This window comes from Sphingobium vermicomposti, from assembly GCF_011762025.1.
Classification (GTDB): Bacteria; Pseudomonadota; Alphaproteobacteria; order Sphingomonadales; family Sphingomonadaceae; genus Sphingobium; species Sphingobium vermicomposti.
Genome location: NZ_JAASQR010000001.1, coordinates 450,575 through 508,245 on the forward strand (window position 1 = coordinate 450,575; position 57,671 = coordinate 508,245).

A 57,671-nucleotide genomic window follows, 5' to 3' on the forward strand; every position below is an offset into this window, starting at 1 on the left:
ACCAAGTTTTAGGGCCGAGGGCTCGAAAAAACGGAAGAGACACAATGTCGGCGGAAAACGGACTGTTCGGGATACATGGAAAGGCGCTGGCGCTTCGTTCGCAGCGCCTGTCCCTGCTCGCGTCCAACATCGCGAATGCCTCGACCCCCGGTTACAAGGCGCGCGACATCGATTTCGACGCCGCGCTGAAGGAAGCGACGACGCGCCAGCAGGGCAATTCCATCGCCGACGTGTCCAAGGCCGTCGATGACAGCATGGGCTATCGCGTGCCGCTGCAGCCGAGCCTCGACGGCAACACCGTCGAACTGAGCACCGAACAGACGCTGTTCGCTGAAAACGCCGTCAAATACCGCACGACCCTGTCTTTTCTTGAGGGCCGCATCAACACCGTCACTCGCGCACTGAAGGGAGAATGAGCATGAGCGGCTCCAGTCCCATGAACGTCTTTGATATCGCAGGCCGCGCCATGAGCGCGCAACTGGTGCGGTTGAACGCCACCGCTTCCAATATGGCCAATGCGGGCAACGTCACAGGCAGCGAGGCGGAAGCCTATCGCGCCATCAAGCCCGTATTCCAGTCCGTCACCGACAGCCCCGGCGTGTCCACGGTGAAGGTCGCCAATGTCGTCACCACCGACGCCAAGCCGACCAAGCGCCACGACCCCAACCATCCGCTGGCCGACGCCAATGGCGACGTGTGGGAAGCGGCGGTCGATAGCAGCGCCGAGCTGGTCGACATGATCGAAACCGCCCGCATGTACCAGAATAACGTGCAGGTGCTGAACACCGCCAAGTCGCTGATGCTCGAAACCATAAGGATCGGCAAATGAGCACGACCTCCACCGTTACCGACAGCGCAGGGCTGGCGGTCTATAACCCTTACAAGAATGTCGGCACCGGCAAGTCGGAAATGGGCCAGGCGGATTTCCTGCGCCTCCTCACCGCCCAGATGCAGACGCAGGACCCGTTCGAACCGATGGATAATGCGCAGATGGTTTCGCAAATGGCGACCATCACCAATAGCAGCGGCATCGCGGAAATGAACGCCACGCTCAAGGGCATGGCGTCGCAGCTTAACGGATCACGACTGGGCGATGCGGCCAGCTGGATCGGCAAGTCGATGCTGATCCAAAGCAACATTGTAGCGCCCGACGCCGCCGGCCAATATATCGGCCAGGTGTCGTTCAAGGACGCAACCAGCGGCGCGACCGTCGACCTGATGGACGGCAACGGCAACGTCCTCAAGACCATCGAGCTGGGCGACCAGGCCGCAGGCGACGTCAACTTCTATTGGGACGGCAAGGATGAAAGCGGCAACACCGTCGCCACCGACGCCCTGAAGATCCGCGTCAACGGCGCTTCGCCCACCCGTGTGGCCAGCTGGGCCACCATCGCCGCCGTCCAGTCACCCGCCGACGGCAGTGCATCCAAACTCATCACGGCATTGGGCACCTACAGCCCGTCGGACGCCCTTTCACTCGCCTAAGTTACTGATCAACCATATCCTTTTCACCCAAGGAGCAACGCCATGTCCTTCTACATCTCGCTTTCCGGCCTCAAGGCCGCCCAGTCGGACCTTTCGACCATCGCCAACAATGTTTCCAACGTGAACTCGACCGCGTTCAAGAAGAGCAAAGCCGTGTTCGGCGACATCTTCGCCGCCGCGCCGATGCAGACGACGACCCAGGTCGCAGGTCAAGGCGTCCGCACGATGGGCATTACGCAGCAATATACCCAGGGCACGATCGAAACGACCGACAAGACGCTGGACCTGGCCATCACCGGCGAAGGCTTCTTCACGGTCAAGCGGAGTGCCGACGATCAGGTAAGCTATACCCGTAACGGCGCCTTTTCGGTGCAGGAGGACCGCTATGTGGTCGATACCACCGGGTCCCGCCTGCAGGTGATCCCTCTCGACCCGGTCACCGGAGAGCCGACGGTAGCAGCTGCCGCAGCGATGGCAGCGGGGACGCTGGACACGGCGGGCCTGACCGACCTTCAGGTTCCGACCAACTGGCCGGCGGGCGGCGCTGGCAATCAGTTGTCCAGCGTGGGCGTTTCCGAAGAAGGCAAGATCACCGGGGTTTATGCGGACGGCACCACCGTTTATTTCGGCGGCACAGCCATCGCAGCTTTCAACGCGCAGGACGGTTTGCGTCAGCGCGGCGACGCCCATTGGACGTCGACCTCCGCCAGCGGCACGCCGATGCTGGGCATGGGCAATAGCGGCCTTTACGGCGCGGTTCGCTCAGGCGCACTGGAACGTTCGAACGTCGATATCACGGAAGAACTGGTCGCGCTGATTTCCGCCCAGCGCAACTTCCAGGCGAATTCGAAGGCGATCGAAGCGGCCAATACGCTGTCGACCACCATCGTCAACATGCGCACCTAAAATGAACCGTGCTCCTGCGACGGCAGGAGCCCAGTTCAACCGGTGGGTCTGGACTCCTGCCTTCGCAGGAGCACGCCAGCTCTTCACCTCCAAGCACAGGAACCCTTCCCATGGACCGGCTCGTCAACACGGCACTCACCGCAATGCGCGGCGCGATGGCGCGGCAGGCGTCGATTTCCAACAACCTCGCGAACGTCAACACAGTTGGCTTCCGGGCGGAGATCGCCAATGCAGAGACGCGCTGGATCAAGGGCGATGGTTTCGACACGCGGGCGCAAGCGTCCGAACAGGTGATCGCCGCCGACATGGCGCAAGGCGCGGTCACCGAAACCGGCAATCCGCTGGACGTGGCCATGAACGGCGATGCACTGCTCGCCGTTCAGGCCGCGGACGGCAGCGAAGCCTATACGCGCCGGGGCGACCTTAAAGTCACCGACAGCGGCCTGCTGACCACCGGCGACGGGCTTCCCGTGCTGGGCGAAGGCGGCCCTATCACCCTGCCGCAGATGGACAGCGTCACGATTTCGCAGGATGGCAGCATCTGGGGCGTGCCCCAGGGCGGCGACCCGGCGAACCCGCAGCGCGTCGATGGGTTGAGGCTCGTCCGCGCGGTTGGCTCCAGCATCGCCAAGGGCACCGACGGCCTGTTTCGCGAAACCAATGGCGGCGTGCTGCCGCAGGACCCACTCGCGACCGTCACCAGCGGATCGGTCGAAGGCTCCAACGTCAATGCCACTTCGGCCCTTGTCGACATGATCGAAGCCAGCCGGGCGTGGGAAACACAAGTGAAGCTGATAGACACCGCCAAGCAGATGGATGACGGCGGCGCATCGCTCATGCGGCTTGATGGTTAATTTGGCACGAACCTTGCTTTTCATCCAGCAAGACTGACTTCGCAAGGAACTTCAGACGATGACCAACGCAGCCCTTCACGTCGCCCGCACCGGCCTTGACGCGCAGAATACGAAGATGCGCGTGATCGCCAACAACCTGGCGAACGTCAACACGACCGCCTTCAAGCGCGACCGCGCCGACTTTGAAACGCTCGCCTATCAGCAGATGGTAGCGGCCGGCGCCAATTCGGACGCCGAAAACAAATTTGCCACCGGCCTGAACCTGGGTTCGGGTGTCGCGATGCAGGGCACCAGCAAGATCAACACGCAGGGCACGCTGCAGCAGACCGGCAACGCGCTGGACATGGCGATCGAAGGCTCCGGCTTTTTCCAGGTCCAGCGCCCCGACGGCACCATCGCCTATACCCGCGCGGGCAATTTCAGCACCACGGCGGAAGGCACGGTCGTCACCAGCGACGGCCTGCCGCTGATCCCGCAAATCACCGTGCCGCAGGGCGCGACCGGCATCACCATCGGCAATGACGGCACCGTCACCGCGACGCTGCAGGGCCAGACCGAACCGACCCAGCTGGGTCAGGTGGAACTGGCCAGCTTCATGAATGCGGCCGGGCTGCAGCCGATCGGCGGCAACCTGCTTACCGAAAGCGCAGCCAGCGGCGCGCCGCAAGTGGGCGTGGCAGGATTGGACGGGCGCGGGGTCATCCGTTCCGGCAATCTGGAAACCTCGAACGTCAATGTGGTCGAGGAACTGGTCGACATGATCGAAACGCAGCGCGCCTATGAGGTGAACAGCAAGATGATCAAGGCGACGGACGAAATGCTCCAGTACGTCAATCAGCAGCTGTGAGCGGACGCATGACCTCTCCCCACACACCGTTCGCCCTGAGCTCGTCGAAGGGTCTTACTTCTTCAAAAAGAAAGGGAAGGGCTTCGACAGGCTCAGCCCGAACGGTTGTTTTTGCTCTTTCAATCGCAGCCCTCGCCGCCTCACCGGCAATGGCCGGCAAAAAGCGCGATGCCGAGCGGCAATTTTATGCCCCCACCGTCATTGCCGCCCCTGCCGCCCCGGTAGCGAACGGCTCCATCTTTCAGGCGTCGATGGGCTACACGCCGCTCACCAGTGGCGCGCGGGCGCAGAGCGTCGGTGACATCATCACCATCGTGCTGGTCGAACGCACGCAGGCAACCAAAACCAATTCGGCCGATACCAGCCGCAGCGGCAGCATCGGCCTGACGCCGCCCACCACGGGCCTCTTGTCGAAGCTCTTCTCGCCCAGCGACATCGGTGCCAGCGGCGATCAGGGCTTCACCGGCAAGGGCAATGCGACCCAATCCAATGCCCTGATGGGCGAAATCACCGTGACGATCGCGGCGGTCTATCCCAACGGCACGATGCTGGTGAAGGGTGAGAAGGCGCTGACGCTCAATCGCGGCGACGAATATATCCAGATCAGCGGCCTCGTCCGCCAGGCGGACATCAGCCCGGACAACCGCATCGCATCGACGCGCGTCGCCGATGCCAAGATCATCTACACCGGCAAGGGCGAAATCGCCCGCGCGAGCCGCCAGGGCTGGCTGCAACGCTTCTTCTCGATGATCAGCCCCTTCTGATGGAGCGTGCAATGACCATCCTCAATCGCATCTCTTCAGCCTCGGATATAAAACCACCGTTCACCCTGAGCCTGTCGAAGGGCTTTTCTTCCTTCTTTAAGAAAGTAAGGGGCTTCGACAAGCTCAGCCCGAACGGACTTGGGGAAACGTTTCGCAAGGTAGTTGGCGTTGCTTTCGTCGCAACCCTCTCCTTGACCACCCCCGCACATGCCGAACGGATCAAGGACCTGGGCACATTTCAGGGCGTGCGTCCCAACCAGCTGACCGGCTACGGCATCGTCGTCGGCCTCGCAGGCACTGGGGACGACAGCCTGGACTATGCGACGCAGGGCGTGAAGGGCATGGTCTCCCGCTTTGGCCTGACATTGCCGCAGGGCATCAACCCAGCGCTCAAGAACGCCGCCGCCGTGCTGGTGACGGCCGACCTTCCCGCCTTCGCCAAGCCTGGCCAGCGGCTGGACGTCACCGTATCCGCACTGGGCAAGGCAAAGTCCTTGCGCGGCGGCACACTGATCATGACGCCCCTGCGCGGTGCGGATAACGAAATCTATGCGATGTCGCAGGGCAACCTGGCCGTGGGCGGCCTGGGCGTGTCAGGCGCGGACGGCAGCCAAGTTTCCGTCAACATTCCTTCGGCGGGCCGTATTCCCGGCGGCGCGACGGTCGAGCGCGCTGTCGCGACCGGCTTTGACACGGCACCGACCCTCACCTTCAATCTGGCTGAAGCCGATCTTACCACCGCTTTGCGCGTGGCGGACGGCATCAACCGCACCTTTGGCGACAATCGCGCCCGTGCAACTGACGCCGTTTCGGTGAACATCGACGCCGCGCCCGGCGCGACCGATCGCATCATGATGATGGGCATGATCGAGAATATTGAGATCAAGCCCGCCGACGCACCCGCCAAGGTCATCGTCAACGCACGCACCGGCACCGTCGTCATCAACGGCGCGGTGAAGATCCATCCGGCTGCCGTCGCGCACGGGAAATTGACCGTCAGTGTCAACGAAAGCCCCCGTATCGTGCAGCCCGCGCCCTTCTCTCAAGGCCGCACCGCCATGGAGCCATCCAGCTCGATTTCGATCGACCAGGAAAAGAAACCAATGGTCAATTTTAAAGGTGGGGCGTCGCTGACCGATATAGTGAAGGCGGTGAATGCCATTGGGGCGTCCCCTGCCGACATGGTCGCGATCCTGGAAGCCTTGAAGCAGGCAGGCGCGATGAAGGCTGAACTGGTGGTATTGTGATGCAGATTTCAGGTGTTTCAGCAGGGGCGCAGCCCGCCGCATCAGCTCAAAAGGCGCAGCTTGAAAAGGCAGCCAAGCAGTTCGAAGCGATATTCCTGCGCCAGATGATCGGCACCATGCGCCAGTCGGGCCTGGGCGAAGGGATGCTCGATTCCAGCGCCAGCGACCAGTTTCGCGACATGGCCGACGCGCGCACCGCCGACAGCATGGCCGAAAAGGGCAGCCTCGGCATCGCCGAAATGCTGTTGCGCCAATATACAAGCCGCACGCCTGCCGCGCCCGCGACATCGACGCCGGCACCGGATAAAGGCGAATGAGCGACCTCTTCATCATCGGCGCTTCGGGCACTAAGGCCTATCGTCAGGCAATGGCCGCGATTGCGGAAAATATCGCAAACGCCAGCACCGAAGGCTATTCGCGCCGGTCAGTCACGACGGTCGAATCCGGTTCGTCCACCGCGACGATGACGACCTACATACCGCGCGCGAATTTCGGTGGGACCGAAGTGAAGGGCGTCAATCGCGCCGCCGATCCCTATCTGGACGCGGCGGTTCGCTATACCGGCACGGCGCTCAGCAATTCGACGGCGCGGCTGCGGTGGATGACCGACCTGGAAGGCGCGCTGAACGATACGGACACCGGCATCGGCAAGCTGATGACATCGATGTTCCAGAATATCGACAAGCTGGCCGCCAGCCCCAACGACACATCGCTGCGTGTCACATCGCTGGACAGTATCAGCCGGGTCGCGGAAGCATTTCAGCGCACCGCCGCCGATCTTTCGCAGGTTTCCAGCGGCATCGCCACCGAAGCAGGGGCATCGGTCGAAGCTATCAATCGATCCCTGTCCCAGCTGGCCGATATCAACAACAGCCTGTTGCGGGCCCAGCCGGGCACGTCGGCCCATGCACAACTACTGGACGGTCGCGACGCCGCGCTGAACACGCTGTCGGCCAATCTGAATGTCGATATCAGCTTTGGCGCGCACGACATGGCGACGATCAGCTACAACGGCACGACGATCGTACAGGGCGACGCTGCCACGACGCTGGCGCTGACCGTCAATGCCAACGGCTCGATGGCGATCGCGACCAGCGGCGGTACCGCCCTTGCCGCGCCGTCGAACGGCACGCTGGGCGGCCTGTTTTCCGCCGCTGACACGACCGTGCAGCGCCGCACCAGCCTGGACACGCTGGCGCAGCAGTTCGTGACGGACATGAACGCCTGGCACGCCCAGGGCCTGACCAATGCCAATGTGGCGGGCGGCCCCCTCCTTTCCTACGGCGGCAGCGCGGCCAGCGTCGCCGCGCTCATCACCGACCCCGCAGCCGTCGCTACCAAGTCGGCGGACGGCACGCTCAACGGCAACCTGCTGACCGTTTCCACGGTTTTGCGCGGCAATGGCAGCGCCGAGCAGGGATGGACGGCAATCATCGCGACGCAGGCCAATCTGCTTGGCTCGGTCAAGGCCGAATATACGACCGCACAGAGCCGCAGCGACCAGGCGATTGCCGCGCGGGAAGCCGTGAGCGGCGTCGATCTCGACATGGAAGCCGCCGAACTGCTGCGGTTGCAGCAGGCCTATTCGGGTTCCGCGAAAATCCTTCAGGTGGCCAAGGAAACTGTCGACGCCATCCTGCAACTGATCTGAGAGGGCTGACCCATGGTAGGCATCACCAACAAGACGCTGATCGCCGAAATCCGTCGGCAGCAACAGCTTTCGCAAGGCATAGTCGAAGGCCAGACCGCCATTTCGACCGGCATCAGCCTGACCAAGCCGTCCGATAACGCGCTGGCATGGGTGCAGGTGTCGGAAATCGGCAAGGCGCAGGCCCAGCAGTCCGCCTGGAAAGCCAATATCAGCTACGGAACAACCCGCGCGGCCAACGCGGAAGCCAATCTGGAACAGATCACGACTTTGCTCGTGCGCGCGCAGGAACTGGTCACGTCCGCCCGTAACGGCAGTCTCAGCGCATCAGGACGCGCTGCGATTGTCGAGGAAATGAAGACGATCCGCACCACGATCGACACCATGCTGACGCAGAAGGATTATCAGGGCGTGCCGGTGTTCGACGACACGCAAAGCGTGTTGGTGCCGGTCAGTCGTGGCCTGAACCTGGCGGTCGTCGGCACACGACAGGACGTGTCCGAAGGCATCGATGTCGACGGCACGCCCATGTCGCTTGATGACATCATGGCCCAGAATATCACCGCGCTGGAAAGCGGAACCGATGCCGACCTCATCGCATCGCTCGACGCCATCAGGGCGGGGCAGACCCATATCGTCGTTGAACAGGCGAAGCAGGGTGTGCGTGGCGATCGACTGGACGTTATCGGCGAGCGGCTGACAAATATTGACCTGGACCTGAGCGAACGGCGCCAGGGGCTGGAAGCCACCGACCTGGCCGAAGTCATTTCATCGGTCAAAGCCAAGCTGCTTCAGCTGGAGGCCGCCCAGTCCGCCTTTGCGCGCATCAACCAGCAGACATTATTCGACCTGATCCGGTAATTAAGGCCGGTGCCGCTGCACCAGAACCGACCCAAAAAGCCGACGTCCTAAACCTCATGCTAACCATTCGGCATTAACCATCTGGTGAAGCGCCCTTTCGGTCGGGCGGAAGTCAGCGCCTAAGGGCAGAATTTTCAGGGGTAGACATGTTCGCAATCATTGGCCTGGTCGTGCTGCTCGCCATGGTGTTTGGCGGCTTCATCTTCACGGGTGGCGACATCGGCCCCGTTCTGCATGCCCTGCCCCACGAAATGCTCATCATTGGCGGCGCAGCTGTAGGCGCGCTGATCATCGGCAATTCCGCTGCGGACCTGAAAGCACTGGGTGGCGGCCTGGCCAAGGTGTTCAAGGGTCCGAAATACAAGAAACAGGACTTCCTCGACTGCATCTTCCTCGTTTCGCGCCTGATGAAGACGCTGCGGGTCGAAGGGCCGGTCGCGCTGGAACCCCATATCGAGGAACCGGCCAGCTCCACCATATTTTCCGAATATCCGCGATTGATGACCGACAAGACGCTGATCCACCTGATCAGCGACACGCTGCGGCTGGTCGTCGTGTCTTCGGGCACGCTCGACCCGCATGCGGTGGAAGAGGTCATGGATAATGCGCTCAAGACCCATCATCACGAAGCGCTGAAGCCCGCCGACAACCTGCAGGGGCTGGCCGACGCGCTGCCCGCACTGGGCATCGTCGCGGCGGTTCTGGGCGTCGTGAAAACCATGGGTTCGATCGATCAGCCCCCGGCCATTCTGGGCGGCATGATCGGGTCGGCGCTGGTCGGCACATTCCTGGGCGTTTTGCTCGCCTATGGCATGGTCAACCCCTTCGCCAATCGTTGCCGCGCGGTGATCGAGGCGGACGGATCAATGTATCATGTGGTCAAGCAGATCATCATCGCATCGCTGCACGGCCATCCGCAGCCGCTGGTCATCGAAGCCGCGCGGTCCGGCCTGACGCACGCCAACCAACCGGGCTTTGCCGAAGTGTTCGACGGCATGCGGGGTAAATAAGCCATGGCCGAAAAGAAACGTGGCGGAAACGAGCCCGAACCAAGGCCGATCATCGTCAAGAAGATCATCGTCGAGGGGCATGGCGGCCACCATGGCGGCGCGTGGAAAGTCGCCTATGCGGACTTCGTGACGGCGATGATGGCCTTTTTCCTGCTGATGTGGTTGCTGGGCGCGACCACGGAGAAGCAGCGCAAGGGCCTGGCCGACTATTTCACGCCGACGCTGGTCGAAATGAAGATGGGGTCCGCCGGCTCCAACGGCCTGTTCGGCGGCGACTCCATGGTCAGCAAAGAGAATTACCCGACGACGGGCGGTCAGGGCAATCTGGCCATCACCATTCCCCGCGACGCCAGCGGCACCAAGGATCAGGGCGGCAAAGCCACCCGCGCCGCCGACCGCGCCAAGTTCGAAGCGGTGAAGAAGGAACTGGAAGCACGCATGGCCCGCAACAAGGGCATGGCCAAGCTGCGCCGCAACGTGCGTTTCACCGAAACGCGCGAGGGGCTGCGCATCGACCTGATCGACGAATCCAATTTCGCGATGTTCGCCATGGGAACCGACCGGCTGCTCCCGCAGGCCCGCGAACTGGTCAGCGAAGTGGCGGGCGTCGTGCGGGGCATGCCCAATCCGCTGATCGTGCGGGGCCATACCGACAGCCTGCCCTACAGTTCGGGGCAGAGCATGAACAACTGGATGCTTTCGTCCGCCCGCGCCGAAGCCACGCGCAAGACGCTGGCGGCGAGCGGCATCGGCAACGATCGCTTTGCCCGGATTGAGGGCGTGGCCGACCGCGAACCCTTCGCCAAGGGCGACGTATATGACCCGCGCAACCGGCGCATGTCGATCATCCTTGGCTGGACGCGCGGCAGCGGTGCAGGCGACGAGAATGAGGCGATGGACGAGGAAACAAGGGCAGCAATCCGCGAACGTGATAATCCGGCGACAGTGGCGCGCACGGAAGCGGTCAGGATCGACATGGGCGGAACCACCCTTCCCCAGGGCGCGCAGCTGGTTAACCCGACAGCAGCGGGGACGTCGGGCAAGCCGGGGAAGCACTGAAAAATCCTCCCCATGCAGAACATGGAAGATGTGTTCAGACCGGGAGCACCAGGCTCGCTTCAAGCCCTCCGCCCGCGCGGTTCGTCAGTTTTAGCGCGCCGCCATGTTCGGCCATGATCGCGCGCACCAGCGCAAGGCCCAGACCCGCGCCGCCGGTTTCGCGGTTGCGTGAGCCTTCCAGCCGGGTGAACGGCTCCATCATTTCTTCCATGCGATCTTCGGCGATACCCGGCCCGTCGTCCGCAACGGCCAGGCGGATCGCCCCATCCTCCCGCACGACGGACACATGGGCGCGCTCGCCATAGACGATGGCGTTTTCGATGAGGTTGCGCAGCGCCCTGCGGATCTGCTGTGGCCGGACCGATGCCACAGCGCGCTCGCTATCGGCCATGGTGGCGGGAGAGCCAAGCTCGACAAAATCCTCGACCACCGCATCGGCCAGCGCCGACAGGTCGACTTTCTGCGCCGTTTCCGTACTGCGACCGGCGCGCGCCAGCGACAATATATCCTCCAGCATCCGGTTCATCTCATCGATCGTCTGCGACATGCGGGCGCGTTCGCCCTCATCCTCGACCGATTCGGTGCGGACGCGCAGCGATGCCAGCGGCGTGCGCAGATCATGACCGATCGCGCCGAGCATCCGGTCCTTTTCATCCAGCATCGCAAAGATGCGGCTGCGCATGGCGTTGAACGCCATGGTCAGGTCGCGAACATCGCCGGGACCGCGTTCTTCCACCGGGTCAGCCGAGCCGGTATGCGCGAATTGCTGCGCCGACCGGGTGAGTTGCCCCAGCGGTCGCGCCAACCGCCGCCCGACCCACAGCAGCGGGACAAGCACGATGACGTATAGGATCAAGGTCTGACCGATCAGCCAGCCGCCAAAACGCGGTGGGCGACCGCCGCTACGGCTTTGCGTCACCACCCATTTGCCCGGTTCATATTGCACCGCCATCACCAGACGGCGGGGCCGGTTGTCGCCCGCAAAGTCGCCGCCCGCGCGCATACGCAGCCGTTCCCAACGGCGCAGCGGTGCCGGTTCGTTCGCTTCGACGACGCGAATCGAATAGATGCGGAGCCCGGCATCCGCGAACATGGCGAGCGCGCGCCGCTCCACTTCGGGACGGGCGTCTCCTGTCAGTTGCGGGGCGGTGTCGGAAAAACGTGCGCGTGGCCTGTCCCGCATGGGACGGTCGCCACGATTGTCCAGCGCATCGACGATGCGATACACGGCAGGCGCGGTCTGCGCCGTCAGCGTCAGGCTGTTCCGTTCGCGCAAGAGAAGGCTGAAATTGATCGCCTGCGCGACGAACAGCGCGATGGCGACCAGCAGGATGATCTGGCCGACCAGGCTTTGCGGCCACAGACGAAAACGCGTCACAGCTTTCTCACATCAGCGGACAGCGTATAGCCGCCGCCCCACACGGTCTTGATCAGCGTCGGGTTTTTGGGATCAGGCTCAATCTTCTTGCGCAGGCGGCTGATCTGATTGTCGATGGCGCGGTCGAAGGCGTTGGCTTCCCGCCCCTGGGTGATGTCGAGCAGCTGGTCGCGGCTCAGCACCTGATTGGGGCGCGTGGCGAAGGCGAGCATCAGATTATATTCGGCTGTCGACAGGGGCAACGCCACCCCTTCCCGGTCCACCAGCACCCTCTCCTGCGTCTTGAGCAGCCAGTCCGCAAAGGCGTAGGTCGCGCCGTCGGGAGCAGTGACCCGCTGGCCTCCAGTCGCGACACGGCGAAAGATCACCTTGATCCGGGCGACAAGCTCACGCGGGGAAAAGGGTTTCAGCACATAATCGTCCGCGCCCATCTCCAGCCCGACGATGCGGTCGGTCTCCTCCGACTTCGCGGTGAGCAGGATGACTGGGGTTTCGCTGGTTTCGCGGATGTGGCGGCAAAGCGACAATCCATCCTCCCCCGGCATCATGATGTCGAGCACCACCAGGTCGATGGCGTTGGCGTTAAGCCTGATCCGGGCCTCCGCCGCACTTTCCACGGCGGTCACCCGAAAACCGTTGCGCGACAGATATTGCGCCAGCGGCTCGCGGATCGAACGCTCGTCATCGACGAGCAGCAGATGGGGGCGTTCAGTCATAGGGGGTTCTTGTCATGGCTGCTGGCCGGTGGGAAGGGCGAAGGCAGCGCCCCACCCTTCCCACCGGCTGTTTGACGTCGATCAGCTTCTTGCGATCAGTTCTTCGCCGCATCCCGGCGGGCCTGCCATGCGTCCCGCATCGTCTTGCGCGCCGCCTTCATCTCATCGGTGGAGACGGACCCATCCTTGTTGGCGTCTGCCTTGTCGAACATGGCGAGCGGACCTGCCATGAACTCGGCGCGGGTCAGGACGCCATCCTTGGCGGCAGCGCCATGACCATCGCCCATGCCACGGAACATCATGCCCTTGCCCATGCCGTGATGATCGCGATGACCGAACCCATGGCCCTTGCGGCCGCCTTGGCGATCGCCATCCTTCCGGTCTCCGCGCGGCTGGTGGCCTGCGTCGAATTCAGCCCGGCTGATCTGACCGTTCTTGTCACTGTCCAGCGCGGCGAAGCGCTGGTCGAGGCGCGCCTTGCGGCCAAGTTCGCGATCCTGCTTGGTCAGCTGACCATCGCGATCATGGTCCAGCCGGGCGAAACGGGCGTCGAGGGCGGCGGTGAGTTCCGCCTTGCTGATCGCGCCGTCCTTATTGGCGTCGGCCATCATCATGCCACGATGCCGACCATCCTGACCATCATGACCGGGTTGCGCCGATGCGAGGTGCGAAGCGGCCAGCCCGCCGACAAAGAGCGAGCCAACCGCAACGGTTCCCAATAATTTGCGGATCATCTTGTCATCTTCCTTCCAAAGGGTTCGATGAACGGCCATCGCCGTCCCTGTGAAACCCTTATGAGGAAGATTTGTCCCGCAACCTTGTCATGTCACCCGCCAAATTGTCGTAATTTGTAACGGGCGACATGAGTGTGACGATTATCCGTCGCGGCGGCCGAGCAGGCGCAGGCGCAGCGCGTTCAGCTTGATGAAGCCCGCCGCGTCCCGTTGGTCATAGGCGCCCGCGTCATCTTCGAACGTCACGACCTTTTCACTGTAGAGCGAGTGAGGCGATTTGCGACCGACGACCTGGACGTTGCCCTTGTACAGCTTCAGGCGGACGGTGCCGGTGACCTTGTCCTGGCTGTAGTCGATCGCCGCCTGCAGCATCTCACGTTCCGGCGAGAACCAGAAGCCGTTATAGATCAGCTCGGCATATTTGGGCGCGAGTTCATCCTTCAGATGCGCCGCGCCGCGATCCAGCGTCAGCTGCTCGATACCGCGATGGGCGAGGTGATAGATGGTGCCGCCCGGCGTTTCATACATGCCGCGCGACTTCATGCCGACGAAGCGGTTTTCCACCAGATCGAGCCGCCCGATGCCATGTTTGCGGCCATATTCGTTCAGCGTTTCCAGCAGCGTCGCGGGACTCATGCCCACGCCATTAATCGCTACGCCATCACCACGCTCGAAATCGACCGTGATATATTCCGGCGCGTCGGGCGCATCCTCCGGGTTCACCGTGCGCGAAAAGACATAGTCGGGCACTTCTTCCCACGGATCTTCCAGCACCTTGCCCTCTGACGAGGTGTGCAGCATGTTCGCGTCGGTCGAAAACGGGCTTTCGCCGCGCTTGTCGCGGGGAATCGGGATCTGATGCTGCTCGGCGAACTCGATGAGCTTGGTGCGGCTGGCGAGATCCCACTCGCGCCACGGTGCGATCACCTTGATATCAGGCGACAGCGCATAATAGCCCAGTTCAAAACGAACCTGATCATTGCCCTTGCCGGTTGCGCCGTGGCTGACTGCGTCCGCGCCGACCATCTTCGCGATCTCGATCTGCCGCTTGGCGATCAACGGACGCGCAATCGATGTGCCCAGCAGATACAGCCCCTCATACATCGCGTTACCGCGCATCATCGGGAAGACATAGTCCTTCACGAACTCTTCGCGCAGGTCGTCGATGAAGATATGCTCATCCTTGACGCCCATCAGCTTGGCCTTCTGCCGCGCAGGCTCCAGCTCCTCGCCCTGCCCCAGATCGGCGGTAAAGGTCACGACCTCGCACTGGTAAGTCTGCTGCAACCATTTCAGGATCACGCTGGTGTCGAGCCCTCCCGAGAAGGCAAGGACAATGCGGTTGATCTTATCGGACATGGGTGGAGCGACCTTCCTTCAAACTTGGCCTTGAACCTGGCGCGAAATTACCGGCGCGCCGGTATCAGGGGTGGGCCTGAAGTGCAACCGAATCGAGAAGATGACGCATAAGCGAAAAGGCGACGGCAGCGCCATCGCCTTTCCCTTTGCATCATGACAACCTCAGTGCGTTTGCGGTTTGAATGTCATTCCTCGTTTACGGTCAGCACCCATGCGGTAGACCGTCTGCATCTGCTGCGGTTCGGCATGGATGGTCTGCGGTGGTGCCACTTCATGGAACGACGGACTATGTCCCTCCACACGCTTTTCCTGCTGGGCGAGCAGGAACCGGGCTCGCGCCATCCGCTTGCGGGGCGTGAGGAAAGGGTTTTCCGCGCTGGGCGGCGCGGCGACCATGGCGGCCAGGCTACCATGCGCGCCAATGGGGATATGCATCTCGGCTGGCGCGGGAGTGGTCAGCACGGCGGGCGCGAACGGCGCGGTGGTCGGCTGATCGTCGTAGGCGGGATGGTCGAGCGCAGCACGGGTGCCGACCCGACGCCGACGGCTGTTCACTGCCGCAGCACCAAGGCCCAGCAGCAGCAGCGCGCCGCCCCCCAAAGCCGCGGGCAGAACCCAGCTAGTCGTTGCAGCGCTGTCATCAACCGGTGCAGGGGCCACGGTTGCCTGAACGGGGTCTGTGGCCGTTACCGCAGGAGCGACCGAAGCGGTGGGCAGAGGCGCTGGTTCAGCATTCCGCTCAATCGCGGGCGGCGCGACGGTCGGTGCTGCTGCACGCGTCGACCGCTCAGTGCGGGCGGGTGCAGGACGCGCAACGGGAACGGGTTTCGCATTTTGCTCTGCTGCTTCGCGTTCAGCCGCGGCACGGGCCTCGGCAATCCGTGCCTCCACCGGCGGGGTCGGCTGCACCATCGCCTGAGATGCGGCGGCGTCACTCGACACGGGGGAGAAGGGCACAGGCGCCGAATTCGCTGGGACCGAAGCGGGCGGCGGTACGGCCACCACCGGCGCGACGTCTGAAACAGGGCTTTCCTGCGCATAGCCATAGGTTGAAGTCAGAGCCAGAACCGCGGCAATCGCGGACCCAGCGGGATGGATTTTTGAAATATATCCTCTCATAGCTCAAGTCGAACCATCAAGATGTTCAATTCAGCGCATGAGATAGTCTATTTTTACGACATCTCGATCCCATGGAGCGATGAAACGTTCGATGACAGGCAAATATGAACAGATATTCACCTTTATCGAGGAAAGATATAGCCTAGCGGTTCAGATTTTGTCTCCGTCGTCTCTGCATTCGCGACGACTATTCTCCAGTCCATCCGATTGGCGCTGCGCGTCCTGCAGCTGCCGTTCGCGTTCAGCCTTGGTGCGACCGAACTTTGCGCGGTTGGACTGTGCAATTTTTTCCTTTTCCGCGCGCGCCCTGCCCTTGCGCGCCTGCCGCAGGTTGATGATGTCGCCCATTCCGCCTCCAGAAGAGATATTGCTGCGCCGCCAGCTGCCGCCACGCGGATATCACCGCGAAAGCCCATTATCACGCTTACCCCGGTGCGACATTTCCATTATCACCGGGCCATGGCCACATCTTCACTGCGCCAACTGGACATATTCGCGCAGATAGTAGCGTCCGGCAATGCTGCGCTTTGCGCGCGCGACCTCGGCATTTCGGTCGAAAAGGTGGCGCAGGACCTCGCATCGCTGGAAATGCGTCTGGGCTATCGCCTGTTCGACGAAATTTCTGGCGACCTGCGGCTGACGGCGGCGGGACGTAAGACCGCCGAAGCGATGACTCTGCTGTCTCAGGGCGATCCTGAAAACTGGAGCGCCAGCAAAGCAGATGAACCGGAAGCGCAGCCTGCTTCCCAGGACGAAAGGCAATCCATCGTCCTGGCGGCGCCCGCCCCGGTATTCGGTCGCTTTCAGGAAGCGCTCGCCGCGTTCGAAGCCGCCAATGAGGATGTTGCGATCACGCTGGACCTGACCATCCACCTTGCCGAGGAAGCGGCGGCGGCGTTGCGCGAGGGGCGCGTCGACATCGCCTATTTCTATGCCCTGGGCGAGGCTGCGGACCTGCCGTCCCGCTATGGCTGGTCGGAACAGATCAACCTTTACGCCGGCAACGATCATCCGCTCGCGCTAAAGGACAGTGTGAGTGCGCAGGATCTGGCGACCCTGCCCATGCTGATGATGGAGCGGCCCAATCCGCTGCGTCGGATCATAGATGCCGCTTTGGCGCGGGAGGGCATCCGCACCGGCGACCCGGTGCTGGAAACCGACAATATGTTCGACGTCATGACCATATTGCGGGAAGGCGCGGGATGTTTTGCTGCCTTTGGGCCGCTGGCGCGCGATCTGGGCCGACTTGGCGGGATTCGCCGCCTTGCGCTGGAACGTTCCCTGCCCGCCGTTGAAGTGAGGCAGGCGATCGGATCGCGAGCAGCGGACGGATCGGCGGCCACTGCGCTGGCCGACTATCTGTTCCTCTGACGTCTTTTCATGTCGAGGCGCGGAAGCATCCCAGGTCAGCCACCGATTTTGATATTGATATGTTATAACATCGGCGATAGAGGGGCGCAGCTTTCGGCATATTGAAGGACGAATATCTGATGCTCCGGCTTCCCCTGCTGCGCGCCAGCTGCGCCATCGCGGCGTTTACCACTGCCCTCCCCGCCTTGGCACAGACCAGCACACCGCCCACTCCGCAGGCCTATCATGACGACAGGGCCGACATCATCGTGACCGCCATCATTCCCCGGCGGCAGGGCGATATATTGTCGGGCACGTCCGTGGTGGCGGGCGCGGAACTCGTCCGCGCGCTGCGCCCCACGATCGGCGAAACGCTGGCGCGCCAGCCCGGCGTATCAGCCACATCCTTTGGTCCCAATGCGTCGCGTCCAGTGCTGCGCGGCTTCCAGGGCGAACGCGTGCGCATCCTGACCGACGGCGTAGGCAGTTTCGACGTGTCGAACACGTCGGTGGACCACGCGGTTGCGATCAATCCCCTGACAGCTGACCGCATTGAAATATTGCGCGGCCCGGCGGCGCTTCTCTACGGGTCATCGGCGATTGGCGGTGTGGTCAATGTCATCGACAGCCGGATACCGCGACGCGTGCCGGACGAACCAATCCACGTGGACGGCATAGCCACCTATGGCAGCGCGGCGGACGAACGCACCGTCGCGGGCGAGATTGAGGTGCCCATCGGCGGCGGTCTGGTCGCTCATGCGGACGGCAGCTACACCAAGACCGGCGACCTGCGGACCGGCGGCTATATACTGGCAGCGCCGCTTCGCGCGATTGCGACCGATTCGGACGAAGAAGAGATTCGCGAAGACGGACGTCTACGCGGCAAGCTGCCCAATACAGCGGCGGAGACATGGGAAGTGGCGGGCGGCCTGGCCTATGTCGGCGATCGCGGGAATCTGGGCTTTTCAGTGTCGCACAGCGAAAATCGTTACGGCGTGCCGTCGCGCATTGATGTGACGGAGGCACATGACCATGACGACGATCATGATCATGATCATGAGGAAGAACATGGTCACTCCCATGAAGACGTCACCCTGGCCATGCAGCAGACGCGCGCGGACCTGCGCGGCGAAGTGGCGGTGAATGGCGCTTTCCTGGACAGCATCAGGCTGCGCGCCGGGTGGGCGACTTACCGGCATGATGAAATCGAGCCTAGCGGCGAAATTGGCACCACCTTCCGCAACCAGTCGATGGAGAGCCGGTTGGAACTGATCCAGTCGCGCCGGGGCAACTGGGATGGCGCGTCCGGCGTGCAATATTTCACCCGCCGCTTTTCCGCCGATGGCGAGGAGAAGTTCCTGCCCAAAAATGACACGGAGCAACTGGGCTTCTTCACCCTGCAATCGGTCGATCTGGGCGATATGCGGCTGGAAGCGGGTGCACGCTATGAAATGACCAAGCTGCGTTCGGTCCCCGATTCGGACCTGTTCATCACGGGCCAGCGGCGCAGCTTTGACGCATTTTCAGCGTCGGTCGGGGCAAGCCAGCAGATTGTTCCTGGCTGGCGGTTGGGGTTGAACCTTGCCCGCACGGAACGCGCGCCGTCCGCCGAAGAATTGTTCGCGCGCGGCAATCACGCCGGCACGCAGGCGTTCGAACTGGGTGATCCGAACTTTAGCCTGGAAAAGAGTTGGGGCCTGGAAGGCACGCTTCGCGGCCAGGGTGAAGGTTATAGCCTGTCGCTGTCGGCTTATCACAACTGGTTTGACGGCTATATCTATGACGCCATCGTGGACGATAGCGTGTGCATGGCCGCCAATGGTGGCGCAGAGCTGGAATTTCCCTGCTTCCAATATGCGCAGGCGGATGCACGTTACTGGGGGTTTGAAGCGGAAGCTTCGGTCAAGCTGGGGCAGGTCGACCGCTATGCCGTCAACCTGGATGGCGTGGCCGATTATGTCCGCGCAACCATCACCGGGTCCGGCCCGGCACCCCGCATTCCGCCGCTGCGCCTGCTGGGCGGGCTGGAGTTGCAGGACGAACGGCTGACGTTGCGCGGCGAGGTGGAACATAGCTTCGCGCAAGACCGGATCGCGGCAACGGAAACACGCACTGATGGCTTTACGCTGGTCAATGCGTCACTGTCCTTCAAGCCGTTCAGCGGCAACGACCGTACCAGCATCACCGTCAGCGCCAATAATATCTTTGATGTGGAGGCCCGGCGTCACGCCAGCGTGCTGAAGGATTATGCGCCGCTCGCCGGACGCGACATCCGCGTCACGGCACGGCTGTCGATCTGATAATCTAGCTGATTGCGCTATGTGACGTTTTCGTTACATAGCGCTTCCATGGATCAGGGGCGACCAGACATTGGCGCGGCCAGCCGCGCCGCGCTGGAACTATGGTGATGCGCCAGATCGCCGCGCTACCCTATGCCACGGACGCTGACGGGTCGATGCGCATCCTGCTGATCACGTCGCGCGAAACGCGGCGATGGGTCATCCCCAAGGGTAACCGCATCAAGGGCATGGCCGGGCACCGCGCCGCCGAAGTGGAAGCCTATGAGGAAGCGGGCATTCACGGTATCGCCTGTCCCGCGCCCCTTGGCCGTTACCGATATGACAAGCGGCGCAAGAGCGGCACCCGCGAGGCGACGGTGGATGTTTTCCCCCTTGCGGTCACCGGCCAGCTGCCCCAATGGCCCGAACAAGGGCAGCGGGAACTTCGTTGGTTTCCGGTCGCAGAAGCCGCAAAGGCCGTCGACGAACCCGATCTACAATCCATTATCGCAGCCTTTCGCGAACCACCCCGTAATCCGGGCTGGTTCTTCCGCATGCTGCTGCGGATCAGGGAATGGCAAACCGAAAGGACTGGAATGCTGCGCTGGTTTCACGCGTTGATGCCCAAACAGGGCCGATTTTTCGAACAATTCGAAGATCATGCCGCCATGCTGGTCGCGGGGGCGGACGCGCTCGCCAAGCTGCTGAAGGGCGGGCCGGACATGGATGCGCATATTCAGGAGATTTCCGAGCGCGAGCATGAAGCCGACGACATCATCCGCGAAGTGCTGCAGGATGTGCGCCGCATCTTCGTGACGCCGTTTGATCGCAGCGCCATCACCGGCCTGATCGGCGTCATGGACGACGCAATCGACCAGATGAACCAGACCGCCAAAGCGATTGCCCTGTTCGAGGTCAAGGAATTCGCATCGCAGATGCAGGACATGAGCGCGCTGATCGTCGAATGCGCGCGGATCACGGCCGAAGCGATGCCGCTGCTGCGCTCGCTCAACCTCAATTCCGTCCGGCTGCACGATCTGACCGAACGGCTGGTGAAGCTGGAAGGCCATGCGGACATTTTGCATGAGGCAGGCCTGAAGGCGCTTTATAACAAGGCGCGGCAGGGCAATCCGATGGACTTCGTCGTTGGGCACGAAATCTATGCGCATCTGGAAAAGGTGACGGACAGGTTCGAGGATGTCGCCAACGAGATTTCCGGCCTGGTCATCGACCACGCCTGATCGCCGCTTCGACCGAGCCCAGACCCGATGGAACCCCATATCGCCTTTCCGCTGCTGATCGCCCTGATCGGCGTCGCCCTTGCCTTCGACTTTCTGAACGGACTGCACGACGCGGCCAATTCCATCGCCACGATCGTGTCGACGCGCGTGTTGAAGCCGCAATATGCGGTGGCCTGGGCGGCCTTTTTCAACTTCATCGCCTTTCTCTTCTTTGGCCTTCACGTCGCGGAAACGGTGGGCAAGGGGATCGTGGACGCGAGCATCATCGATCCACAGGTGATTTTTGGTGCACTCATGGGTGCCATCGCCTGGAACCTCATCACCTGGGCGCTGGGCATTCCGTCCTCCAGCAGCCATGCGCTGATCGGCGGCCTGCTGGGTGCGGGCACCGCGAAGGCGGGAATGAACGCCGTCGTGTGGAGCGGGGTGTTCAAGACGAGCGCCGCCATCGTGATGTCGCCCGCCGTCGGCCTGCTGCTGGCGCTGTTGCTGGTGCTGGTCATCAGTTGGGTATTCCGCCGCTTCACGCCGCAAGGTGCGGACCGCTGGTTCCGCAAGCTCCAGCTTGTATCGGCTTCGCTCTACTCGCTGGGCCATGGCGGTAATGATGCGCAAAAAACGATGGGGATCATCGCTGTGCTGCTTTATTCGCAGGGCATGCTGGAAGGCGGCTTCCACGTTCCCTTCTGGGTGGTGATTTCATGTCAGGCTGCCATGGGCCTGGGCACGTTGCTGGGCGGATGGAAGATCGTCCACACAATGGGATCGAAGATCACCCGCCTGACCCCCGCGCAGGGATTTTGCGCAGAAACCGGCGGCGCAATCACCCTGTTCATGGCTACCCATCTGGGCATACCGGTGTCCACCACCCATACGATCACAGGGGCGATCGTGGGCGTGGGTGCGTCGCGCCGCCTGTCCGCCGTGCGCTGGAACGTGGCGTCCAGCATCGTCATCGCCTGGGTCGTGACCCTGCCGGCGGCTGCGTTGATCGGCGCGGGGTTCTACGAACTGACGCGGCTGTTCTGATAGCCGGGCTTCCGGCGAGTTGAATCCGATCGATTTTAACGCGAGCGCCCTTCACAAAGGCAGGTCGGCGCTCTATATGCGGTTTCGAAATCCGGCCGTCATGTCGCCTTCGGGCAATGCGACGGTCGTCCCGTGGATCGCCCGGGGACCAGCTTCAAGTAGCGCGCGAAGCTGGCGGGATTGGGCGAAAATCGGCGGGTCACAAGACGCTGACAGTGCGGTTCGGACAGTCCCGGCCCGCACTTTTTTGCGTGGCGACAGAGGGACGAATCACCCCCGAAACCGTCCACGTCAGGCTGAATTTCGCTGCGATGCGAAAAAATGCGACGAATTAACAGGCAGGATACGCAATGGCGACCAAGGCTCTCCCCCCGATCAGCAATACTGGCGCGAAGAAGCGCATAAGGAAGGTATTCGGCGACATCCACGAAGTGGTGCAGATGCCGAACCTGATCGAGGTTCAGCGGGAGAGCTATGAGCAGTTCCTGCGTTCGGACCCGTCGCGCGGCTATGTGTCGGGCCTGGAAAAGACCCTGCGCTCGGTCTTCCCAATCCGCGATTTCGCTGGCACCGCCGAAATGGACTTTGTCCATTATGAGCTGGAAGATCCGAAATACGACGTCGAGGAATGCCGTCAGCGCGGCATCACCTATGCAGCGCCGATGCGCGTCACCCTGCGCCTGATCGTGTTCGAAGTCGATCAGGACACCGAAACCCGTTCGGTCCTCGATATCAAGGAGCAGGACGTCTACATGGGCGACATGCCCCTGATGACGGGCAACGGCACCTTCATCGTCAATGGCACGGAACGCGTTATCGTGTCGCAGATGCACCGTTCGCCGGGCGTATTGTTCGACCATGACCGTGGCAAGACCCACTCGTCGGGCAAATATCTGTTCGCCGCCCGCGTCATCCCCTACCGTGGTTCCTGGCTCGACTTCGAATTCGACGCCAAGGACATCGTCAACGTCCGTATCGACCGTAAGCGCAAGCTGCCGGTGACGGCCCTGCTCTATGCGCTTGGCCTGACTGCCGAAGACATGCTGGGCCACTTCTACAACAAGGTCGTGTTCGTCCGCGGCGAAGGCGGCTGGCAGATCCCCTATCTTGCCGAAGCATGGCGCGGCCAGAAGCCCGCTTTCGACATCGTCGATGCCAAGTCGGGCGAAGTCGTATTCGCCGCTGGCCAGAAGATCAGCCCCCGCGCCGCCAACAAGGCGGAGAAGGACGGCCTTGAAACGCTGCTGATCCCGACCGAGGAAGTTTATGGTCGCTACAGCGCCTATGACCTCATCAACGAGAGCACCGGCGAAATCTACATCGAGGCCGGTGACGAAGTGTCGCCGGAGAATCTCGAAAAGCTGGACAAGGCGGGCATTGACCGTCTTGAATTGCTCGACATTGACCATGTCACCACGGGCCCTTGGATCCGCAACACGCTGAAGGCCGACAAGGCCGAAGAGCGCGATCAGGCGCTGTCCGACATCTATCGCGTCATGCGCCCCGGCGAACCGCCGACGAAGGAAACCGCCGAATCGCTGTTCGCCGGCCTGTTCTTCGATCCGGAGCGCTATGACCTTTCGGCCGTGGGCCGCGTGAAGCTCAACATGCGCCTTGACCTCGATGCCGAGGACACGGTCACCACCCTGCGCGTCGAGGACATCCTCGCCGTCGTCAAGGAACTGGTGAACCTGAAGGACGGCAAGGGCGAGATTGACGATATCGACAATCTGGGCAACCGCCGCGTTCGTTCGGTGGGCGAACTGCTGGAAAACCAGTATCGCGTCGGCCTCCTTCGCATGGAGCGTGCGGTCAAGGAGCGTATGTCGTCGGTCGACGTGTCGACGGTCATGCCGAACGACCTCATCAATGCGAAGCCTGCCGTGGCCGCCGTGCGTGAATTCTTCGGCTCCTCGCAGCTCTCGCAGTTCATGGATCAGACCAATCCGCTGTCGGAAGTCACCCACAAGCGTCGCGTGTCGGCGCTTGGGCCGGGCGGTCTGACCCGCGAGCGCGCAGGCTTTGAAGTCCGCGACGTTCACCCGACCCATTATGGCCGTATCTGCCCGATTGAAACGCCCGAAGGCCCGAACATCGGCCTGATCAACAGTCTCGCGACCTTCAGCCGCGTCAACAAATATGGCTTCATCGAAACGCCATACCGCAAGGTGATCGACACGAAGGTGACCGATGAGGTCGTCTATCTGTCGGCGATGGAAGAAGCCAAGCACACGATCGCGCAGGCCAACGCCGAGCTGAATGCCGACGGCACGCTCGCCGAAGACCTGATCTCGGCCCGTGAAGCGGGCGAGTTCCTGATGGCGCCCAAGGACCATATCACCCTGATGGACGTCAGCCCCAAGCAGCTGGTGTCGGTCGCAGCCTCGCTCATTCCGTTCCTGGAAAACGATGACGCAAACCGCGCGCTGATGGGATCGAACATGCAGCGTCAGGCTGTGCCGCTGGTCAGCGCCGAGGCACCGTTCGTCGGCACCGGCATGGAAGGCACGGTTGCGCGCGATTCGGGCGCTGCCGTCGCATCCAAGCGTGCTGGCATCGTCGATCAGGTGGACGCCACCCGTATCGTCATTCGCGCCACCGGCGACATCGAACCCGGCCAGTCGGGCGTGGACATCTACACGCTGCAGAAGTTCCAGCGTTCGAACCAGGACACCTGCATCAACCAGCGTCCGCTGGTGAAGGTGGGCGACCTGATCGAAGCAGGCGACGTGATCGCCGACGGCCCGTCGACCGAGTTTGGCGAACTGGCGCTGGGCCGCAATACCCTCGTCGCGTTCATGCCGTGGAATGGCTACAATTACGAAGACTCCATCCTGATCTCTGAGCGGATCGTGAAGGATGACGTCTTCACCTCGATCCACATCGAGGAGTTCGAGGTCATGGCCCGCGACACCAAGCTTGGGCCGGAAGACATCACCCGCGACATTCCGAACGTCGGTGAAGAAGCGCTGCGCAACCTCGACGAGGCGGGCATCGTCTACATCGGCGCCGAAGTGGAGCCGGGCGACATTCTGGTCGGCAAGATCACCCCCAAGGGCGAATCGCCGATGACCCCGGAAGAAAAGCTGCTCCGCGCGATCTTCGGTGAAAAGGCGAGCGACGTGCGCGACACGTCCCTGCGCCTGCCGCCGGGCGTTGCCGGTACGGTCGTGGAAGTCCGCGTCTTCAACCGCCACGGCATCGACAAGGACGAGCGCGCCATGGCGATCGAGCGGGAGGAAATCGACCGTCTCGCCAAGGATCGCGAGGACGAACGCGCCATCCTCAACCGCGCGACCTTCAACCGCCTCCAGGAAATGCTGATCGGCCAGACCGTCACGGCAGCGCCAAAGGGCGTCAAGAAGGGCGTCGAGATCGACGAGGCCCTTCTGGCTGAGGTCGAACGTCATGAATGGTGGAAGTTCGCGGTCGCGGACGACGCCCGTCAGGCCGGCATCGAAGCCGTCAAGGCGCAGTATGACGAAGCGGTGAAGCTGATCGTCGAGAAGTTCGAGGATCGCGTAGATAAGCTGCAGCGCGGCGACGAGCTGCCCCCGGGCGTGCTGAAGATGGTCAAGGTCTTCGTCGCGGTGAAGCGCAAGCTGCAGCCGGGCGACAAGATGGCTGGCCGTCACGGTAACAAGGGTGTCATTTCGCGCATCCTGCCGATCGAGGACATGCCGTTCCTGGAAGACGGCACCCATGTCGACATCGTGCTCAACCCGTTGGGCGTGCCATCGCGCATGAACGTCGGTCAGATCTTCGAAACGCATCTGGGCTGGGCCGCCCGTGGTCTTGGCGAACAGCTCAAGCACGCGCTGGAGGACTGGCGGGAAGCCAATCCGAACGCGCAGGCTGGCGAAATGCCGGACGCGGTGAAGACGCGTCTGCTGGAAACCTATGGCGAGCATTACGCCGATCAGATCGAAGGCCGCACTGCGGAACAGATCATCGATCTCGCCGAGCATCTGGCACGCGGTGTCCCGATGGCGACCCCGGTGTTCGACGGTGCCCGCGAAGCCGACGTGTCGGCGATGCTGGAACTGGCCGGGCTGAACAGTTCGGGCCAGTCGGATCTGTATGACGGCCGCACCGGCGACCGTTTCGACCGCAAGGTGACTGTCGGCATCATCTACATGCTGAAGCTGCATCACTTGGTCGATGACAAGATCCACGCACGCTCCATCGGCCCCTACAGCCTCGTCACCCAGCAGCCGCTGGGCGGTAAGGCGCAGTTCGGTGGGCAGCGCTTCGGTGAAATGGAGGTGTGGGCGCTCCAGGCCTATGGTGCCGCCTACACGCTGCAGGAAATGCTGACGGTGAAGTCGGACGATGTAGTCGGCCGTACCAAGGTCTACGAGGCGATCGTCAAGGGCGACGACACGTTCGAAGCTGGCATCCCCGAAAGCTTCAACGTGCTGGTCAAGGAAATGCGCTCGCTGGGCCTTAACGTCGAACTCACCTCGCTGGATGAAATTCCCGAGGAAGACGGCGGCTTCGCGCAGGCGGCGGAATAAAGGGTTTGCGGGGCGCGACCTGACGGTGGCGCCCTCCCTTCCGCTCCAAAGATTTGCCCTCATGAGGGAATGAAAAAGATGAATGAACTGACCAACTTCGCCAACCCGGTCCAAAAAGCCGAAACCTTCGATCAGATCCAGATCGGCCTCGCATCGCCGGAGCGCATCCGGTCCTGGTCCTTTGGTGAGATCAAGAAGCCGGAAACCATCAACTATCGCACGTTCAAGCCAGAACGTGATGGCCTGTTCTGCGCGCGCATCTTTGGTCCGATCAAGGATTATGAATGCCTGTGCGGCAAGTACAAGCGCATGAAATACAAGGGCATCGTCTGCGAAAAGTGCGGTGTCGAAGTCACGGTGTCGAAGGTCCGCCGCGAGCGGATGGGCCATATCGAACTGGCCGCCCCTGTCGCGCATATCTGGTTCCTGAAGTCACTGCCTTCGCGCATCGGCCTGCTGCTCGACATGCAGCTCAAGCAGCTTGAGCGCGTCCTCTATTTCGAATCCTACATCGTCACCGAGCCGGGCCTGACCCCGCTCGAAAAGTTCCAGCTTCTCAACGAAGACGAGCTGCTCGACGCGCAGGACGAATATGGCGAGGACGCCTTCTCCGCCGGGATCGGCGCGGAAGCGGTCAAGCAGATGCTGATGGATCTCGACCTTGAGGGCGAGAAGCAGGCGTTGCTGGACGAGCTGGCTGTCACCAAGTCGGAACTGAAGCCCAAGAAGATCATCAAGCGCCTCAAGGTCGTGGAGAGCTTCCTGGAATCGGGCAACCGTCCCGAATGGATGATCCTGGACGTCGTGCCGGTCATCCCGCCCGAACTGCGCCCGCTGGTGCCGCTGGACGGCGGTCGTTTCGCGACGTCCGATCTCAACGATCTCTATCGTCGCGTCATCAACCGTAACAACCGCCTGAAGCGCCTGATGGAACTGCGTGCGCCGGACATCATCGTCCGCAACGAAAAGCGCATGTTGCAGGAAGCCGTCGACGCCCTGTTCGACAATGGCCGTCGTGGCCGCGTCATCACCGGCGCTAACAAGCGTCCGCTTAAGTCGCTGTCCGATATGCTAAAGGGCAAGCAGGGCCGCTTCCGCCAGAACCTGCTCGGTAAGCGCGTCGACTATTCGGGTCGTTCGGTCATCGTGACCGGCCCCGAACTCAAGCTGCACCAGTGCGGCCTGCCCAAGAAGATGGCGCTCGAACTGTTCAAGCCCTTCATCTACGCTCGCCTCGACGCCAAGGGTCTGTCCATGACCCTGAAGCAGGCGAAGAAGTGGGTCGAGAAGGAACGCAAAGAAGTCTGGGACATCCTGGACGAGGTGATCCGCGAACATCCGGTCATGCTGAACCGCGCGCCGACGCTTCACCGTCTGGGCATCCAGGCGTTCGAACCCGTGCTGATCGAAGGCAAGGCGATCCAGCTTCACCCGCTCGTCTGCTCGGCCTTCAACGCCGACTTCGACGGTGACCAGATGGCCGTTCACGTTCCGCTGAGCCTTGAGGCCCAGCTGGAAGCGCGCGTGCTCATGATGTCGACCAACAACATCCTGTCCCCCGCGAACGGCAAGCCGATCATCGTGCCGTCGCAGGACATGGTATTGGGCATCTATTATCTGTCCATGGAACGCGAAGGCGAACCGGGCGAAGGCATGCTGCTGGCCGACATGCAGGAGGTCCATCAGGCCCTCTTTGCCAAGGCCGTGACGCTGCATTCGAAGATCATCAGCCGCGTGCCGCAGACCGACGAAAGCGGTCAGCAATATATGAAGCGCTTCGAAACGACGCCGGGTCGCATGCTGCTGGGCGAATGCCTGCCGCAGAACCACAAGGTGCCCTTCGACGTCGTCAACCGCCTGCTCACCAAGAAGGACGTGGGCGACGTGATCGACGAGGTCTATCGTCACACCGGCCAGAAGGACACGGTGCTGTTCGCTGACGCCATCATGGCGCTGGGCTTCCGCCACGCGTTCCAGGCCGGCATTTCGTTCGGCAAGGACGACATGGTGATCCCGGATTCGAAGGAAGGCACCGTCGCCGAAACCAAGGCACTGGTGGCTGACTATGAACAGCAATATCAGGACGGCCTGATCACCCAGCAGGAAAAGTACAACAAGGTGATCGACGCCTGGAGCCGTTGCGGCGACCAGGTCGCGAACGCCATGATGGACGAGATCAAGGCCCAGCCCAAGGATCCGCAGACCGGTCGCTTGGCCCCGATCAACTCCATCTACATGATGGCGCACTCCGGTGCCCGTGGTTCGCAAGCCCAGATGAAGCAGCTGGCCGGTATGCGCGGCCTGATGGCCAAGCCTTCGGGCGAGATCATCGAAACGCCGATCATCTCGAACTTCAAGGAAGGCCTGACCGTCCTTGAATATTTCAACTCCACCCACGGCGCCCGTAAGGGTCTGGCCGACACCGCGCTCAAGACGGCGAATTCGGGTTACCTGACCCGCCGTCTGGTCGATGTGTCGCAGGACTGCACGATCGTCGAGGAAGATTGCGGCACCGAAAAGGCGCTGGAGATGAAGGCTATCGTTCAGGGCGGTTCTGTCATTGCCTCGCTGGGCGAGCGTATCCTGGGTCGCACCACGGCGCAGGACATCGTCGACAGCAAGGACGGCACCGTCATCGTTCCGATCGGCACCCTGCTGGACGAAGCGCTGGTGGCACAGATCGAAGCCATCGGCACGCAGGCCGTGAAAATCCGCAGCCCGCTGATCTGCGAAAGCAAGATGGGCGTGTGCGGCAAGTGCTACGGTCGTGACCTCGCTCGGGGTACGCCGGTCAATATCGGTGAGGCCGTCGGCGTCATCGCGGCACAGTCCATCGGTGAACCGGGTACGCAGCTGACCATGCGTACCTTCCACATCGGCGGCGCGGCGAACTTCAACGAAACGTCGAACCTGGAAGCCATGTCGGACGGCACGATCGAGCTGCGCGACATGCCGACCATCACCGACAAGAATAATCGCCGCCTGTCGCTCGCCCGTAATGGTGAGATCGCGATCATCGACTCCGAGGGCCGCGAACGCGAAACCCACCGCCTGCCTTACGGCGCGACCATCCTGTTTGCGGATGGCGATGCCGTGAAGAAGGGCGAACGCTTCGCCGAATGGGATCCGTTCACCATGCCGGTGATCACGGAAAAGCCGGGTATCGTGAAATATGTCGACCTGATCGATGGCAAGACGCTGACCGAACAGACCGACGAAGCGACCGGCATCGCCCAGCGTGTCGTCACCGAACATCGCGGTGCCGCGCGCACCAAGGAGGATCTGCGTCCGCGCCTGACCCTGCTGGATGATGATTCAGGTGAAGCAGCCCGTTACATGCTGGCCATCGGCGCGACCCTGTCGGTCGATGATGGTGCGCAGGTGCAGGCCGGTGACGTGCTGGCGCGTGTCAGCCGTGAAGCCGCGAAGACCCGCGACATCACCGGCGGTCTGCCGCGCGTTGCCGAACTGTTCGAAGCCCGCAAGCCCAAGGACAATGCGATCATTGCCAAGGTGTCGGGCCGCGTTCAGTTCCTCAAGGACTATAAGGCGAAGCGCAAGATCGCCATCGTCCCTGAGGATGGCACCGATTCGGTGGAATATCTGATCCCCAAGAGCAAGGTGATCGACGTTCAGGAAGGCGACTTCGTGAAGCGCGGCGACAACCTGATCGGCGGTTCGCCTGATCCGCACGACATTCTGGAAGTGCTGGGTATCGAGCCGCTGGCGGAATATCTGGTCGCCGAAATCCAGGAAGTCTATCGCTTGCAGGGCGTGAAGATCAACGACAAGCACATCGAAACGATCGTTCGCCAGATGCTGCAAAAGGTCGAGATCATCGAGTCCGGCGACACCACGCTGTTGGTAGGCGAACAGATCGACCGCGAAGAAATGGACGAGATCAACAGCAAGTTGGCACCAGGCTTCCTGCCTGCTGCTGGCAAGCCGGTGCTGCTGGGCATTACCAAGGCGTCGCTGCAGACCCGCAGCTTCATCTCGGCAGCGTCCTTCCAGGAAACGACCCGCGTCCTTACGGAAGCCGCGGTTCAGGGCAAGAAGGACACGCTGGTCGGCCTGAAGGAAAACGTCATCGTCGGCCGCCTGATCCCGGCGGGTACGGGCGCAGGCATGAACCGCATGCGGGTTGCCGCTTCGTCGCGCGACGCGGCAATGCGCGCCGCGCTGCGGGCATCGAGCCAGATCGACCTGATCGCGCCCAAGACCGCTGCTCAGGAACATGCCGCCGAACTGGCGCAGGGTCCTGAAGCCGCGATCGGCGACGATCCGCTGGCGTCCGTCCAGGGTGAAGATTTCACCACCCAGGATCTCGACTGACGCTTTGAAATGAAGGGGGTCGCTTCCTATCTTGGAAAGCGGCTCCCAGCCCACCGACCCTATTAGGGAAGGTGAAAAAGCCCGCCGGACACCTCAAGCGGTCCGGCGGGCTTTTTGCGATTGGCGATGAAGGATTTTCGGCCATAAGTCAGCCTCAAGCCCCCTTGACCTATTTACCAAGCGGGCCTATTTGCGCGCTTCCGATGCGAGCAACCCTCGCCTTGGTGCCCGATCGTCTAATGGTAAGACTACGGACTCTGACTCCGTCAATCGAGGTTCGAATCCTCGTCGGGCATCCAATTTTCCACGTGACATAGCAGCCCAGCCTGTGTGGAAATCTCAGCACGACCTAAACAGAACGGTCGTCACAAGGCCGACGCCAATGTCAGCGGCAAGTGGCGGCATGGCATCCCCGATCATCTGTGGTTCGATCCACCTTCGAGGCGTTACAACTCTGACGATCGTTTGAAAAATGGCGGGCAGGCGGTGGTCACCGACCCTGCCCATGAAGCAGTTTTCAGAAGTCGGGTGCCAGGTCCATCAGCACGATCCCCTGCCCCACGCCCGCATCTATGACGTTCGCCGACCCGACCTGCGCGGCCATCATCCGGCCATCGGGACGCAGGACCGGGTTGCCATATTTCCAGCCGCCATACTGCACTATGTTGGTCATGCGCGTGTAGCGCGGCTTAACGGGGTCCAGATCCAGCACGCACAGATCCATGCCCTTGGCGCGATCCTGCGCACATTCGACCATTGTGCGCTTCCCGTCCGGGAATATCCCCTCGACTTCGTTGTACAGGGTGGAAGGCGTCGGATATTCGGTGATCTCTTTCGTCGCGAAATCAACCGACAGCACCTTTGTCTGCACCCCGGTAGGGCCCGCGCCATAGGCATAGCAAGGCATGGTCAGCCCCTTGTCGCCGGGCAGGAAGTCCTGCGCTTCGACAAAACATTCGGTGGTCGTCACGACTTCGCGCACGTCCTCCAACTTGGCGGATGCGCCATTCACCACGACGCGCCCGGTATAGATGGTGGTCGATGGCTTCTTTCCGTCCGCCTCCAGCGCAAGCTGGCTCCATGCGATCATGTTGCTGCGCGGGCTGACCGCCAGGCCTTCAAACACGGTGATGCCCAAAGGCACGGGCGCGCGCATCGCCTGGGCGTCCATCCAGAACAACTCCACCCGGCTCATGCGCGTTTCTTCCCGCGTCTTGCCCAATATGCGCGGCCCGAGCAGCATATAGCTGCCGTCGGCCAGATAGCTCACCCGCAAATAGCCTTCGCTGGGCGCATGGTCGGTCAGGTTGCGGACACGCCCGCTCGCCATGTCATATTCAAAAGCATCGTCATAGGATTTGCCGATGAAGGCCAACCTGTCGCCCTCGGGCGAAAAGACCGGACGCTCGCCAAATGCCGAAATCAGCTTTTGTCCCGGCGGCATGTCCAGGATCGGATTGCCGGGCTTGTTGCCGAGCGGCATCGTTGTCGGCACTGGCTCCCCGCGCGTGAAAGTCTGCGCCGAAAGTGCAAAGGGCGGCAAAGCGGCCATCGCCACGGCCATCAGAACATGGTTGGCTTTCATGAATGTCTCTCCTTTTCTCATAACGGTGCACCTTGGACGCGACGGCAAGTCAACTCATACGCGCCGCTGTTCCATCATATGGACGCGCCACCAAATCACTGGTCAGCCGCGCCCACGGGCGATAAAGCCATTGAGATGACGACTGAGTGCGTATCCGTTGCGGCAGAGCCGGAAATGTCCGGCTATCGCCGGGTGCTTGCTCACCTGCGCGACCTGCTGGTCAACGGCGGCGTCCAAACCGGCCAGCGCCTGCCCAGCGAACGGGAATTGGCGCTTAGCCTGGGGGTCAGTCGTCCTGCCGTGCGCGAAGCCGTGCGGGCGATGGAGATGATTGGTGTGCTGGAAACGCGCCATGGCCGCGCCAGCACGGTCCGCATTCCCGACGCAGCCGTGCTGGGCGAATTTTTTTCGCTCGCCCTGGCACAGCAGCCCGCGATTATCGACGACATCGTCGAGGTGCGGATCGCGCTGGAACGGCAGGCGTTGCGACTGGCCTGCGCCCGCGCCACCGATCAGGATCACCGGCAGCTCGAACAGGCGCTGGAAGAGATCGAGGCAACGATTGGCGACGTGGCCAAGGGCGGTCATGCCGACATGCATTTCCACACCCGGCTTGTCGCCGCCGCCCATTCGCCCGCTTTGTCGACGGTCTATGGCACCATCACCCACCTGCTGGAACGGTCTCACGTCGAGCGCCGACGACGCATCGCGGACAGCCCAAAGGCGCGGGAGTTCCTGATCGACCATCATCGCAAGGTTTACGAAGCCGTTCGGGCGGGTAACACCGTGATGGCAGACGACCTCATCCTCACTCATTTCGCGATTGGCGCGGCGTGGACAAGTCAGGCTCCAGGCACGGCCTGAACCAAGGATCGATGGTTTCCCCAGTGGAAAAAGGTCGCCGCGCTATCGCGTCGGCTTGCCCAGTAGCAGGCGCGCCTGCGTGCCCCAGCTGCCGACGAACAGGTCGTCCACGCCGTCGCCGTTCACATCACCCTTCGCCATGCTCCAACCGCGCGCGACCATCGCGGCGGGGATGGCAGAAGCGGTGACGTCATTGAAGCGCCCCCTGCCGTCATTGGCATAGGCGCGCAGCTGCAAAGGCTTGAACCCAGGCACGTCGATCGCACCGACGATCAGGTCCGGCGCGCCATCATGGTTAAAGTCCATCACCATCCCGCCCCAGCTGGAAAAGCGGTTGGCGGGCAGGCGGGCTTTGGTTTCGTCGCGGAACTTGCCTCGCCCCTTGTTGATCAGCAACCGGACCTGCGGGTCCTTGACCCATGCCTTGTTGTTGCTAGTCAGGTTCAGGAACAATAGGTCCGGGCGGCGGTCGCCATTGGCGTCGAACACATGCACTTCGCGCGTTTCCAGCGGGGTGAGCAGTTGAAGGCTTTTGGCAGACTCGCGGAACCGGCCCTTGCCGTCGTTCAGCAGCAGGCGATTGGGTGGGCTTTCGTTGGCAACCACCATGTCGAGGTCGCCGTCGCCATCCATGTCGGCGAGCGCAATATCCTGCGTGTCGTCTTCATAAGCGGGCAGATGCGTTGCCGTCGCATCGATGAAAGTGCCGGGCTGCTTGGGGTCGTTCAACCACAGGAAATTCTGCCCCGACGCGCGCGGCTTGCCGGGTCGGTCCTCGGCGGAATTGCCAATTGCGATGTCCGGCAGGCCGTCGCCATTGACGTCGCCCACCGCCAGGCCGTTGCCCTCGCTCATCTTAGGCAGGCGGTCGGACGCTTCGGTGAACACGCCGCCCGGCCCGCCCAGGAACAGCTGGTGCGCATGATCCTCCTCCGCGACGAAGATCAGGTCGGGATGACCATCGCGATTGAAGTCGGCGGACAGAACATGCTCGCTGTCATGCGCCTTGGTGCCAATCGCCCCTTGCTTCCAGGTGAAACGCCCCTGCCCATCGTTGATGTAAAGCCGGTTCGCGCCCATTTCGACCGCGATCGCCGCGTCCAAATCCCCGTCGCCATCCACATCCACCAACGCAACATCCAGCGCGTGAAGATATTTGGAAACAGGCACATGGGTTTCTGTCACGTCGTCGAAGAACGGCGCGGGCGCAGCGTCATCCTGCGCCCCGGCGGGCATGGCGGCGGCAGTCAGCAGCAACGTCGACAGCGCCTTGCGCAGGAAATGGCCGCGATTCATCATGCGGTCTCCAACGTGCGAAGATAGGCAAGGCTCTTAATCAGTGAATCGATGCGCGCGCCCGGAAAGGGCGGCTCCTGCTCCACAAAGAAGTTGCGCACGCCCCCCGCTCGCGCCGCTTTCAGGATGGCGGGCCAGTCCATCTTGCCAGATCCCACCTCGGTCGGCTTTTGCTGCAGATGATAATTGACCACCGTATCCGCCCTGATGTCTTTCACATGCATCTGGGTGAAGCGGCCACGATAGCGCTGGAGCCAGACGACCGGGTCCTGCCCGCCCGCTGCCAGCCAGCCAGCATCCATTTCGAAATCGACGATGCGCGGGTCGGTCCGTTCCAGCAGGATCTGCAGGCCGGTCTTGTCGCCAATCGGCGCGAGTTCGCCATTATGATTGTGATAGCCGATCTTTATCCCCTGCTTTTTGAGGACAGTGCCGGTCTGGTTGAGGAAATCGGCCATCCGTTCGTAGCGTCCGGCGGGAAGCGGTGGGCTGTCGGGACGCATCAGCGACATGAAGGATATAGGCGCGCCCCAGATCGGGTCCTTGGGGAACTGGAACAATGGCAGCACGGCGTTACGTGCGCCCAGCACCTTCAGGTCGTCCGTCAACTTACCAAGATCGTCGAAAGAAAGGCCAGATGCGCCCGGCACGGCGGAAGATGCTGCAACATGGGCGCTGCGGCATTTGAGGCCCGCCCTGTCCAGCGCCGCACGGAACTCGGTCGGGGAGCGGCGGTGCAGCGAGGCAAGCTCGACAGACCGCACGCCTGCCGCGGCAATCTTGGCCAGCGTGCCGTCGAAGTCGCGGTAAAGGTCTGGTTCGAACATATATAGCTGCACGCCCGCGCCATCCTCCCCCAGCAGCGGTGCAGGTTTGCGGCGCGCCGCCGCTGGCATCCCGGCGGCTAGCATCAGGAGAGCGGAGGATTTGAGCAGATCGCGACGGTGCATCAGTTGATCTTTCACTGTGAGGATCATCAGGCGAAGACGGCCTTGCGGCTCGCCTCACGCATGGAGGCTTCGGGATAGCGCATCATGCACAGAACCACGCCCAAGGAAAAGAATGCGGGCACGATGCCGATCAATATTCGCAGCGGCAAGGCATTGCGCGGATCACCCGCATGGGCCGGATCAAAGCCGAGCCAGCCAAGCAGCAGAAAGGCAAGGCCCACTGCCAGCCCAAGCGCCAGCTTCATCGATCCGTTAAGCGTGGCGTAGAGCAGCCCGGTGCGGTCGACGCCAAATCGGGCGCGGGTCGCATCGGCGACGTCCGCCATCAAGGCACGCGGCAGGAACCAGGCGATCGGTATGCACAGACCCAGCGCCGCGACATTGGCGGCTGTCAGCCAGAAGGTGCCCGGCGGCTGGGCTGCCATGCCCAATTGCAACACCGCCTGAAGCAGCGCGCCGGCCTGCAGCGCCCGCGCCTTGCCGATCCGCCCGGCCAGCTTGGCGAACAGCGGGGTGCCAGCGAAGGCCGCCGCATAGGCGATCAGGATCAGCGTGCTCGCCACCGCCCGGTCAAAGCCCAGCTGTCCCATGTAGAAGAACAGCGCCACCGCATTGGCGACACCGGTGGACAGCGCGATCAGCAGGTCGGCGAACACCAGCCGTACGACTGGTCCCTGCGAGAATAGCGCCACATAATCGCGCACCGCCAATGCCGCCTGCGTGACTTGCGATGGCAGCTTTTCAGGCGTTGTCCGCAGCGCCAGCAGGATTGCGCCAGGGATAAGCAGCATCATTACCCAACCGGCAGCATGCATGCCCGCCGCCGGATCGCCCGGATAGGCGCTGGCCACCAGCGGCAGGATGGCAAGGATCGAAAACTGCCCTGCCGTCGCGAACATCTGCCACCAGGCGAAAATGCGGGTCCGCTCCGTCGCGCTGGTCGACAGGGTTGCGGTCCAGGCCAGATGCGACAGCACGATCATCGAAAAGCCCAGAAAGGCGATGAACAGCCACACCCACAAATAGACCATGCCGACGCCACGCTCCGCCTGAAACAGGGCGTAGGTGGACAGCATCAGGATGGGCGCGCTCGCCGCCAGCCACGGACGGTAGCGGCCCCACCGGGTTCGCGTCGCATCCATCATCCCGCCCAGCAGCGGATCGATCATCAGGTCCAACACGCGCACCGTCATGAAGGCGGTTCCGACCGCCGCTACCGGCAAAGCGAGCGCATTGGCGTAAAATTCAGGCAGGAACACCGTGACCAGCGTGGCGTAGGCCTGGATCGCCAGCGCCGTCACGCAGAAAGACGCCAGTCTCCCACGTCCCAGCGCATCGTCCCTGCCCTCCGCCATTCAACCGTCCCCCTTGATCGGATTCTCAACTGGTAATACCACAGATTCATCAAATCGCCAGTGGGTATGTCCGATTCTGTCGACAACTGCCCAGTGGGGATGATTAGGACGGACGTGGGGATCAATGGGAACGCCAGAAACATTGCCGGGGAACGAACAGGACATCCCGTTTCGGGAAGTGATAGGCTTCGCCAACGATCATGCAGGCTTTCCCATGCGACCGCCGGTGCTCGACCTTCTCGGCCGCCATAGCGGGCGTATCATCGATGTCGGCGCGCGATCGGAAGAGCCGGTGGACTTCCCGGACGTTACCCGGCGAGCCGTCCAGGCCATTCTGGACGGGCAGACGGATCGCGTCGTCCTGCTGTGCGGAACCGGCGCGGGGGCATGCATCGCCGCCAACAAGGTTCGGGGCATCCGCGCCGCCGTCGCTCATGACACCTATGTCGCGCGGCAGGCGGTCGTGCATGACGACGTCAATGTGCTCTGCATCGGCGCATGGATCACCGGGCCGCAGATCGCGCTCGATATCGTACGGCATTTCCTGGCGGCGCGGTTCAGCGAAGAAGAACATTTCCGCCGCCGCGTCGCAAAGCTCGCCTTGCTTGAGCAAGGCGGCTGAAAATGGTCGGTGCAGGCAAGGTCATTGTGCTGGGGAGCGTCAATGTCGACCTGCTGGTCAGCACCCCCCGCCTGCCTTGCGCGGGCGAAACCGTATCCGGGACCGGCTTGACGCGCCAGTTGGGTGGCAAGGGGGCAAACCAGGCGGTTGGCGCCGCGCGCGCGGGAGCGCATTGCATCTTGCTGGCCGCAGTCGGGGCCGATGATGACGGTGCGAGCATGATGGCCGCTCTGGCGAGTCATGGCGTCGACACGGGCCGGGTGCATGTCACCCCTTCCGCCACCGGCTGCGCGCTGGTCGCCACGTCGCCGCAAGATAATCAGATCATCCATATTGCCGGGGCGAATAGCGATGTCGGTGCCATGCTTACAGCCGGGGTTGATGTTGGTCCGGACGACGTCTGCCTTGCTCAGATGGAAACGCCCGCCTCAGCCACTGCCGCGCTGTTTCGGCGGGCCCGCGCCGCCGGAGCCTGCACGATCCTGAACGCCGCGCCGGCATCGCTCGATGCGCGCCAGCTTCTACCACTCTGCGATCTCATCATCGTCAATGAAAGCGAACTGGCCCTGCTCACGGGCGCTGAAGGCGGGCTCAGGCTGGACGCTTTAGGATTGACGCGGGGCCGTAACTTGCTCCGCCTCACGCACGGCCAGACGCTGCTGGTGACATTGGGTGCCGACGGTCTGGCTATCGTGGAAGAACGCGGCGTTATCTGGATCTCCGGGCACCCTGTGGCGGTAACCGACACGACTGGCGCTGGAGACTGTTTCTGCGGCTATCTTGCCGCGGGACTTGCCCGTGGCGACGACATGGAGCGGGCCGCGCGGGAAGCCAATGCAGCGGCGTCGATCGCCGTCCAGTCACTGGGCGCAGCCGCATCCATCCCCGCTCGCGCCGCCGTGCTGCAAATCCTTGCCGCGATCCGCGAACCAACCATCTAAAAAATCGAACCAAGGAGCCTGAGACGTGATCAACCCAAATTCCGGCGGCAAGCCCAGCCTCGCTGCCCGCCTTCTGAGCGCCGCCCTGTTGTCCGCCGCAGTGCCCTTTGCCGCAGCGCCAGTCCTCGCCGCGCCTGCTGCATCGGTCGGCGATGCAAAGATCGACTATCTGACCGCCCCTTTCCGTCAGGAACGCATTCTGGACTGGGGCAACCGGCCCAACTGGTCGCCCGATGGCCGCCGCATCGCCTTCACGAAGGACGATCTAGTCGATAGCGCAGCCTATGAAATAGACCTGCGCACGAAGAAGGTGCGCTGCCTCACCTGCAAGTTCGGCGATACGCGGTTCGTCACCCGCATCTTCTATCTGCCCGACGGCAACTTCCTGATCGAAGCCGCACCCGGCATGAAGGGGGGCAGTGGCGGAGCAGCGGACGTGGCGCGGACCCAGCTTTTCTGGATGTCGAAGGCGCTCGCGCACCCGGTGTCGCTCAACAGCGGCGCGATGGGCGATATTGCAATCGCTCGCAGCGCCAATACCGACGGATCGGTCGATATCTCCTGGTCACGTCCGACCACCACAGGCCTGGAACTCGCCAAGGCACGGCTGGTCACCGACGGGCGCACCGCGCATCTCGCCGACCAGCAGAGCCTGTATGATTATCGTCCGGGCCAGCCCGGCCCCGCCAGCTTCCCCGAAGCCTATGACTTCATCGACGGGGGACGGAGCGTCATGTTCTGGACCACCGAAATGGCAGCGCTCGACAGCGAAATGTACAAGGTCGATATCGCGACCAAGGCCGTCAGCAAGGTCTACGCCACGCCTTCCCACAACGAGACCCATGTCTTTCCAGACGAACGTTATGGGCTGGAAGAAGCGAATATCCATTCCGATCCGGACGGTCCCTATCGTGGCATCAGCGCGCACATCAAACCTGGCGTCGAACAGATTTTACGCTTCGCGGGCAAAAGCGAGGCAGCAGAGATCGCCGCCGCCAACTCCGGCAAGGGCTTCGACATCTTTGTTATCACCATGGATGGCAAGTCGCGCCGGGCGCTGACGCATGTCAGCCCATCGGGGGCGCAGGCTCATCAATCGACAGTCTCGCCGGACGGCCACCGCATTGCCTTCGCGATAAAGGACCCCACCGGCAAATCCGGCCATCCAACAGGACTCTATATCGGAACGTTCGGAAAATGATGAGGCCGACCCTGGCCGTGTAGATCAGAAATGCAAGAAATGTTGCTGAGCAAAGCGTCGATCTAACCTGGCCTTAGTGAGGCGAAAATTGGCATGCGCGCCCTCCGTCAGAGGTTTTCGTTCATGTTCCACATGGTGGAATGAGCGCTTATGGCGTCGAGCACATTCCTGTAAGGAGTAAGCACCCACTAACAAAAATGCTTAGGTGGTCACATGGAGGGGATTATGAAAAGGTCAAGGGGCCGTCATCTCACACAGCTGTTGAGTTGCGTCTGCGGACTGGCCATCGCCAGCAGTGCGGCTGCCCAGCAAGCTGAGCAGGCTGCTAGTGAACCGACTACTGCGGAGATTGTCGTCACAGCTACACGTCGCGCCGAATCTCTCCAGGAAACGCCGCTGGCGGTCGATGTCGTGTCAGGGCAGGAAGTCGCCAAGCTCAACCTGTTCGACGTCAAGGAAATCCAGAACGTTGTTCCAGGCCTAACGCTGGAAAATGGCGACGGCCGCAGCAATGTCGCGACGCTGCGCGGTATTTCCTTCAACCCGGATAGCGGGTCGAGCGATGCGGTTCAGGTCTATTTCAATGAAATCGACGTAGATCCCAACACCTTCTTCAGCGCGATCTACGACATCGGCCAGATCCAGGTTCTTCGTGGTCCCCAAGGCCTGTTCCGCGGCAAGGTATCACCGGCAGGCTCGATCGTCATCGGGTCCGCCCGTCCCGACTTGAGCAAGCCGACCGGGTACGCACAGGTCGCGGTCAGCGATCTGGACGCCCGCAACTTCCAGGGCGCGGCGTCCGTGCCGATCATTCAGGACAGTCTCGCGGTTCGGGGTGCCCTGCTTTATGATCGCAACCGTGGCGGGCAGGTGAAGAATGTAGACGGGCGCAAGTCGTACAATGAAACGATGAGCGGTCGTATTTCGCTGGCCTGGCAACCCTCGTCCGACTTCCGCGCGGACCTAGTCTATCAGTATCTCTGGACCGACGTAAGGCCGTTTCGCGCAGTATTCGGCCCGGGCAACCAGCCCAGCCCGAACAGCTTCTTCCCGCTGCGCAGCGGTCCGGCGATCAGCCTTAAAGATCGCCTGGCGGTGAGCGAAGGCGCGCTGCGGTTTACCAATGAAACGCACCTCGTCACGCTCAACACCAATTATAATTTTGGCTGGGGCGAGCTGGTATTCAACGGCGGCTACCAGAAGACGCGTTTGGAACAGCAACGGGACCAGGACGATGGCAATGCCGTTCCCAGCTACCAGCTGAATCAGCATGTTCACACGCCCTATGATCTGTGGACGGCGGAAGTTCGTCTTCAATCGCCAAATGATTCACGCCTGAACTGGGCGGTCGCCGCGAACTATGATTATGGCAAATTCAATGATGTCCGAGTAAACCAGAGCAACGACGCCTTCTTCACCGATCCGGACGGCACCAACTTCCCCGGTATGACTGGCCCCGGCCCGGTGCCGCCGCAGATTTTCGTATTCCCGGTGGACGTGTCGGTTATCTTGCCGATCCTCAGCAAATCCTATGCGGTTTCAGGCTTGCTGGGCTATGAGGTCGTCGATGGCCTCACCATCACCGGCGGTCTGCGCCAGACGTGGGGGAAGACCACCCGCTCCAATCGGCTGATCATCCCCGCTATCGGCCTCGACACTACCGATGTAAGCGTGATCAAGCCCAGTGCCCTGACTGGCGGCGCATCGATAAGCTGGAAGATTAATCCAGACCTTAATGTTTATGCCAATTACGGTCGGTCATTCCGTCCCGGCGTTGCAGCTACGGGTGTTTCGACACCGCTCGATCCGCAATATCTCCAAACGCCAGACGAAACTTCGGATGGATTTGAAGTGGGCCTGAAGTCCAGCCTGTTCGACCGCAGGGTGACGCTGAACATCGCAGCCTTCTACCAGACGTTCAAAAATTATGTGGACTTCGCGCCGGGGCTCACGACCAATTCATCGGGTGTGCCCGGCAATGTCGATACGGCGACCGCACCGCTGCCGACCTTTGGCGACGCGATCAGCAAAGGGGTCGAAGTACAGCTCGGCTTCCAGCCGTCCGAATGGGTGGACTTCAACCTGAACGCCACCTACGCCGACGCGCATTACGATAATGCCCAGCTTTATTGTAATGACTATAATGGCGATGGCGTGCCGGATTCGAATGGTACGCCCAGCGTTCCCGGGACTCAGCAGGTTGCGCTCTGCACCCGCAATGACCGCATCGCGGACGTTCCGAAGTTCAGCCTGTCGAGCAATGGCGAAGTGCGCTTCGGCATGGGTTCTCTGACTCCCTTCGTCCGTGGTCTGCTGTCCTATCGTCCGGGCTATAAGTCGCAGAACAGCAACTACACCTACCGGGACTTCACCAAGGTCGACTTGTTCGTCGGTTTAAGGGGCGAAGATCGATGGGAGCTGAACCTGTTCGTGAAGAACCTGCTTGATCAGACCCGTGCCCAGCGCGTGTCGCAAGGAAATGCCCAGATCGCAACCGGCGCATTGCCCGGCTTTGAGCTATTAGGCACCATACCGTTCGACTCCGGTTACCGCGTAGCCAGCATTACAGCGCCGCGCGAATTCGGCGCGACACTACGCTTCAACTGGTGATCGACTGGCTGGGGGGTTGCTTGGGCGATCCCCCAGCCAATACTAGCTTTGAGGATTGCCCAATCCGGCCATGGCAGAGCGCCTCACTACCATCGTTCGATTTTCCTTGGCGACGAGAAGAGAGGATGATGGACAAGATCGGCACGCAAGAATCCCCAACCCAACCTAGAGGAAGCAATGAAGGCCGTGGCTCGCCAGCCGGCGGCATCGGTCAACCGGGCCATCACATCGTGTCGCGCCTTCTGCAGCTTATCGCGCGGCGCGGGGGAAATGCGGACGGCATATTGAAAGTAAACGGGTTTGACGAGCCGTTGGACCAGTTCCTAGCCGACACCCTGCCGTCCCTCGACATCGCCAACCTGCAAAGGCTATCGTCCCGCGCCAGCGTGGAATTGTCGGACATGCAGGCCTATGCCACCGGACGGCTTCCTTTTCGCGGCGGCGACTGGCGCCTGCTTTTCTATTGCCTTGTCGGCAGCCGCACCCTGCGCGAAGCTATCATGCGAACGGAGGAACTGCTGCTGGCAATCGACGCGCGCATGGGCAACATGACGCTGAAGCGGACAGGCGGCCTAGCCCGCCTGTCCTACACCGGCGCGCGCAGCGGTGATGAAGAGATCGACTTCATCGTCATCCTGCACGGCCAGCTTATGTTTCACTCCATTTTCAGCTGGCTGATCGGCAAGCCTTTGGAAGGTGTTCTGGCGCTCGATTTCCCCGAACCCGCCAGGCGTCATCTGGACGGCCAACTGCTGCCGTTCGACCCCCTGCTAGGCGCGGACCAACTGGAAATGCGCTTTGCAGCGTCCCACCTCGAGCAGCCGGTGATCCGCACCATGTCCGATTGCGAAGCACTGCCGACGCTCAATTTCCTGTTCGGACTGCAGACGGGCGAGTATCCACTGGAAATCGTCCGCCGTTCGCGTCACTTCATGGCGATGGCGCTGCGGGAAAGGCGCAAGCTTCCTTCGTTCGAAGAACTGGCACGGCATCTTGCCATCGGGCCAATGACGCTCCGGCGTAGGCTGCATAGCGCTGGCAGCTCATTCCGGGTGATCCGGGATAACCTGTGCCATGATCTGGCCATCGACATGCTGACCAACAGCCGCATGTCGATAGAGGATATCGCTGAACGCCTAGACCTGTGCGATTCCAACGCTCTGCGACGCGCCTTTCGCGGATGGACCGGCATGGCTCCGACCGAATTTCGTCGCAGATTGCTTTAGCATGGACTGGCACCGCCGCCAGCAGCGCAGACAGGCGATCAATCCAGCGCGGCTCACACCATGATCTCCGACAGGCTGCGCGAAGTCTTCATCTCGTCCGTGCCCCATGCATCGACCGGAACGCCCATCAACTGCTGCATGGTGAGGCCGACGCGCGAAATCGGGTCGCCCTGCCCTGCGATATGGATGCCGCTCTTCACCTTGCCGCCTGCCCGCCCAGCCAGCATCACGGGAATGCCATTCACATCATGGTTCTTGGCGTAGCTGACCTCGGAATGGGCGACGACCAACATGTTGTCGAGCAAGGTGCCGTCCCCTTCCTTCACCGCTGACATTGCCGTTACGAAGTCGGCCCATCCCTGCATGCTCTGCGTCGAAAACGCGTCGACCGTTGGCTGGTAGCCCTTCGTGCGATCCACCTGTTCCTCATGCGTAGCCTGATGATAGGCGGTGGGCGATCCGGCCTGCCGCAGGTCGGCAGTGGCGGTAGAAAAGACCATGTTGAACACCTTGGTCTGGTTACAGGCGACGGCCATCGCCAGCAGCTCCGCCATCAGCTTGTGGGACTGCTGGCGGGCGGTGACGTCCGTACTGGCGGGCAGGTCGGCAGGCTGCGTTGGCACGACGCAAGCCTCCGCCCTCGGCGGCCTTTCCAGTTGCAGCGCCAGCTTATTTTCAACCTCACGGATCGAGGTGAAATAGCTATCGACCCGCGCCTTATCCTCCGCGCCCAGCTTGCCCAGCATCCTGCGGCGCTCGTCGGTCACGGCGGACAAGACGCTGCGGCGTGCCATCACCTTGGGGTCGGGGGTGAATCCCGCCGCATTTGGATCGCGAAAATCCGCGCCGAAGATGCGGCGATACAGCTCCATGGGTGATGCAACGCTGGGGTTCATCTCCGTCCCGCTGCGATAGGAAAAGCTGGTGCGCGCATTGCCGTCGACGCTCAGTTCCAGACTGCGAAATAACGTGCCTGCGCCGATCGCGCCCGCGATGCTGACGTCGAATGTCGGTCCGGCGATCTGCTGCCATGTGTCGCTGGGCGTTCCGGTTCGAAGGCCTATATTGCCCGAGATATGCGGCTGGTTACTCTTGCCGCCCAAGGTGACACCGAAGCCTGACAGAACAGAAACCTTGTCCTGAACCGGCCTGATCGGCGCGAGTTCAGGCGGCAGGTCGTAATTGGCGCCAGCCGTCGTGGGATTCCAGCGGTCGGGGATCATCCCGCAGCCCCAGAACCATGTGCCAAAGCGCACCGGCAAGCGGCCTCCGCCAAGGGTCGCGGCCAGCGCAGTGCCGTTATCATCCAGGAAATAGTCGAGGAACGGCAGGCCCACGGCCACCGCCCCGCCGCCAAGCATGCCTCGCAGCAAAAAGCCGCGCCTGTCGAACTGCGTCATCAACCTTTCCTTCCTGACGATGGTTTGCCCGCGATCCGTGACGCTGCTGGCGCCCGCACGGCGAAGAATTGGGGATCGATGACAATCCGCCGGAACAATGGCCGGATGCGGAACCCGGCGTGAGCGAAATCTTCATGCAGGCTTGCCATCAATGGCTCTTCGGAAGGCAGCAGCGCTCGCCCGGCCGCGTAGCGCCACGCCGATTGCGCCACGCACTGCGTCACCTTTGGATTATCGTGCAGCGCCTTGCCCAAACCCGCGCTGTCGGTGAACGGCACCTTGTCCAGCATGCCGGTCGTGTCGATCGGCACGCCATTTTCCGTTGGCCGAAACTGTCCAGCGCCGTCGAAACTGTCGAGCGTCAGCCCCATGGGGTCAGTCAGCTTATGGCAACTCGCGCATTCCTCATCGTCAAGATGCGCCTTCAACCGTTCGCGCGTAGTGCGGAAGGCGGGATTGCTGGTATCTTGGACGATAGTGAAGTTCACATTGGCGGGCGGCGTCGGTACATGTTCGCACATTAGGACTTCGCGCAGCGCCTTGCCGCGCAACGTGGGCGAGGACCGCCCCTCATGCGAATGCAACGCCAGAAAGCTGATCTGCGTCAGCAGCCCGACGCGCGGGTCCTGATCCGGCAAGGTGATCATCGACCAGTCGCGCGGACCATAGGGTATGCGATAAAGCGGGCTCAACTGCCGGTTCATCGCCACCCGGCGGGTGGTGAACAGGTCACGATAATCGCCATTTTCCTCCACCAGCAGCGTCGTGATAGTACGCAGCGTCTGTTCCCGTGCGGCAGGTGCGGCGGAAGATCGGAACGCCGGATAGATGATCCCGTCCTTCGACAGCGACATCATCCCTTCCAACTGGAGGAAATCGTCGAAGAAAGACCGCACGCCGGTTTCAAACCGTGGCAACGCCATCAGCCGATCAACCTGCCGGATAAGCCCCGCCTGCGTCATCAGGCTACCGTCGGCCGCCGCCTGCAGTAGTTGTTCGTCGGGCGTGCTGTTCCACAGGAAATAGCTGAGCTTGCTGGCGCGCGACCATGCGTCGATCGTCCGGCCGCCCGGCGCACTGGGGTCGGCCACCTCCCGGTCGGTCTGGAACAGGAAAGGCAGGTCCGACAGCATCGCCGTCAGCATGATCACCAGCCCGCCGTGGAAATCCTTCACCGTCGCGGCGGCCGCCAACGTCTGCGCGACAGCGAGCTTCACCTCCCCGTCAGTCAGCGGCCGACGGTAGATCCTTAGGCCCACCCGTTTGAAGAAATCCGCCGCGCAGGCAGCGCCTTGAGGGTCGGATGCCGACGGCGCGCAGCCGACCAGCCGGTCGCGATGTTTCGCATCGACTACCTGTTCGGCGATGCCGCGCGCAATCTGCTCATATTGCTCCGCACCCGCCGGGGTCAGCGACACTGCGCTGGTGCCCGCCGCCAGCAAACCGCCGACCCGCATGTCCGGTTCGAACCGGCCGCTCACCTTGATGTCAGGCCCGAATATATCGGCGATGGTCGCGCGATATTGCGCCTCGGTCAGCCGCCGGAACTTGGGCACCTGTGGCTGCTGCGCCTGCTGCTGCGTCGGCGCATCCGCCTGCCCGGCGCTGGCCGCCATCAGGATTGCGCCGATGGAACAGAGCGCCGTCACGGCGGACAGCGCGCGAAGGACGCGGGATGAGATCACCGGCCCGCTCACTGCTGCACTCCTTGCGCCACTTGCTGCGGCTTGATCAGGAAGACGGGCACGCCCTTGAACCGCAATGCCGATGAAATGGCCGTGTTGCGCCCCGTCTTCGGGTCAGGGAAGGCATCGGCATAGCGCCGCACCGCCTTGATCAGCGCGGGGCAGGACATGCGCGTCAGATTGGCGCCCACCTGGGTGGACTGATGATAATTGTCCTCGATGCTCGCCAAAGTGTGATAGCCGTAAATGCCACCCTCTATGGCTTCGCCCGGCTTGATCTTCGCCTGGATGCGCGCTTGCCGGACCTCGCGATAGCTGTCGATGATCTGCTCACGCAGCCGCAACCGTAAGTCGAACGGTTCAGTTAGCAGTTCGCCGTTGCGGATTTTGCCCTTGACCTGAGCCATGAAGCGGCGATCCGGATCGACATCCAGGCTCGCCCATGCCAGCGGCTTCCCCGCCCCTGATAGTTCCAATGGACTGGCGCTGGCGTAAAGGCGCACCGTAACATCGTCATCGTTGGCCGGATGATCGACGCCGCTCAACTCGACCAGCGTGGGCGACGACATCGATGTGATCACCTCGTCTGCCACCTTGGGCGTGCCGAAATCGCGCGTGGAAAAAGTGCATCCTACCGCCCGGATCAGCTGGTTATCGACGCCCGGTTTCTGATCGAGGCTGACATAATCGTCCTTGTTCGCGAGCCTATCCAGATCGATGCCGTAGGCAATTGGGCCGCGATACTCCTCATTCCCCTTTTGCATAAAGGGGAAGTCGTCTGGATTGGTGCAGCTGTCATAAGCAAAACGGGTGCCCAGGAACGCGACAATGCCCTTGCCCTTGGGGATGCTATATTTCTGCCGCAAAGCATCCTGCTCCGCATCGCTCAGTTGAGCCATGCTGCCATTGGGGCCGGACACCTTACCCGTAGGCACCATCTTGAAGCCCAGCCGCTGGCCCATCAACTTGTGCAGGTCCTGCACCTTGTCAGGCGCCCCATATTTCTCGCGCTCGGCGGGCGGCAGACTTTTCAGGAATAGGTCGGACGAGCTGAGCGACAGCGCGCGGCATGCCTTTTCATCTTCATAAGCTGCGACATATATATTGGTCAGCGCAAAGGAAAAGCTCTGGGGCTGCGGCGCGGATGCGCCAACTGCCATCATGCCGCCCACCGCCAGCAATCCCGCCGCGACCCGCCTGTCGAGCCCATGGGATATCATATCTTTCATCGCCCTCTCCTGCCGTCCGCGCTGTTACGCCGGTATTTCTTCGTCCGTTATCACGCAGCCGCGCAGGCGTGCGCCACGGCGTTACTGTTCACGGAAGCGGCAGAAGTGATCCGACATGTCTGGTAGGGTGGCAGGTCAGGCTGATCAGAAACTCTGTGTCGCGACTTCCGCGCTCATCCGCTGCGCTGCGCTGATCAGCGCAGGCCCCAGTTCGTCCAGCCGGGCGCGGGTCAGATGGGATGACCGATCCGAAATCGACAGCGACCCCTTGGGCAATCCATAGCGATCCTTGACCACCGCCGCGACGCAGCGCAGCCCGTTGCTATGCTCTTCGTCGTCCAGCGCATATCCGCGTGCCCTGATCTGCGCTAGTTCGTCACGCAGACGGTCGCCGTCGATGATGCTGCGCGCGGTGCGGGCCTTGAGCGGCGTGCTGTCCAAATAGCGGTCGAACTCCGGTCGGGACCATTGCGCCATCAACACCTTGCCCGACGCCGTGCTATGCAAGGGCAGCACCGCACCGGGGCGCGCCGCGGTCTGGCGGAACCCGTTGGTCGCGGCCTGCCCGACATAACAGACACCCGCTCCTTCGGGTACGGCGATGTTCACACAATGCTGCACTTCCGACATCAGTGACCGCATAATGGTGCGGCCCAACTGACCGAGGTCCCGCATCTGGGCGAACACCGCGCCCACAGTGAAGGCCTGAACACCGACCGACCAGCCATTTTTCCGCCGGTCGAAAGCGACATAGCGCAACGCTTCCATGGTCGTCAGCAAACGGTGGGTAGTGGATCGCGGCAGGCCTACGGCACGGGACAGGTCGCTGAGCGTCATATGGTCGCTCTTGGCCAATTGATCGAGAATGCCGAATGCCCGCACCAGCGACTGGACTCGCCCAAGCAGGCCGTCCTCCGGCTCTTGCTGACTATCGGTCACACCCTGCTCCTCGCCTGCTGAACTGTCGTCGCGCGAACGCCAGCCTTAGACCAACTGGTATGACCTGTTTATCAGCTTTTGTCGATACGTTTTGCGTCGGCCTTCGATCTCATTCGAATCCAGGAAAACATCCGGTTCGCATTGCCGTCCCACATCATGGGATGATCGATTGTGGATCGACGGCCTTGGGCTAAGAATCGGGCCAAGCTGAGGAGAGGATCATGCCTGACATCTTGCCGCTCGATCGCCGCACGGCACTGACGTTGGGGGCCGGCGCGCTGCTGTCCGGTATCGAGCCCGCCTTTGCCCGCGAAATCGGACAAAGCGGCGCGCCGGACTGGGCGAGCGAACCCATGCGTTGGTTCCAGCTTGCCTTTACCGAAGATGATCCGGGCCGTTACGATCCGGTCGTCTGGATCGACTATTTCCAGCAGATTCACGCCGATGGGGTCTGCCTGAGTGCAGGGGGAGGTATCGCCTTCTACCCGACGGCCATTCCCTATCACGGCATGGCGCAGGGCATCGGCAAGGGCGTGGACCCATTTGGCGACATGGTCGCGGCGTGCAAGAAGCTGGGCATGCGCGTCCTCGCCCGCATTGATCCGCATGCAATGAATGCAGCCGCAGCCGCCGCCCATCCCGAATGGGCGCTGACCGGCCCGGACGGCAAGATCAAACGGCATGGCAGCGCGCCCGATCTGACACTCACCTGCGCCTATGGACCCTATAATTTCGAGCTGATGCCCAAGGTGATCGAGGAAATCGCCCGGCGCTATCCGGTGGACGGCTTCTTCGGCAATCGCTGGAACGGCAGCGGCACCTGCTATTGCCAAAGCTGCCGGACGCTCTACCGCGCCGCGTCAGGGCAGGAGGTCCCGGTCGATCCCGACCCTTCCAAACCAGAAGGTCGGCGATATGCGGCCTGGGTTGAAGAACGGCTCTTCACCCTCATGGACCTTTGGAACGCAGCCATGCGCAAGCACCGGCCCCAGGCCTTCTTCATCCCCGGCGGTGACCGCCGAGGATTGGTCGATCTAAACGGCCCTGCCCTGTCAAAGCGACTTCCGCTCGCCTTTTGCGATCGCCAGGCACGCTCAGCCGTCGATTCGCCCTGGGCCACGGGCCCTGAGGTCTGGGGCGCGGGCCGCTACACCCGCGAACTGCGCGCCTTCATGAAGGACAAGCCGGTCGGCCACATCATCTCCGTGGGGGTGGAAGAAGCCTATCGCTGGAAGGATTCGGTGCAGAGCCCAGCCGAAATCTGCATCTGGGCGGCAGGCGCGATAGCCCAGGGCGCGCGTCCGTGGATCACCAAGTTCAATGCCAAGCCGCTTGACCGCCGCTGGATGGAAGTCGTCCGGCAAATCTACAGCTGGCACCACGCCAACGAAGCCTATCTGCGCAATAGCGGCAATCTGTCGCGGGTCGCGATCGTTCATTCGCCCAGGACGACTGCCTATCTGGGCGGCTGGAATCGGCGCGGGCAGTTGGAGGGTCATTTGCGCGGCTTTTACCAGGCTGCGCTTGAATCGCGCGTGCCCTTCGACCTGATCGACGAGGATTTTCTAGACGAAGCCAGCCTGTCGCGCTTCCGTACCATCATTCTCGCCAATGCGGCCGTGCTGTCGGACGCGCAATGCGACCAGATTCGCGCCTTCGTGCAGCGCGGCGGCAACCTCATCGCCACGCACCAGACCTCTCTCTACGATGGTGACGGACGGCTGCGGGTGGACTTTGGACTGGCAGACCTGTTCGGCTGCTCCGTCACCAGAAAGGCTGAGGGACCACTCAAGAACGCTTATCTCACCCTGCGCCATGCGCATCCCGCCATGGCCGGCCTGAGCGACATCAGCCGTACCATCGGCCCGCTCTTCCGCCAGCCTGTCACCGCCCACGACCAGAGCGACGTCGCATTGACGTTGGTGCCTAGCTATCCCGACCTGCCGATGGAGCGCGTCTTCACTGACAAGGCGGAAACCAATCTGCCGATGGCGATCTGCCGTCAAGTCGGCCGTGGGCGCGTCGCCTATCTGCCCATGGACATCGATCGCACTTTTGCAGAGCTTGGTCATGGCGACCATCTGACATTGCTGCGCGCAATGCTCGATTGGACCCACCAGGAAGCGCATCCACTACAGATTGAAGGGCCGGGCCTGCTGGACATCGCCTGCTGGTGCCAGCCAAAATCGATGACCTCGCATCTGGTCAATCTTAACAACCCCATGACGATGCGGGGTAGCTATCGCGAGGCGATCAGGACCGGCCCTTACCGGGTCCGCATGAAACTACCACAGGACAAACGCGCTGCGCAGGCCCGGCTCCTCACCGCAGGGATGGCTGTGCCACACGGCGCGGCGGACGGCTGGGTCGAAGTCGATGTGCCTTACATAGACTTCCACGAAGTTGTCGCGATTGATTTTGCCTAGGGCTGAGCCTTCCTGCGAACTCATGTTCCGTTCGCCCTGAGCTTGTCGAAGGGCTCTACTTCCTGAAAGAAAAAGGAGGAGGCTTCGACAAGCTCAGCCCGAGCGGAGTTGAGATGGTCCCATGTAACTCAGGTCGCTTTCAACCAAAAAAAGGAACAAGCCGCCATGATCGACCGCCGCGACATGCTAGCCCTGAGCGCGCTGGGGGCTGTTGCCCTGGGCACAGCCTCAAACGCTGATGCTGCTCCAGTGACGCCGGATCAGGCCAGCCTTTCCCTGCACGGGCGGAAACTGCACATCCTCGACCTCACGCACAGGCTGACGCGGGCCTTCGCCTTCACCCCTGGCCGCCTGACGATGGAAGCGGTGGAAGGATCGGGAGCGAAGGCAGGCATGGCGCTCAACCGCATCTCGATCGTCGAACATACCGGCACGCATCTCGACGCCCCCCGCCATTTCGCGCCTGATGGAGCATCGGCCGGCGACATACCCGTCAGCCAGTTGATCGTTCCGCTCGTCGTGATCGACATTAGGAACAAGGTGAAAGCCGATCGCGACGCTCGGGTAGAACCGCGACATATCGTTGCATGGGAACGCCGCCACGGTCGCATCCCGGCCGGCTCCTGCGTCGTCATGCTGTCGGGCTGGAATCCGCTAAAAGCCTTTTCAAGCTATGGAAGCCTCACCCCCGCCGAACGGCGCAAGAGTCCCGGTTTCGATACCGCCGTCATGGACATTCTGATGAAGCGGGATGTGCGTGGCATCGGCGTCGATACCATGTCGATCGACGCGGGCGAGGCGATGCCCGCCTTCCCCGTTCACCAGGCATGGCTGCGCAGCGGGCGATGGGCGCTGGAGGGGCTCACCAATCTCGACCGGGCGCCTGCTGCGGGTGGGCTGCTATTCGCAGGCGTCGCGCCGCTGGAAAACGCCACCGGCATGCCCGCGCGCGTGATCGCGCTCTTTTGAACAAGCGCTGCGGCACCCGTCCGTGCAGGGACGAGCGCCGCAGCCAGTGGCGTCAAGCGCGCATCAGCGATCCGCCATTGACGTCGTAGATCGCGCCGTTGATCCAGCGTCCATCCTCGGACAACAGCATTGCAACGACGCCCGCATGGTCTTCGGATTCACCCAACCGCGTGTGTGGGGTGCGCGCCATGAAATAGTCCGCCCAGTGCTTGGCTTCCTCGGCGTTCGCTTCCATCGCCTTCTTCATCTCGCCGGTAACGGTGAAGCCGGGCGCCAGCACGTTGGCGGTGATGCCTTCCTTGCCCCAGCGAGCCCCGACGTGGCGCGCTAGCGCGTTTACGCCCGCCTTGGCCATGGCGTAACAGGGTCGCGTCGGCTCGCCGCCATGCGCCGAACCGGAGCTGGTGTAGACGATCGCGCCCTTGCCGCTCTTGGTCAGGTGCGGCACCACGGCGCGAGTGCACAGCAGGTGGCCGCGCAGATTCACCGCGATGGTCCGGTCAAACACAGCCAGGTCGATGGCTAGCGCGTCGCTATCTTCCATGATGACGCGCAGGTCCGCCGCGTTGATATGGGCGCCGTCAAGGCCACCAAAGCAGCTCACCGCTTCTTCGGTCGCCTTCTGCACCGATGCTTCGTCGGAAATATCGACATGGACGGCGAAAGTCTCGCCCCCCGCTTCCTGCGCCACTTGCGTCGCGCCATCAATGTTGATGTCGGCCGCGCAAACGCGCGCGCCTTCTGCGGCCAGTCGCTTGACCGTGGCAGCGCCAATGCCGGTCGCGCTGCCGAACACGATGATACGGCGGCCTTTGAGACGATTATTGGTCAAGAGCATCCTCCAGAAAAGCCGTTGATGTTAGAAGTATTTTAAGATGAGTAAACACTCACAAAATGATTAGCAGCTCGTTCGAGCGCCGTCACCATCGCGCTGTGATCCTTTTCCGCATCGCCGTGGGCAACGCAGCTGCTCAAGAGTTGTTGAGCGTTGGCCGTCGCGGGTAGGGAAACTCCCAGCGAACGCGCACCAGAAAGGGCCAGATTCAGGTCCTTCTGGTGGAGCCGGATGCGAAAGCCGGGGTCGAAGGTACGCTCGATCATCCGCTGGCCATGCACCTCCAGCACGCGCGATGCCGCAAAGCCGCCCATCAACGCCTCCCGAACCCGCGCCGGGTCCGCACCCGCCTTCGAAGCGAAGACCAGCGCCTCGGAAACGGCTTCGATATTCAGCGCGACGATGATCTGGTTGGCGACCTTGGTCACCTGTCCCGCGCCAGCGTCACCCACCAGCGTGACATTCTTGCCCATCAGTTCCAGCAGCGGTCGAACCGTGTCGAACACATCTGCCTTGCCACCGCACATTATGGTAAGCGCCGCGTTTTTGGCCCCCACCTCACCGCCGGAAACCGGTGCATCGACATAGGCGCAGTCTAGCGTCTCGATCCGCTCCGCAAAGTCGCGCGTCGCAATCGGGTCGATGGAGCTCATGTCGATGACGATCGTGCCGCGCTTCAACCGCTGCGCCGCGCCGTCCGCACCGAACAGCACGCGTTCGACGTCCGGCGTATCGGGCAGCATCAGGAACAGGCATTCGGCCTCTGCCGCCACATCCCCAGGGGTAGCGCAGGCAACCGCACCGCCTTTGCGCAGTTCGTCGGGCATCGGTGTACGGTTGGCGCAGCTATAGATAGCATGGCCCGCCGCCTGCAGGTGCCCGGCCATGGGACGGCCCATGACGCCAAGGCCGATAAAACCGATCTTCATATCATCCCCTCCCGGAGTTCAGATAATCGCGCGCCCACCCAAGACCAGCCTTCGTGTCGCCCGCAGGCCGGTATTCGCATCCGATCCATCCAGCATAGCCCAGCGCGTCGATATGACTGAGCAACCAGGGATAATTGATCTCGCCAGTACCGGGTTCGGCGCGGCCCGGATTGTCGGCCAACTGCATATGGCCGATGCGGGGAAGCAACCGCTCGATCATGCGGGCAAGGTCCCCTTCCATGATCTGCATATGATAGATGTCATATTGCAGGCGGACATTGGCGCGGCCCGCCCCGTCAATCACTGACAATGCTTCCGCAGTGGTCCCATAAAAATAGCCCGGAATATCAACGCGTGTGTTGATCGGCTCGATCAATATCTCGACATTATCGGCCGCCGCCAGATCGGCTGCGTAAGCGATATTGTCCAAGAGCACTGCCCGGCATTCCGTACTCGCAGACGCTTTCCCCGCCATCAGGTGCAGACGCGGGCATCCTAGCGCATTGGCATAGTCCAGCCCTTTGGCTACACCCGCGCGGAACTCCTCCACGCGACCGGGCAGCGCCGCGATGCCACGCTCTCCGCCAGCCCAATCTCCAGCGGGCAGGTTGAACAGCGCGATCTCCAACCCGCATCGCCGCCCCCGTTCAGCTACCTCTCCCGCGCCATGGTCATAGGGAAACATGAACTCGACGCCGGAAAAGCCAGCCTCCGCCGCCGCATCGAAGCGGTCGAGGAAAGGCAGGTCCTGGAACATCATCGACAGATTGGCGGCCAGCTTGATCAAGTCTCTTCCTCTCTTTTCAATTTCGCAGTCAGACAGCGAGGCCCAGCACCAGATCCATGACATTAGTGCCCGTGGGCCCGGTGCGGAACAGGTCGCCCGTTGCCTCAAACAAGCGGTAACTGTCATTGCGCGCCAGCATCTCCGCCGGGTCGAGCCCCGCCGTCCGCGCCCGTTCGTGAAGCGCGCCATCGGCGAAAGCTCCCGCCGCATCGGTCGGCCCGTCGGTACCATCGGTGCCAGCGGAGAGCAGTGCGGCATTGCCCTCTCCGGCCAACGCCAAGGCGGCGATCAGGGCATATTCCTGATTGCGTCCGCCAAGCCCATCACCCTTCACCTGAAGCGTAGTTTCCCCCGCCGCGACCAACAGCATCGGGCGGTCCCCCGGCGGCACCCCGCGCAGAGCCGCCGCCATCGCCAACGCCGCGTCATGGGTATTGCCCGCCATAGCCGTGTCGACCTCCCGCACGGCCAGCCCTTCCCGCGCGGCAATGCCCTGCACCGCCTCCACCAGCGTGGCGCTGTCCGCCAGCATGAGCACCTCCCTCCGCCCTGCCGCTTGCGGAGCAGGATGCACGTCCTTGGCGAGCGCACGCCGGATCGACGCGGGCACACATTGTTCCAGCCCATGTCGCGTGAGAATGGCGAGTGTGTCCTCCTGCCCTTCCCCGGCCGGAATCGTCGGCCCGGACCCGATCATGCCGATATCGCCGCTAGGTATGTCGGATATCATCAGGGTCAGCACCGATGCAGGACCGATCTGGTCCAGCAGCCCGCCGCCCTTCACCCGCGACAGGCGCTTGCGCACGGCGTTGATCTCTTCGATCGACGCGCCGGACCGCAGCAGCATGCCGGTTACCGCCGCCTTCTCCTCCAGCGTCACGCCATCAACCGGAGCAACCATCAACGCGGACGCGCCGCCGGTCAGCAGCACGATCACGCTGTCACGTTCAGTCAGCGCTTCGACCGTGCGCAGCATTTCGGCAGTCGCCTGAACCCCCTGAGAGTCGGGTATGGGATGGCCAGCCTGAAGCTGCCGGATGCGCGTCAGTCGCTCATCATGGCCATGCTTGACGATGATGCAGCCATCGGAAATCCGGTTCCCCAACAGCGTTTCCAGCCCCTTCGCGAGCGACCCCACGGCCTTGCCCGCGCCGATCACGACGACGCGGCCAGCGGGAGCGAGCGGCCAATCGATGGCTTCCCCCCGATGGCGGATAGACCAGTGGTCGCCATGCGGCACACCCAGCGATGCGACCAGCCGTTCCCCGCGCACCGACTCCAGTGCCTCCAGATAGATGCGTTTCAGCAGAGCGCGAGCGGCGGCGGCCGTCTGCATGGCAGGCGTCACCTCAGGGAACCAGCAGAGTGAAGGGATAGACATAAGCTTGCAGCATCACGAACAGGCCAATCATCGACCCCAGCACCAGACTATGCACGAAGACATGGCGCAATATGCGGCCTTCCTGACCGAACCACTGCGTCGCGGTGGAGGCGACAACGATGCTCTGTGCGTCGATCATCTTGCCCATGACTCCGCCCGCGCTGTTTGCGCCCGCCATCAACACAGGCGACAGGTTCAACTGTTCGGCGGTGATCTTCTGCAATCCGCCGAACAGGACATTGGAGGCCGTATCCGATCCGGTGACGGCAACGCCCAGCCACCCCAGCATGGTGCCGAAGAAAGGATAGAGCACCCCGGTCGCCGCGAAAGCGAGGCCCATGGACGCGTCAATGCCGCCGAAACGGGTGAGGTAACCAAGCCCCAACATCGCCGCGATGGTGAGCAGCGATGGCAGCACCAGCTTCCACGTGCGCAGATAGACGAGACCGACCGTGCGCAAAGGGACCCGCAACAGCAGCGCGGAGGCAAGGGCCGCCACCAATATCGCCGTGCCCGTCGCCGACAGCAGGTTGAGATTGTAGACCGCCTTTTCAAACTCCGGCGCCGTGACGACAGGAGGAAGGCGCTGGATCGCCCCGTCCAATCCCGCAAAGGGCAGTCGCAGCGCGAAGATGGCGTCCAGCCCCTGCTTCATGAAGGGAAGGCCCCACAGGAAGACGCACGCCGTCAGGATGATCCACGGCATCCAGGCGCGCCGGACGGCAGCGGGATCGTGCAAGGGCTTTGCATGGGCGGCGTCCGCGGTCGCCGCCGCGTCCCGCTCGTCACCGGGCACAAGCCTCGCTTCGTTGACATGCATGATGCGCGCGGGCTGCCATATCCGCAGGAAAGCGATGAGCGCCGTGATCGACGCAAGCGCCGCGCCAATGGAGGTGAGCCATGGGCCATGAAGGTTGGAGATGAGGAGCTGCACCAGCGCGAAGCTGACACCGGCGACCAGCACTGCTGGCAGCACCTCCATCGTCCGCCGCCATCCGCAATAGGCGACCAGCAGCCAAAAGGGCACGATGATGGCGAACGGCGTCATCTGCCGCCCCACCATCGCCGACAGTTCGAGCAGCGGCAGGCCGGTCACCCCCGAAAGCGTGACGAGCGGCGTGCCAAGCGCGCCGAAGGCGACGGGTGCGGTATTGGCGATCAGCGACAGGCCGGACGCCTGCAACCGCGTAAAGCCAAGACCGATCAGCATCGCGCCTGTGACTGCAACCGGCGTCCCGAACCCTGCCGCTCCTTCAAAGAAGGCACCGAAGCAGAAGGCGATCAGCAGCAGCTGTAACCGGCTGTCCGCGGTGATCGATGTTATCGCGCCGCGCAGGATGTGGAACTGTCCGGTCGTTTCCGTCAGCTGGTAAAGAAAGATGATGTTGAGCACGATCCAGCCGATCGGCAGTAGCCCGTAGGCCGCCCCGAAACCAGCTGCGCGCACCGCCAGGCCCGGAGGCATGCCGAACGCTAGCACAGCGACCGCCAGGCCCGCACCCAGGCCCATCAGCGCGGCGATATGTGCCCGCACATGGAAAAGGCCGATCGCCCCCAGCAGCACTAGGACGGGGACGGCTGCGACCAGAGCCGAGAGCAAACCATTGCCGAAAGGGTCGTAATTTTGTGCCCAAATCATGGCGCCATCCCTGCCCTTTCCTGTCAGCGGCCCAATTTTAAGATCACGTGGCACACCACCCATG

Annotated in this window: 46 protein-coding genes and 1 tRNA gene; 28 read left to right on the forward strand and 19 right to left on the reverse strand. The window is 62.3% G+C overall.

The genetic code is table 11. From position 1 onward, the window contains the following. Window positions 1-44: 44 nt before the first annotated feature. The 13 genes from flgB to FHS54_RS02345 all read left to right on the forward strand — a co-directional run bounded on the left by flgB (window position 45) and on the right by FHS54_RS02345 (window position 10,681). Entirely contained in the window at window positions 45-416 is a 372-nt protein-coding gene (flgB, locus tag FHS54_RS02285; protein ID WP_167302164.1) for a flagellar basal body rod protein FlgB, read from the forward strand. Window positions 417-418: 2 nt separating this feature from the next. Beyond that, window positions 419-829, forward strand: a complete 411-nt coding sequence (gene flgC, locus FHS54_RS02290) for a flagellar basal body rod protein FlgC (protein WP_167302165.1) — start codon at window positions 419-421, stop codon at window positions 827-829. After that, window positions 826-1,485: a flagellar hook assembly protein FlgD gene (locus tag FHS54_RS02295; RefSeq protein WP_167302166.1), complete on the forward strand. Its 660-nt coding sequence runs from the start codon at window positions 826-828 to the stop codon at window positions 1,483-1,485. Before flgC ends, FHS54_RS02295 begins: the two co-directional genes overlap by 4 nt. 42 nt (window positions 1,486-1,527) lie before the next feature. Next, complete coding sequence (locus tag FHS54_RS02300; protein ID WP_167302167.1) at window positions 1,528-2,391, forward strand: flagellar hook-basal body complex protein; 864 nt, start codon at window positions 1,528-1,530, stop codon at window positions 2,389-2,391. Window positions 2,392-2,501: 110 nt separating this feature from the next. After that, entirely contained in the window at window positions 2,502-3,245 is a 744-nt protein-coding gene (locus FHS54_RS02305; RefSeq protein WP_167302168.1) for a flagellar basal body rod protein FlgF, read from the forward strand. Window positions 3,246-3,303: 58 nt separating this feature from the next. Then, window positions 3,304-4,092, forward strand: a complete 789-nt coding sequence (gene flgG / locus FHS54_RS02310) for a flagellar basal-body rod protein FlgG (protein WP_167302169.1) — start codon at window positions 3,304-3,306, stop codon at window positions 4,090-4,092. A 149-nt stretch (window positions 4,093-4,241) separates the two neighbouring features. Next, window positions 4,242-4,856, forward strand: coding sequence for a flagellar basal body L-ring protein FlgH (locus tag FHS54_RS02315; RefSeq protein WP_243855576.1), 615 nt, complete (start codon window positions 4,242-4,244; stop codon window positions 4,854-4,856). Window positions 4,857-5,047: 191 nt separating this feature from the next. Continuing rightward, complete coding sequence (locus FHS54_RS02320) at window positions 5,048-6,103, forward strand: flagellar basal body P-ring protein FlgI (RefSeq protein ID WP_167302171.1); 1,056 nt, start codon at window positions 5,048-5,050, stop codon at window positions 6,101-6,103. Beyond that, window positions 6,103-6,420 (forward strand): rod-binding protein, encoded by a 318-nt coding sequence (locus tag FHS54_RS02325; RefSeq protein WP_167302667.1) that lies wholly within the window; start codon window positions 6,103-6,105, stop codon window positions 6,418-6,420. The genes FHS54_RS02320 and FHS54_RS02325 overlap by 1 nt, the downstream gene beginning before the upstream one ends. Further along, window positions 6,417-7,754 carry a flagellar hook-associated protein FlgK gene (gene flgK / locus FHS54_RS02330; protein WP_167302172.1) on the forward strand — a complete coding sequence of 446 codons (1,338 nt, stop codon included), beginning with the start codon at window positions 6,417-6,419 and terminating at the stop codon, window positions 7,752-7,754. The genes FHS54_RS02325 and flgK overlap by 4 nt, the downstream gene beginning before the upstream one ends. Before the next feature lie 12 nt (window positions 7,755-7,766). After that, complete coding sequence (locus tag FHS54_RS02335) at window positions 7,767-8,612, forward strand: flagellin (RefSeq protein WP_167302173.1); 846 nt, start codon at window positions 7,767-7,769, stop codon at window positions 8,610-8,612. A 146-nt stretch (window positions 8,613-8,758) separates the two neighbouring features. Beyond that, a complete protein-coding gene (gene motA, locus FHS54_RS02340) occupies window positions 8,759-9,622 on the forward strand; it encodes a flagellar motor stator protein MotA (protein ID WP_167302174.1) in 864 nt (287 codons plus the stop codon). A 3-nt stretch (window positions 9,623-9,625) separates the two neighbouring features. Beyond that, window positions 9,626-10,681: a flagellar motor protein MotB gene (locus FHS54_RS02345; RefSeq protein WP_167302175.1), complete on the forward strand. Its 1,056-nt coding sequence runs from the start codon at window positions 9,626-9,628 to the stop codon at window positions 10,679-10,681. A gap of 34 nt (window positions 10,682-10,715) precedes the next feature. On the opposite strand, the gene FHS54_RS02350 is transcribed toward FHS54_RS02345, so the two are convergent. The 6 genes from FHS54_RS02350 to FHS54_RS02375 all read right to left on the reverse strand — a co-directional run bounded on the left by FHS54_RS02350 (window position 10,716) and on the right by FHS54_RS02375 (window position 16,335). After that, window positions 10,716-12,059: an ATP-binding protein gene (locus FHS54_RS02350; protein WP_167302176.1), complete on the reverse strand. Its 1,344-nt coding sequence runs from the start codon at window positions 12,057-12,059 to the stop codon at window positions 10,716-10,718. Beyond that, complete coding sequence (locus FHS54_RS02355) at window positions 12,056-12,775, reverse strand: response regulator (RefSeq protein WP_167302177.1); 720 nt, start codon at window positions 12,773-12,775, stop codon at window positions 12,056-12,058. Before FHS54_RS02355 ends, FHS54_RS02350 begins: the two co-directional genes overlap by 4 nt. Window positions 12,776-12,870: 95 nt before the next feature. Then, the gene (locus FHS54_RS02360) at window positions 12,871-13,509 is read right to left on the reverse strand and encodes an EF-hand domain-containing protein (protein ID WP_167302668.1); all 639 of its coding nucleotides are present in this window, start codon (window positions 13,507-13,509) and stop codon (window positions 12,871-12,873) included. Window positions 13,510-13,650: 141 nt separating this feature from the next. Beyond that, window positions 13,651-14,868, reverse strand: a complete 1,218-nt coding sequence (locus FHS54_RS02365) for an argininosuccinate synthase (protein ID WP_167302178.1) — start codon at window positions 14,866-14,868, stop codon at window positions 13,651-13,653. Window positions 14,869-15,030: 162 nt separating this feature from the next. Beyond that, window positions 15,031-15,987 carry a hypothetical protein gene (locus FHS54_RS02370; RefSeq protein WP_167302179.1) on the reverse strand — a complete coding sequence of 319 codons (957 nt, stop codon included), beginning with the start codon at window positions 15,985-15,987 and terminating at the stop codon, window positions 15,031-15,033. Between the two features lie 150 nt (window positions 15,988-16,137). Continuing rightward, window positions 16,138-16,335, reverse strand: coding sequence for a DUF4169 family protein (locus FHS54_RS02375; protein ID WP_167302180.1), 198 nt, complete (start codon window positions 16,333-16,335; stop codon window positions 16,138-16,140). Between the two features lie 111 nt (window positions 16,336-16,446). On the opposite strand from FHS54_RS02375, the gene FHS54_RS02380 reads away from it, so the two are divergent. From FHS54_RS02380 to FHS54_RS02410, 7 genes are all read left to right on the forward strand, one after another. Continuing rightward, the gene (locus FHS54_RS02380) at window positions 16,447-17,358 is read left to right on the forward strand and encodes a LysR family transcriptional regulator (protein WP_167302181.1); all 912 of its coding nucleotides are present in this window, start codon (window positions 16,447-16,449) and stop codon (window positions 17,356-17,358) included. Window positions 17,359-17,477: 119 nt separating this feature from the next. Next, window positions 17,478-19,637, forward strand: a complete 2,160-nt coding sequence (locus tag FHS54_RS02385) for a TonB-dependent receptor domain-containing protein (protein ID WP_167302182.1) — start codon at window positions 17,478-17,480, stop codon at window positions 19,635-19,637. 107 nt (window positions 19,638-19,744) lie between these two features. Continuing rightward, complete coding sequence (locus FHS54_RS02390) at window positions 19,745-20,857, forward strand: DUF47 family protein (RefSeq protein ID WP_167302183.1); 1,113 nt, start codon at window positions 19,745-19,747, stop codon at window positions 20,855-20,857. A 27-nt stretch (window positions 20,858-20,884) separates the two neighbouring features. Next, window positions 20,885-21,886 (forward strand): inorganic phosphate transporter, encoded by a 1,002-nt coding sequence (locus FHS54_RS02395; RefSeq protein ID WP_167302184.1) that lies wholly within the window; start codon window positions 20,885-20,887, stop codon window positions 21,884-21,886. A 350-nt stretch (window positions 21,887-22,236) separates the two neighbouring features. Continuing rightward, complete coding sequence (rpoB, locus tag FHS54_RS02400; protein ID WP_167302185.1) at window positions 22,237-26,403, forward strand: DNA-directed RNA polymerase subunit beta; 4,167 nt, start codon at window positions 22,237-22,239, stop codon at window positions 26,401-26,403. Between the two features lie 78 nt (window positions 26,404-26,481). Next, window positions 26,482-30,738, forward strand: a complete 4,257-nt coding sequence (gene rpoC / locus FHS54_RS02405) for a DNA-directed RNA polymerase subunit beta' (protein WP_167302186.1) — start codon at window positions 26,482-26,484, stop codon at window positions 30,736-30,738. Between the two features lie 225 nt (window positions 30,739-30,963). Then, window positions 30,964-31,037 (forward strand) — tRNA-Gln (locus FHS54_RS02410). A 218-nt stretch (window positions 31,038-31,255) separates the two neighbouring features. Here the strand turns inward: FHS54_RS02410 and FHS54_RS02415 are convergent. Next, entirely contained in the window at window positions 31,256-32,323 is a 1,068-nt protein-coding gene (locus FHS54_RS02415; protein ID WP_167302187.1) for a TolB-like translocation protein, read from the reverse strand. Window positions 32,324-32,458: 135 nt separating this feature from the next. On the opposite strand from FHS54_RS02415, the gene FHS54_RS02420 reads away from it, so the two are divergent. Next, a complete protein-coding gene (locus tag FHS54_RS02420) occupies window positions 32,459-33,187 on the forward strand; it encodes a FadR/GntR family transcriptional regulator (protein WP_167302188.1) in 729 nt (242 codons plus the stop codon). A gap of 42 nt (window positions 33,188-33,229) precedes the next feature. Here the strand turns inward: FHS54_RS02420 and FHS54_RS02425 are convergent, their stop codons facing one another. The 3 genes from FHS54_RS02425 to FHS54_RS02435 are packed head-to-tail and all read right to left on the reverse strand — an operon-like array spanning window position 33,230 to window position 36,788. Then, a complete protein-coding gene (locus tag FHS54_RS02425; RefSeq protein WP_167302189.1) occupies window positions 33,230-34,486 on the reverse strand; it encodes an FG-GAP repeat domain-containing protein in 1,257 nt (418 codons plus the stop codon). Next, window positions 34,483-35,433, reverse strand: a complete 951-nt coding sequence (locus FHS54_RS02430; protein WP_167302190.1) for a sugar phosphate isomerase/epimerase family protein — start codon at window positions 35,431-35,433, stop codon at window positions 34,483-34,485. The genes FHS54_RS02425 and FHS54_RS02430 overlap by 4 nt, the downstream gene beginning before the upstream one ends. Before the next feature lie 26 nt (window positions 35,434-35,459). Beyond that, complete coding sequence (locus FHS54_RS02435; RefSeq protein ID WP_167302191.1) at window positions 35,460-36,788, reverse strand: MFS transporter; 1,329 nt, start codon at window positions 36,786-36,788, stop codon at window positions 35,460-35,462. A gap of 124 nt (window positions 36,789-36,912) precedes the next feature. Here FHS54_RS02435 and FHS54_RS02440 point away from each other — a divergent pair, with 124 nt between their 5' ends. The 5 genes from FHS54_RS02440 to FHS54_RS02460 all read left to right on the forward strand — a co-directional run bounded on the left by FHS54_RS02440 (window position 36,913) and on the right by FHS54_RS02460 (window position 43,388). Continuing rightward, entirely contained in the window at window positions 36,913-37,410 is a 498-nt protein-coding gene (locus FHS54_RS02440) for an RpiB/LacA/LacB family sugar-phosphate isomerase (protein WP_167302192.1), read from the forward strand. A gap of 2 nt (window positions 37,411-37,412) precedes the next feature. Further along, window positions 37,413-38,351, forward strand: coding sequence for a ribokinase (locus tag FHS54_RS02445; protein WP_167302193.1), 939 nt, complete (start codon window positions 37,413-37,415; stop codon window positions 38,349-38,351). A gap of 25 nt (window positions 38,352-38,376) precedes the next feature. Continuing rightward, entirely contained in the window at window positions 38,377-39,552 is a 1,176-nt protein-coding gene (locus tag FHS54_RS02450; RefSeq protein WP_167302194.1) for a TolB-like translocation protein, read from the forward strand. A 225-nt stretch (window positions 39,553-39,777) separates the two neighbouring features. Beyond that, window positions 39,778-42,162, forward strand: coding sequence for a TonB-dependent receptor (locus FHS54_RS02455; RefSeq protein ID WP_167302195.1), 2,385 nt, complete (start codon window positions 39,778-39,780; stop codon window positions 42,160-42,162). Window positions 42,163-42,392: 230 nt separating this feature from the next. Continuing rightward, the gene (locus FHS54_RS02460) at window positions 42,393-43,388 is read left to right on the forward strand and encodes a helix-turn-helix domain-containing protein (protein WP_167302196.1); all 996 of its coding nucleotides are present in this window, start codon (window positions 42,393-42,395) and stop codon (window positions 43,386-43,388) included. Between the two features lie 53 nt (window positions 43,389-43,441). Here the strand turns inward: FHS54_RS02460 and FHS54_RS02465 are convergent, their stop codons facing one another. From FHS54_RS02465 to FHS54_RS02480, 4 genes are all read right to left on the reverse strand, one after another. Next, the gene (locus tag FHS54_RS02465; RefSeq protein ID WP_167302197.1) at window positions 43,442-44,788 is read right to left on the reverse strand and encodes a DUF1552 domain-containing protein; all 1,347 of its coding nucleotides are present in this window, start codon (window positions 44,786-44,788) and stop codon (window positions 43,442-43,444) included. Beyond that, the gene (locus tag FHS54_RS02470; RefSeq protein WP_167302198.1) at window positions 44,788-46,485 is read right to left on the reverse strand and encodes a DUF1592 domain-containing protein; all 1,698 of its coding nucleotides are present in this window, start codon (window positions 46,483-46,485) and stop codon (window positions 44,788-44,790) included. Before FHS54_RS02470 ends, FHS54_RS02465 begins: the two co-directional genes overlap by 1 nt. Continuing rightward, window positions 46,482-47,702, reverse strand: coding sequence for a hypothetical protein (locus FHS54_RS02475; protein WP_167302199.1), 1,221 nt, complete (start codon window positions 47,700-47,702; stop codon window positions 46,482-46,484). The genes FHS54_RS02470 and FHS54_RS02475 overlap by 4 nt, the downstream gene beginning before the upstream one ends. A 144-nt stretch (window positions 47,703-47,846) precedes the next feature. Then, a complete protein-coding gene (locus FHS54_RS02480) occupies window positions 47,847-48,641 on the reverse strand; it encodes an IclR family transcriptional regulator domain-containing protein (RefSeq protein WP_167302200.1) in 795 nt (264 codons plus the stop codon). 221 nt (window positions 48,642-48,862) lie between these two features. Here FHS54_RS02480 and FHS54_RS02485 point away from each other — a divergent pair, with 221 nt between their 5' ends. Then, window positions 48,863-51,067: an alpha-amylase family protein gene (locus FHS54_RS02485; protein WP_167302201.1), complete on the forward strand. Its 2,205-nt coding sequence runs from the start codon at window positions 48,863-48,865 to the stop codon at window positions 51,065-51,067. 165 nt (window positions 51,068-51,232) lie between these two features. Continuing rightward, entirely contained in the window at window positions 51,233-52,036 is an 804-nt protein-coding gene (locus FHS54_RS02490; protein ID WP_167302202.1) for a cyclase family protein, read from the forward strand. 52 nt (window positions 52,037-52,088) lie between these two features. On the opposite strand, the gene FHS54_RS02495 is transcribed toward FHS54_RS02490, so the two are convergent. The 5 genes from FHS54_RS02495 to FHS54_RS02515 are packed head-to-tail and all read right to left on the reverse strand — an operon-like array spanning window position 52,089 to window position 57,607. Further along, on the reverse strand, window positions 52,089-52,868 hold the full coding sequence (locus FHS54_RS02495) for an SDR family NAD(P)-dependent oxidoreductase (protein ID WP_243855578.1): 780 nt from the start codon (window positions 52,866-52,868) through the stop codon (window positions 52,089-52,091). A 38-nt stretch (window positions 52,869-52,906) separates the two neighbouring features. Next, window positions 52,907-53,800 carry a 2-hydroxy-3-oxopropionate reductase gene (locus FHS54_RS02500; protein WP_167302204.1) on the reverse strand — a complete coding sequence of 298 codons (894 nt, stop codon included), beginning with the start codon at window positions 53,798-53,800 and terminating at the stop codon, window positions 52,907-52,909. A 1-nt stretch (window position 53,801) separates the two neighbouring features. After that, window positions 53,802-54,587: a 2-oxo-tetronate isomerase gene (gene otnI / locus FHS54_RS02505; RefSeq protein WP_167302205.1), complete on the reverse strand. Its 786-nt coding sequence runs from the start codon at window positions 54,585-54,587 to the stop codon at window positions 53,802-53,804. 28 nt (window positions 54,588-54,615) lie between these two features. Then, window positions 54,616-55,923: a glycerate kinase type-2 family protein gene (locus FHS54_RS02510; protein WP_167302206.1), complete on the reverse strand. Its 1,308-nt coding sequence runs from the start codon at window positions 55,921-55,923 to the stop codon at window positions 54,616-54,618. A gap of 13 nt (window positions 55,924-55,936) precedes the next feature. Continuing rightward, complete coding sequence (locus tag FHS54_RS02515; RefSeq protein WP_208404721.1) at window positions 55,937-57,607, reverse strand: L-lactate permease; 1,671 nt, start codon at window positions 57,605-57,607, stop codon at window positions 55,937-55,939. Window positions 57,608-57,671 lie beyond the last annotated feature (64 nt).

What these genes read in the sequence shown, in the direction of transcription:
- flgB (WP_167302164.1), top strand. Translation starts at nt 45, where the DNA reads ATGTCGGCGGAAAACGGACTGTTCGGGATACATGGAAAGGCGCTGGCG.
- flgC (WP_167302165.1), top strand. Translation starts at nt 419, where the DNA reads ATGAGCGGCTCCAGTCCCATGAACGTCTTTGATATCGCAGGCCGCGCC.
- FHS54_RS02295 (WP_167302166.1), top strand. Translation starts at nt 826, where the DNA reads ATGAGCACGACCTCCACCGTTACCGACAGCGCAGGGCTGGCGGTCTAT.
- FHS54_RS02300 (WP_167302167.1), top strand. Translation starts at nt 1,528, where the DNA reads ATGTCCTTCTACATCTCGCTTTCCGGCCTCAAGGCCGCCCAGTCGGAC.
- FHS54_RS02305 (WP_167302168.1), top strand. Translation starts at nt 2,502, where the DNA reads ATGGACCGGCTCGTCAACACGGCACTCACCGCAATGCGCGGCGCGATG.
- flgG (WP_167302169.1), top strand. Translation starts at nt 3,304, where the DNA reads ATGACCAACGCAGCCCTTCACGTCGCCCGCACCGGCCTTGACGCGCAG.
- FHS54_RS02315 (WP_243855576.1), top strand. Translation starts at nt 4,242, where the DNA reads ATGGCCGGCAAAAAGCGCGATGCCGAGCGGCAATTTTATGCCCCCACC.
- FHS54_RS02325 (WP_167302667.1), top strand. Translation starts at nt 6,103, where the DNA reads ATGCAGATTTCAGGTGTTTCAGCAGGGGCGCAGCCCGCCGCATCAGCT.
- flgK (WP_167302172.1), top strand. Translation starts at nt 6,417, where the DNA reads ATGAGCGACCTCTTCATCATCGGCGCTTCGGGCACTAAGGCCTATCGT.
- FHS54_RS02335 (WP_167302173.1), top strand. Translation starts at nt 7,767, where the DNA reads ATGGTAGGCATCACCAACAAGACGCTGATCGCCGAAATCCGTCGGCAG.
- motA (WP_167302174.1), top strand. Translation starts at nt 8,759, where the DNA reads ATGTTCGCAATCATTGGCCTGGTCGTGCTGCTCGCCATGGTGTTTGGC.
- FHS54_RS02345 (WP_167302175.1), top strand. Translation starts at nt 9,626, where the DNA reads ATGGCCGAAAAGAAACGTGGCGGAAACGAGCCCGAACCAAGGCCGATC.
- FHS54_RS02355 (WP_167302177.1), bottom strand. Translation starts at nt 12,775, where the DNA reads ATGACTGAACGCCCCCATCTGCTGCTCGTCGATGACGAGCGTTCGATC.
- FHS54_RS02360 (WP_167302668.1), bottom strand. Translation starts at nt 13,509, where the DNA reads ATGATCCGCAAATTATTGGGAACCGTTGCGGTTGGCTCGCTCTTTGTC.
- FHS54_RS02365 (WP_167302178.1), bottom strand. Translation starts at nt 14,868, where the DNA reads ATGTCCGATAAGATCAACCGCATTGTCCTTGCCTTCTCGGGAGGGCTC.
- FHS54_RS02370 (WP_167302179.1), bottom strand. Translation starts at nt 15,987, where the DNA reads ATGAGAGGATATATTTCAAAAATCCATCCCGCTGGGTCCGCGATTGCC.
- FHS54_RS02375 (WP_167302180.1), bottom strand. Translation starts at nt 16,335, where the DNA reads ATGGGCGACATCATCAACCTGCGGCAGGCGCGCAAGGGCAGGGCGCGC.
- FHS54_RS02380 (WP_167302181.1), top strand. Translation starts at nt 16,447, where the DNA reads ATGGCCACATCTTCACTGCGCCAACTGGACATATTCGCGCAGATAGTA.
- FHS54_RS02385 (WP_167302182.1), top strand. Translation starts at nt 17,478, where the DNA reads ATGCTCCGGCTTCCCCTGCTGCGCGCCAGCTGCGCCATCGCGGCGTTT.
- FHS54_RS02390 (WP_167302183.1), top strand. Translation starts at nt 19,745, where the DNA reads ATGCGCCAGATCGCCGCGCTACCCTATGCCACGGACGCTGACGGGTCG.
- FHS54_RS02395 (WP_167302184.1), top strand. Translation starts at nt 20,885, where the DNA reads ATGGAACCCCATATCGCCTTTCCGCTGCTGATCGCCCTGATCGGCGTC.
- rpoB (WP_167302185.1), top strand. Translation starts at nt 22,237, where the DNA reads ATGGCGACCAAGGCTCTCCCCCCGATCAGCAATACTGGCGCGAAGAAG.
- rpoC (WP_167302186.1), top strand. Translation starts at nt 26,482, where the DNA reads ATGAATGAACTGACCAACTTCGCCAACCCGGTCCAAAAAGCCGAAACC.
- FHS54_RS02415 (WP_167302187.1), bottom strand. Translation starts at nt 32,323, where the DNA reads ATGAAAGCCAACCATGTTCTGATGGCCGTGGCGATGGCCGCTTTGCCG.
- FHS54_RS02420 (WP_167302188.1), top strand. Translation starts at nt 32,459, where the DNA reads ATGACGACTGAGTGCGTATCCGTTGCGGCAGAGCCGGAAATGTCCGGC.
- FHS54_RS02425 (WP_167302189.1), bottom strand. Translation starts at nt 34,486, where the DNA reads ATGATGAATCGCGGCCATTTCCTGCGCAAGGCGCTGTCGACGTTGCTG.
- FHS54_RS02430 (WP_167302190.1), bottom strand. Translation starts at nt 35,433, where the DNA reads ATGCACCGTCGCGATCTGCTCAAATCCTCCGCTCTCCTGATGCTAGCC.
- FHS54_RS02435 (WP_167302191.1), bottom strand. Translation starts at nt 36,788, where the DNA reads ATGGCGGAGGGCAGGGACGATGCGCTGGGACGTGGGAGACTGGCGTCT.
- FHS54_RS02440 (WP_167302192.1), top strand. Translation starts at nt 36,913, where the DNA reads ATGGGAACGCCAGAAACATTGCCGGGGAACGAACAGGACATCCCGTTT.
- FHS54_RS02445 (WP_167302193.1), top strand. Translation starts at nt 37,413, where the DNA reads ATGGTCGGTGCAGGCAAGGTCATTGTGCTGGGGAGCGTCAATGTCGAC.
- FHS54_RS02455 (WP_167302195.1), top strand. Translation starts at nt 39,778, where the DNA reads ATGAAAAGGTCAAGGGGCCGTCATCTCACACAGCTGTTGAGTTGCGTC.
- FHS54_RS02465 (WP_167302197.1), bottom strand. Translation starts at nt 44,788, where the DNA reads ATGACGCAGTTCGACAGGCGCGGCTTTTTGCTGCGAGGCATGCTTGGC.
- FHS54_RS02475 (WP_167302199.1), bottom strand. Translation starts at nt 47,702, where the DNA reads ATGAAAGATATGATATCCCATGGGCTCGACAGGCGGGTCGCGGCGGGA.
- FHS54_RS02485 (WP_167302201.1), top strand. Translation starts at nt 48,863, where the DNA reads ATGCCTGACATCTTGCCGCTCGATCGCCGCACGGCACTGACGTTGGGG.
- FHS54_RS02490 (WP_167302202.1), top strand. Translation starts at nt 51,233, where the DNA reads ATGATCGACCGCCGCGACATGCTAGCCCTGAGCGCGCTGGGGGCTGTT.
- FHS54_RS02500 (WP_167302204.1), bottom strand. Translation starts at nt 53,800, where the DNA reads ATGAAGATCGGTTTTATCGGCCTTGGCGTCATGGGCCGTCCCATGGCC.
- FHS54_RS02510 (WP_167302206.1), bottom strand. Translation starts at nt 55,923, where the DNA reads ATGCAGACGGCCGCCGCCGCTCGCGCTCTGCTGAAACGCATCTATCTG.
- FHS54_RS02515 (WP_208404721.1), bottom strand. Translation starts at nt 57,607, where the DNA reads ATGATTTGGGCACAAAATTACGACCCTTTCGGCAATGGTTTGCTCTCG.